The 57671-nt window shown below is 47.1% G+C and carries 54 protein-coding genes, 1 pseudogene and 1 riboswitch (1 of these 56 running past the window's edge); of the genes and pseudogenes, 40 read left to right on the top strand and 15 right to left on the bottom strand.

The features are described 5' to 3' along the window. Positions 1 to 1312: 1312 nt before the first annotated feature. From licT (E0698_RS03205) to yunB, 13 genes and pseudogenes are all read left to right on the top strand, one after another. On the top strand, positions 1313 to 2149 hold the full coding sequence (gene licT, locus E0698_RS03205) for a BglG family transcription antiterminator LicT (RefSeq protein ID WP_134912758.1): 837 nt from the start codon (positions 1313 to 1315) through the stop codon (positions 2147 to 2149). A gap of 148 nt (positions 2150 to 2297) precedes the next feature. Next, entirely contained in the window at positions 2298 to 4193 is a 1896-nt protein-coding gene (locus E0698_RS03210; protein WP_192510580.1) for a beta-glucoside-specific PTS transporter subunit IIABC, read from the top strand. Between the two features lie 62 nt (positions 4194 to 4255). After that, a pseudogene (locus tag E0698_RS03215) lies at positions 4256 to 5008 on the top strand (glycoside hydrolase family 1 protein); the annotation flags it as partial. Between the two features lie 485 nt (positions 5009 to 5493). Then, positions 5494 to 6933 (top strand): 6-phospho-beta-glucosidase, encoded by a 1440-nt coding sequence (locus tag E0698_RS03220; protein WP_192510581.1) that lies wholly within the window; start codon positions 5494 to 5496, stop codon positions 6931 to 6933. A 271-nt stretch (positions 6934 to 7204) separates the two neighbouring features. Next, positions 7205 to 8035, top strand: a complete 831-nt coding sequence (licT, locus tag E0698_RS03225; protein ID WP_134912764.1) for a BglG family transcription antiterminator LicT — start codon at positions 7205 to 7207, stop codon at positions 8033 to 8035. A 248-nt stretch (positions 8036 to 8283) separates the two neighbouring features. Then, a complete protein-coding gene (locus tag E0698_RS03230; protein ID WP_192510582.1) occupies positions 8284 to 10173 on the top strand; it encodes a beta-glucoside-specific PTS transporter subunit IIABC in 1890 nt (629 codons plus the stop codon). Positions 10174 to 10399: 226 nt separating this feature from the next. After that, positions 10400 to 11005: a bifunctional transcriptional activator/DNA repair enzyme AdaA gene (locus tag E0698_RS03235; protein ID WP_192510583.1), complete on the top strand. Its 606-nt coding sequence runs from the start codon at positions 10400 to 10402 to the stop codon at positions 11003 to 11005. Further along, positions 10986 to 11501, top strand: a complete 516-nt coding sequence (locus E0698_RS03240) for a methylated-DNA--[protein]-cysteine S-methyltransferase (RefSeq protein WP_192510584.1) — start codon at positions 10986 to 10988, stop codon at positions 11499 to 11501. The genes E0698_RS03235 and E0698_RS03240 overlap by 20 nt, the downstream gene beginning before the upstream one ends. A gap of 2 nt (positions 11502 to 11503) precedes the next feature. Further along, the gene (locus E0698_RS03245) at positions 11504 to 12322 is read left to right on the top strand and encodes an SPL family radical SAM protein (protein ID WP_192510585.1); all 819 of its coding nucleotides are present in this window, start codon (positions 11504 to 11506) and stop codon (positions 12320 to 12322) included. A gap of 71 nt (positions 12323 to 12393) precedes the next feature. After that, entirely contained in the window at positions 12394 to 13011 is a 618-nt protein-coding gene (locus E0698_RS03250; RefSeq protein WP_192510586.1) for a DNA-3-methyladenine glycosylase 2 family protein, read from the top strand. 19 nt (positions 13012 to 13030) lie between these two features. Then, positions 13031 to 13720 (top strand): DNA alkylation repair protein, encoded by a 690-nt coding sequence (locus tag E0698_RS03255; RefSeq protein ID WP_192510587.1) that lies wholly within the window; start codon positions 13031 to 13033, stop codon positions 13718 to 13720. Positions 13721 to 13829: 109 nt separating this feature from the next. Further along, on the top strand, positions 13830 to 14762 hold the full coding sequence (locus tag E0698_RS03260) for an aldo/keto reductase (protein ID WP_192510588.1): 933 nt from the start codon (positions 13830 to 13832) through the stop codon (positions 14760 to 14762). A 142-nt stretch (positions 14763 to 14904) separates the two neighbouring features. Then, a complete protein-coding gene (yunB, locus tag E0698_RS03265; protein ID WP_134912778.1) occupies positions 14905 to 15711 on the top strand; it encodes a sporulation protein YunB in 807 nt (268 codons plus the stop codon). 58 nt (positions 15712 to 15769) lie between these two features. Here yunB and E0698_RS03270 read toward each other — a convergent pair whose 3' ends face one another. Beyond that, a complete protein-coding gene (locus E0698_RS03270) occupies positions 15770 to 16873 on the bottom strand; it encodes a M23 family metallopeptidase (RefSeq protein ID WP_134912779.1) in 1104 nt (367 codons plus the stop codon). A 250-nt stretch (positions 16874 to 17123) separates the two neighbouring features. On the opposite strand from E0698_RS03270, the gene lipA reads away from it, so the two are divergent. Continuing rightward, positions 17124 to 18026 (top strand): lipoyl synthase, encoded by a 903-nt coding sequence (lipA, locus tag E0698_RS03275; protein ID WP_044645417.1) that lies wholly within the window; start codon positions 17124 to 17126, stop codon positions 18024 to 18026. 24 nt (positions 18027 to 18050) lie between these two features. After that, positions 18051 to 18977 carry a YutD-like domain-containing protein gene (locus tag E0698_RS03280; RefSeq protein WP_192510589.1) on the top strand — a complete coding sequence of 309 codons (927 nt, stop codon included), beginning with the start codon at positions 18051 to 18053 and terminating at the stop codon, positions 18975 to 18977. 144 nt (positions 18978 to 19121) lie between these two features. Here the strand turns inward: E0698_RS03280 and E0698_RS03285 are convergent, their stop codons facing one another. Together E0698_RS03285 and ylbJ are read right to left on the bottom strand one after the other, a co-directional pair. Beyond that, positions 19122 to 19925 (bottom strand): NAD kinase, encoded by an 804-nt coding sequence (locus E0698_RS03285; RefSeq protein WP_014277899.1) that lies wholly within the window; start codon positions 19923 to 19925, stop codon positions 19122 to 19124. A 66-nt stretch (positions 19926 to 19991) separates the two neighbouring features. Then, positions 19992 to 21329: a sporulation integral membrane protein YlbJ gene (gene ylbJ / locus E0698_RS03290; RefSeq protein ID WP_149094654.1), complete on the bottom strand. Its 1338-nt coding sequence runs from the start codon at positions 21327 to 21329 to the stop codon at positions 19992 to 19994. Between the two features lie 411 nt (positions 21330 to 21740). On the opposite strand from ylbJ, the gene E0698_RS03295 reads away from it, so the two are divergent. Both E0698_RS03295 and E0698_RS03300 read left to right on the top strand, forming a co-directional pair. Next, a complete protein-coding gene (locus tag E0698_RS03295; protein WP_134912784.1) occupies positions 21741 to 22118 on the top strand; it encodes a globin domain-containing protein in 378 nt (125 codons plus the stop codon). A gap of 42 nt (positions 22119 to 22160) precedes the next feature. After that, positions 22161 to 22871: a DUF2225 domain-containing protein gene (locus E0698_RS03300; protein WP_192510759.1), complete on the top strand. Its 711-nt coding sequence runs from the start codon at positions 22161 to 22163 to the stop codon at positions 22869 to 22871. Between the two features lie 90 nt (positions 22872 to 22961). On the opposite strand, the gene E0698_RS26600 is transcribed toward E0698_RS03300, so the two are convergent. Then, positions 22962 to 23198 carry a hypothetical protein gene (locus E0698_RS26600; RefSeq protein WP_134912788.1) on the bottom strand — a complete coding sequence of 79 codons (237 nt, stop codon included), beginning with the start codon at positions 23196 to 23198 and terminating at the stop codon, positions 22962 to 22964. Further along, positions 23195 to 23365 (bottom strand): YycC family protein, encoded by a 171-nt coding sequence (locus tag E0698_RS03305; RefSeq protein WP_014277894.1) that lies wholly within the window; start codon positions 23363 to 23365, stop codon positions 23195 to 23197. Before E0698_RS03305 ends, E0698_RS26600 begins: the two co-directional genes overlap by 4 nt. Before the next feature lie 97 nt (positions 23366 to 23462). Between E0698_RS03305 and E0698_RS03310 the strand changes: the two genes are divergently transcribed. Both E0698_RS03310 and E0698_RS03315 read left to right on the top strand, forming a co-directional pair. Further along, the gene (locus E0698_RS03310) at positions 23463 to 25250 is read left to right on the top strand and encodes a M3 family oligoendopeptidase (protein WP_192510590.1); all 1788 of its coding nucleotides are present in this window, start codon (positions 23463 to 23465) and stop codon (positions 25248 to 25250) included. A gap of 259 nt (positions 25251 to 25509) precedes the next feature. After that, entirely contained in the window at positions 25510 to 25911 is a 402-nt protein-coding gene (locus tag E0698_RS03315) for an O-methyltransferase (protein WP_134912791.1), read from the top strand. 126 nt (positions 25912 to 26037) lie between these two features. On the opposite strand, the gene E0698_RS03320 is transcribed toward E0698_RS03315, so the two are convergent. Together E0698_RS03320 and E0698_RS03325 are read right to left on the bottom strand one after the other, a co-directional pair. Beyond that, positions 26038 to 26277 carry an alpha/beta-type small acid-soluble spore protein gene (locus E0698_RS03320; protein WP_134912793.1) on the bottom strand — a complete coding sequence of 80 codons (240 nt, stop codon included), beginning with the start codon at positions 26275 to 26277 and terminating at the stop codon, positions 26038 to 26040. A 90-nt stretch (positions 26278 to 26367) separates the two neighbouring features. Continuing rightward, a complete protein-coding gene (locus E0698_RS03325; protein WP_192510591.1) occupies positions 26368 to 27333 on the bottom strand; it encodes an aldose 1-epimerase in 966 nt (321 codons plus the stop codon). 458 nt (positions 27334 to 27791) lie between these two features. Between E0698_RS03325 and trpS the strand changes: the two genes are divergently transcribed. Then, on the top strand, positions 27792 to 28781 hold the full coding sequence (trpS, locus tag E0698_RS03330) for a tryptophan--tRNA ligase (protein WP_134912797.1): 990 nt from the start codon (positions 27792 to 27794) through the stop codon (positions 28779 to 28781). Between the two features lie 44 nt (positions 28782 to 28825). On the opposite strand, the gene E0698_RS03335 is transcribed toward trpS, so the two are convergent. Further along, positions 28826 to 28993, bottom strand: coding sequence for a hypothetical protein (locus tag E0698_RS03335; RefSeq protein WP_192510592.1), 168 nt, complete (start codon positions 28991 to 28993; stop codon positions 28826 to 28828). Positions 28994 to 29113: 120 nt separating this feature from the next. Between E0698_RS03335 and E0698_RS03340 the strand changes: the two genes are divergently transcribed. Continuing rightward, positions 29114 to 29335, top strand: coding sequence for an alpha/beta-type small acid-soluble spore protein (locus E0698_RS03340; protein WP_134912799.1), 222 nt, complete (start codon positions 29114 to 29116; stop codon positions 29333 to 29335). Positions 29336 to 29597: 262 nt separating this feature from the next. Here E0698_RS03340 and E0698_RS03345 read toward each other — a convergent pair whose 3' ends face one another. Continuing rightward, positions 29598 to 30581, bottom strand: coding sequence for a metal-dependent hydrolase (locus tag E0698_RS03345; RefSeq protein WP_192510593.1), 984 nt, complete (start codon positions 30579 to 30581; stop codon positions 29598 to 29600). Between the two features lie 205 nt (positions 30582 to 30786). Between E0698_RS03345 and cyoE the strand changes: the two genes are divergently transcribed. Continuing rightward, the gene (gene cyoE / locus E0698_RS03350) at positions 30787 to 31731 is read left to right on the top strand and encodes a heme o synthase (RefSeq protein WP_192510594.1); all 945 of its coding nucleotides are present in this window, start codon (positions 30787 to 30789) and stop codon (positions 31729 to 31731) included. Between the two features lie 117 nt (positions 31732 to 31848). Here cyoE and E0698_RS03355 read toward each other — a convergent pair whose 3' ends face one another. After that, positions 31849 to 32190: a toprim domain-containing protein gene (locus E0698_RS03355; RefSeq protein ID WP_192510595.1), complete on the bottom strand. Its 342-nt coding sequence runs from the start codon at positions 32188 to 32190 to the stop codon at positions 31849 to 31851. Between the two features lie 410 nt (positions 32191 to 32600). Next, positions 32601 to 33770, bottom strand: a complete 1170-nt coding sequence (locus tag E0698_RS03360) for an MFS transporter (RefSeq protein WP_192510596.1) — start codon at positions 33768 to 33770, stop codon at positions 32601 to 32603. A gap of 213 nt (positions 33771 to 33983) precedes the next feature. Here E0698_RS03360 and E0698_RS03365 point away from each other — a divergent pair, with 213 nt between their 5' ends. From E0698_RS03365 to E0698_RS03395, 7 genes are all read left to right on the top strand, one after another. Then, positions 33984 to 34469 carry a hypothetical protein gene (locus E0698_RS03365; RefSeq protein ID WP_149094661.1) on the top strand — a complete coding sequence of 162 codons (486 nt, stop codon included), beginning with the start codon at positions 33984 to 33986 and terminating at the stop codon, positions 34467 to 34469. Between the two features lie 16 nt (positions 34470 to 34485). Continuing rightward, complete coding sequence (locus E0698_RS03370) at positions 34486 to 35637, top strand: transglutaminase domain-containing protein (protein WP_192510597.1); 1152 nt, start codon at positions 34486 to 34488, stop codon at positions 35635 to 35637. Between the two features lie 20 nt (positions 35638 to 35657). After that, positions 35658 to 37739, top strand: a complete 2082-nt coding sequence (locus E0698_RS03375) for a peptidoglycan D,D-transpeptidase FtsI family protein (protein WP_192510598.1) — start codon at positions 35658 to 35660, stop codon at positions 37737 to 37739. Between the two features lie 183 nt (positions 37740 to 37922). After that, positions 37923 to 40001 (top strand): peptidoglycan D,D-transpeptidase FtsI family protein, encoded by a 2079-nt coding sequence (locus E0698_RS03380; RefSeq protein WP_192510599.1) that lies wholly within the window; start codon positions 37923 to 37925, stop codon positions 39999 to 40001. Between the two features lie 82 nt (positions 40002 to 40083). Further along, the gene (locus tag E0698_RS03385; RefSeq protein ID WP_192510600.1) at positions 40084 to 40833 is read left to right on the top strand and encodes a Cof-type HAD-IIB family hydrolase; all 750 of its coding nucleotides are present in this window, start codon (positions 40084 to 40086) and stop codon (positions 40831 to 40833) included. Positions 40834 to 40884: 51 nt separating this feature from the next. Then, positions 40885 to 41364: a DUF456 family protein gene (locus E0698_RS03390; RefSeq protein WP_192510601.1), complete on the top strand. Its 480-nt coding sequence runs from the start codon at positions 40885 to 40887 to the stop codon at positions 41362 to 41364. Positions 41365 to 41494: 130 nt separating this feature from the next. Next, entirely contained in the window at positions 41495 to 43129 is a 1635-nt protein-coding gene (locus tag E0698_RS03395; protein WP_134912815.1) for a putative polysaccharide biosynthesis protein, read from the top strand. Between the two features lie 28 nt (positions 43130 to 43157). Here E0698_RS03395 and E0698_RS03400 read toward each other — a convergent pair whose 3' ends face one another. Further along, entirely contained in the window at positions 43158 to 44447 is a 1290-nt protein-coding gene (locus E0698_RS03400) for a DUF2515 family protein (protein WP_192510602.1), read from the bottom strand. A 224-nt stretch (positions 44448 to 44671) separates the two neighbouring features. On the opposite strand from E0698_RS03400, the gene E0698_RS03405 reads away from it, so the two are divergent. From E0698_RS03405 to E0698_RS03440, 8 genes are all read left to right on the top strand, one after another. After that, positions 44672 to 45016 carry a thioredoxin family protein gene (locus E0698_RS03405; RefSeq protein ID WP_044645440.1) on the top strand — a complete coding sequence of 115 codons (345 nt, stop codon included), beginning with the start codon at positions 44672 to 44674 and terminating at the stop codon, positions 45014 to 45016. Between the two features lie 219 nt (positions 45017 to 45235). Then, entirely contained in the window at positions 45236 to 46168 is a 933-nt protein-coding gene (locus tag E0698_RS03410) for a COX15/CtaA family protein (protein ID WP_025684722.1), read from the top strand. Between the two features lie 130 nt (positions 46169 to 46298). Then, on the top strand, positions 46299 to 48065 hold the full coding sequence (locus E0698_RS03415; RefSeq protein ID WP_192510603.1) for a UbiD family decarboxylase: 1767 nt from the start codon (positions 46299 to 46301) through the stop codon (positions 48063 to 48065). Positions 48066 to 48118: 53 nt separating this feature from the next. Continuing rightward, positions 48119 to 48838, top strand: coding sequence for a Cthe_2314 family HEPN domain-containing protein (locus tag E0698_RS03420; protein WP_192510604.1), 720 nt, complete (start codon positions 48119 to 48121; stop codon positions 48836 to 48838). Between the two features lie 130 nt (positions 48839 to 48968). Continuing rightward, positions 48969 to 49108: riboswitch (SAM riboswitch) on the top strand. Between the two features lie 137 nt (positions 49109 to 49245). After that, positions 49246 to 50268 carry a methionine ABC transporter ATP-binding protein gene (locus E0698_RS03425; protein WP_134912820.1) on the top strand — a complete coding sequence of 341 codons (1023 nt, stop codon included), beginning with the start codon at positions 49246 to 49248 and terminating at the stop codon, positions 50266 to 50268. Continuing rightward, positions 50265 to 50933 carry a methionine ABC transporter permease gene (locus E0698_RS03430; protein WP_134912822.1) on the top strand — a complete coding sequence of 223 codons (669 nt, stop codon included), beginning with the start codon at positions 50265 to 50267 and terminating at the stop codon, positions 50931 to 50933. Before E0698_RS03425 ends, E0698_RS03430 begins: the two co-directional genes overlap by 4 nt. 75 nt (positions 50934 to 51008) lie before the next feature. Then, positions 51009 to 51851, top strand: coding sequence for a MetQ/NlpA family ABC transporter substrate-binding protein (locus E0698_RS03435; protein WP_192510605.1), 843 nt, complete (start codon positions 51009 to 51011; stop codon positions 51849 to 51851). Between the two features lie 145 nt (positions 51852 to 51996). Further along, the gene (locus E0698_RS03440) at positions 51997 to 52761 is read left to right on the top strand and encodes an SDR family oxidoreductase (RefSeq protein WP_192510606.1); all 765 of its coding nucleotides are present in this window, start codon (positions 51997 to 51999) and stop codon (positions 52759 to 52761) included. 92 nt (positions 52762 to 52853) lie between these two features. Here the strand turns inward: E0698_RS03440 and E0698_RS03445 are convergent, their stop codons facing one another. Further along, positions 52854 to 53099 carry a NifU family protein gene (locus E0698_RS03445; RefSeq protein WP_013311836.1) on the bottom strand — a complete coding sequence of 82 codons (246 nt, stop codon included), beginning with the start codon at positions 53097 to 53099 and terminating at the stop codon, positions 52854 to 52856. An 86-nt stretch (positions 53100 to 53185) separates the two neighbouring features. Here E0698_RS03445 and E0698_RS03450 point away from each other — a divergent pair, with 86 nt between their 5' ends. Next, positions 53186 to 53443, top strand: coding sequence for a YuzB family protein (locus E0698_RS03450; protein WP_044645448.1), 258 nt, complete (start codon positions 53186 to 53188; stop codon positions 53441 to 53443). 120 nt (positions 53444 to 53563) lie between these two features. Here the strand turns inward: E0698_RS03450 and E0698_RS03455 are convergent, their stop codons facing one another. Continuing rightward, positions 53564 to 54631, bottom strand: coding sequence for an NAD(P)/FAD-dependent oxidoreductase (locus tag E0698_RS03455; RefSeq protein ID WP_192510607.1), 1068 nt, complete (start codon positions 54629 to 54631; stop codon positions 53564 to 53566). A gap of 268 nt (positions 54632 to 54899) precedes the next feature. After that, positions 54900 to 56006, bottom strand: a complete 1107-nt coding sequence (gene mqnE, locus E0698_RS03460; RefSeq protein ID WP_192510608.1) for an aminofutalosine synthase MqnE — start codon at positions 56004 to 56006, stop codon at positions 54900 to 54902. A gap of 372 nt (positions 56007 to 56378) precedes the next feature. On the opposite strand from mqnE, the gene E0698_RS03465 reads away from it, so the two are divergent. Then, positions 56379 to 56738 (top strand): HesB/IscA family protein, encoded by a 360-nt coding sequence (locus E0698_RS03465; protein ID WP_013311832.1) that lies wholly within the window; start codon positions 56379 to 56381, stop codon positions 56736 to 56738. Positions 56739 to 56963: 225 nt separating this feature from the next. After that, on the top strand, positions 56964 to 57671 hold the 5' portion of the coding sequence (locus tag E0698_RS03470; RefSeq protein WP_192510609.1) for a tyrosine-type recombinase/integrase. It continues 327 nt past the right edge of the window; 708 of the gene's 1035 nt are visible here — the first part of the coding sequence; it begins with the start codon at positions 56964 to 56966; its stop codon lies off the right edge, out of view.

The raw sequence follows: 57671 nt of genomic DNA on the forward strand, positions 1-57671 counted from the left end.
TTTAAGAATCTACTGAAACAAGCTTGACTATGAACCTATTTCTATACGGCGTTACCCATCCAATAGAGCGAAGAGCCCTTATTTTATGGTGAAAAAGGACAGTATATTTTTTATAACAAGAAGTAAGATAATCATTATCTAAAGGAAAATGTTACCCTCATTCAAATCTCTTTCTGCTATTTGGAGGCTGCATCCGTCGATACTCAGGCAAAGTTTGTCTTTAGCTTCCGGGGATATTTAGATAATTAACAAGCTGTTTTTAGATAGTATTTGTTAAGCTGGTGAAGAAGTGCCCATCAGTTATTTCATTTTGTTTATTAATTTTGAGAAATATTAGATATGTAAATTGTCTATTTCGTTTGATATACGGGTATCCTGATGATGAAAATGAAAAGGGAGGAGATTAAGACTAAGTTTCGTAACGTTTTATAAGTTCTGCTTCAGCTACTCTGTTCCCATTTTGAGCTAATTTAATTAAATCAATTACTTCATACATTGATTTGTCCCTCTTTTTTCTTTTGCGTAACTTTGAAATGGCTTGTCTTGAGATCTTGCGAAAGACTTGTATATTCAACAACTAGATTTTGACTTGAATAGACATCAAGGATGAAATTTAACTCATAGGTAGCTAGGTGCTCTTTATAGATAATGCCAAATTAGCAAAAGATATATTTTAATTATTTCGCGGAGATGAAAAAGCGTTAGGGCTTCATTTATGTAGAAAAAGACAGTGAAGGGAAAGACAACATGCGTCGTCTTAAGAAGAAGAACTCAACTGGTATAAGAATATTAGTACGACAAACGGAGAAGATTTAGTTTAATAAATCTATGCCAAAAACAACTACGTCTTTGGAAACTATCCGGATTGAAGATCATAGCCCATTATGATTAAAAGTATTTCCTGCAAATTATGATAAAGTATTACACGGTATCGTAATGACTGCTGATTATCAGCTACAACGAATTGAACTGAGAACTATTAGGGATCAATTGGAATGGATAGAAATAGAGGATATCTTAAACATTATTTGAATCGGAGAATTACAGTTTATTCACATCGTACAGCTAAACCTCGTTCAGGTGATATTTTAGCTATGCAATTCCAAAATTAAGCGACAGGTGTTCAAATCCAGATTTGAGATTATTTTTTTGTTGAAAACGTTCTCCCCATCTTATATAATGAATCTACAATTAATATTAGGGTTGTTACTGCATCGCAGGCAAAGCCTAAACCAATCCGTGCTAATTTATATTTAGTTTAGGATTAGTTTAGGCTTTTTTTGTTAGTAAAAAATATAAAGTGGGCGAACTCATGAGGATTAAAAAAGTATTTAACAATAATGTTGCACTGGTTGAAGGGCCGAATCGATCCGAGATCATTGTTATTGGAAAGGGACTAGCCTATCAGAAAAATCCAGGTGGAAATATAGATCCATCAAGAATTGAAAAGACCTTCGTGATGGAGACTAAGGAATTATCTGAGCGGCTATCTACATTACTGAGTGAGATTCCTCCAAAGCATCTAGAATTGACAGATCAAATTATCCGTTATGCAGTAAAGGATTTACACACTTCCTTTAGTAATAATATCTACCTGGCTCTTACAGATCATATTAGTTATGCAATTACGCGCTCCGCGCAGGGATTGAGTCTCAAGAATGCGCTGCTCTGGGAGATACAGAAGTTCTATCCGAAAGAATATCACACGGCAATGCATGCTTTACACTTAATTGAAAAGGAAACCGGAATTAAACTGCCTGTAGATGAAGCTGGCTTTATCGCAATGCATTTTGTAAATGGTCAGCAGGATGGTCAGGAAATGGAACAGACCTTGATGGTTACCCAGATGGTTCAAGGAATTCTTAATATAGTAACACTTCATTATGGGATTGAGCTAGATGAGAATTCGTTAAATTATAGCCGCTTTGTGACTCACTTAAAATATTTTTCTTATCGCACCATGCGTCATGAATCGATTCCTTCTGAGGACGATGAGCTCTACGAACAAGTCGTTGCCAAGTATCCTGAAGCTTTTGCCTGCAGTGAGAAGGTAAGAGCATATTTACGGGAAGAGTATCAAGTTGAGACAACCGAAGGTGAAATGGTCTATTTCATGCTCCATATTAGGCGTGTGACCAGCAGAGATTAGCCTATTACAATAAATAGCAGGGTTGTTACCATTAGTTGGGCAAAGCCTGGATAAGTGATAAGTGTACTGTTTTTCAGTGTACTTAATCACCTATTCAGGTTTTTTTATTTCATATAAACCAGAATGAGGTCTAAAGGAGCGAGCACAAATGAAGTACGAAAGATTAGCGAAAGATATCGTGCAGAACATCGGTGGAGAGGAGAATGTTACGAACCTTGTCCATTGTGCAACCCGGTTGAGATTTAATTTAAAAGACAATCATTTACCCGATAAAGAGAAGCTGACAAGCTTAGAAGGAGTGCTGACTGTCGTAGAAAGTGGCGGTCAATTTCAAGTGGTTATCGGAAATGACGTTGCACACGTATATCAAGAGATTATGAAAACCAGCAAACTTGGGACAGGGAATTCTGCATCAGAGGATGCAGATAAACCTAAGGAGAAGATTCTGTCCACAATTTTTGCAGTGATTTCCGGAAGTCTTTCTCCTCTGTTGCCTGCAATGGCCGGAGCGGGGATACTAAAAGCTTTTTTAACCCTGTTCACAACCTTTGGCTGGGTATCTGCGGAAAGTGGAACCTACCTCATTCTGGCTGCAGCAGCTAATGCCGTCTTCTATTTCCTACCTATATTCCTGGGCGTCTCTGCAGCGATCAAATTTGGCGCCAATCCTTATGTAGGTGGAGTTATCGGTGCAGCATTAATGGAACCGAACTTTACGGGGTTATTAGCTAACGGAGATACGACCTCCTTTCTAGGCATCCCTGTAGTCTTGATGGATTATTCATCAACCGTCTTTCCGGTATTCGTAGCAATTTGGATTTTCTCTTACGTGGAGAAATATCTAAAGAAAATCATCCATAAAGAGCTTCAAACGTTCTTGGTTCCATTGTTGTCTTTAGCCATTATTGTGCCACTTACTGCGATGATCTTCGGTCCGTTTGGTGTATATATCGGAAATGCGATAGCGAATTCGATCAATTACCTTATGGGAGTAAGTGGGCTGTTAACCGGTGCTGTTATTGGCGGGTTAATCTTCTTCCTTGTTGTATTTGGCCTTCATTGGGGCATTATTCCGATCGTGCTGGCAAATCTTACGAATGGAACCGATCCAATCCTTGCGATGTGGGCAGCTTCTAACTTTGCAATGACAGGGGTGGCACTGGCTGTTTTCCTTAAATCTAAAGAAAAGTCTTTGAAATCAATTGCCGGTTCCTCTACGTTAAGTCTGTTGTTAGCCGGTGTCTCTGAGCCGACCGTATACGGGATATTGCTGCGTTACAAGCGCACGATCCCATACGTTATTATTGCCGGAGCTGTCGGAGGGGCGATTAATGGCGGTTTCCATACGTATGCTACAGCATTTGTCTTCCAAAATATTTTTTCAATCGGTGCATTCGAACCTGTCGGGTATTATTTAATAGGGATTGCCGCCGCCATGGGGATTGGTTTGATTCTGACGATTCTTTTCGGTTACCAAGACAAACAAGCTGTTGCAGTGACTGAGCCAAGTGACGCAACTCCTACTGTAGAAGTAAAGGCTGTTCAACCGGAAGAAAGTGTCAACCTTACTGGTGTTTCGCAGATCTTGAAGAAAGAGGTACTCTTCAGCCCATTAACAGGAGATGTGAAATCCTTGACTGAAGTTCCCGATCCTGCTTTTGCAGAAGGTGCTATGGGGAAAGGGATTGCAATTATTCCGAGTGTTGGCCAAGCCGTATCTCCAGTGAACGGTACGATTGGCACAATCCTCAAGTCAGGTCATGCTGTAATTATTTTGTCTGAGAGTGGTGCGGAAATGTTGATTCACATTGGAATCAACACCGTTCAATTAAAAGGGCAATATTTCACCCCTCGGGTTAAGGCAGGAGATCAGGTCCGCAAAGGGGATCTATTGATTGATTTTGATCTTGAGAAGATTAAGGAAGCCGGATATAATCCGATCACTCCAGTTATAATCTCGAATTCCGGCGATTATTTGGATGTTATTGAAACAACAGACTCATCGGTTTTGGCACAAGATAAGTTGCTGACGCTTGTTGTCTAAGCAGAACTAGTCAGAAAGGAGACTCACCTTTGCAATCCAACACATACAGTTTTCTGTAAAACTTCTTATGGGGCGGCGCTGTAGCGGCCAACCAGGTAGAAGGTGCATTTTTAGAGGATGGAAAAGGAATGTCCACAGCAGATGTATTGCCTCATGGAATTACAGGGCCGATTATGGAAATTCCCGAAGGCAAATATCCCTCTCACGAAGCTATCGATTTTTACCATCGGTATAAAGAAGATATCGCACTTTTTGCAGAAATGGGGTTCCGCTGTTTCCGGACATCAGTTGCACGGACACGTATTTTTCCTGAGGGAGATGAAGAGCTACCTAACGAAGAGGGCCTCCGTTTCTATGAGCAGTTGATCGATGAGTTGCTCAAATACAATATTGAACCTGTCATTACGATATCTTATTATGAAATGCCTTTAGGACTGGCCAAGAAATATGGGGGCTGGAGAAGCCGCAAGACCATCGAATGTTATGAACGGTATGCCAAGGTTCTATTTGAGAGATTTAAAGGGAAAGTAAAGTATTGGATGACTTTTAATGAAATTAATATTCTTGCCCATTATCCGTTCACAGGCGGTGGAATTATCGTCCGAGAAGGAGAAAACAAGAAACAGATTCAATATCAGGCTGCACACCATCAGTTCGTAGCGAGTGCTCTCGCCGTTAAGGCTTGTCATGAAGCTATTTCTGATGCCCAAATCGGATGTATGTTGGATTATATTCCTGCATATCCATTGACGAGTGCACCGGAGGATGTTTTTGCGGCTCTGCAAGGAGAACGGGAAATCCTAATGTTCGGCGACACAATAAATTCTATCATCTGATAAATTTCACTGATAAATCTATTCGTTGTCCAAAACCAATATTACTTATTATTGGGGGCAATCCACTCGTGAATATACAGTTAACATCTATCTATTGGGGAACAATAAACAATCAGTGGAACATACTTATCTCAGTGTATCATATAGAAAAGGTGTGTTTATCCTACTAGTTTTTATAAGTATCTTTGACTAATGTTATAAAAATAGCCTATCTAAGCACGTTTTTGTCTCATTCGATGTTATAACTCACATGGGGGTTATAACATCAAATGAATTTGACAGGCTTCCAAATCTTTGTTAGAGTTTCATCAAATACGTATAACCTTTTCATGGAATGTTACCGTTAGGGCATAACCTGAACCGGCTTGTCTACACTACACGTGTATCTGGGCTAGTTTGGGTTTTTTTATTTCACTAAACCCTTTCGGCTTTCCCCCATCACACATTTTGGAAGGAGAACGTTTATGTCCAGCTTTATTTTTCCGAAAGACTTTTTATGGGGTGGTGCTCTTGCTGCCAATCAGGCCGAGGGTGCTTATCTGGAAGACGGCAAAGGATTGAGTCTGGTAGATCTGTTGCCGACTGGCGAGAAAAGAAGAAGCATCATGCAAGGGAATGTTCCCTCGCTCACTCCGCTCGAAGGCAAATTCTATCCTTCCCACGAAGCGATTGATTTTTACCATCGCTATCGCGAGGATATTGCGCTATTTGCAGAAATGGGTTTCAAGGCGCTGCGTGTTTCCATTGCCTGGGCCCGTATTTTCCCAACGGGAGAAGATGCTGCACCGAATGAAGCCGGGTTACAATTTTACGATGATCTGTTCGACGAATTGCTTAAACATGGCATCCAGCCAGTGGTTACGCTCGCTCACTTTGACGTACCGGTTAATCTGATTGCTAAGTACGGAAGCTGGCGAAGCCGGAAACTGGTAGCTTTATTTGAAACCTATGCCAAAACAGTATTCACCCGTTACAAGGATAAAGTAAAATACTGGATGACGTTCAATGAAATTAACATGCTGCTCCATTTGCCGTTTATTGGCGCCGGGCTTGTTTTCCAGGAAGGCGAAAACGTCAAACAAATTCAGTACCAGGCTGCACATCACCAGCTTGTTGCAAGTGCACTGGCTGTAAAAGCGTGCCACGAGATCATTCCAGATGCCAAAATTGGCTGTATGCTGGCTGCCGGCAGCTTCTATCCGTATACGTGCAATCCCGAAGATGTTTATCAGGGAATGGAAAAGGACCGCGAGTCCTACTTCTTCATCGACGTTCAATCACGCGGGGAATATCCAGGTTATGCGAAGCGGTTCTTCAAGGATCATGGACTCTCCATCGAGATGGAGTCGGACGACGCGGAAATTTTGAAACATCATACCGTCGACTATATTGGTTTCAGTTACTATTCCAGCCGAACCACCAGCACAGACCCGGAAGTTGTTAAAAACATGACGAGCGGCAATGTGTTCGGCTCTGTGTCCAACCCGTATCTGGACAAGTCAGAATGGGGCTGGACGATTGATCCGAAAGGGTTCCGTATCACGGCAAACCAATTGCACGACCGCTATCAGAAGCCTCTTTTTGTGGTGGAAAACGGCTTTGGTGCCAACGACGTGGTTTCTCCTGAAGGAGAAGTCAACGACGATTACCGGATCGACTATTTGAAGCGGCATATTGCGGAAATGGGCGAGGCTCTTCAGGATGGGGTTGAGATTATCGGTTATACGAGTTGGGGTCCTATTGACATCGTCAGCGCTTCCTCGGGAGAGATGAAAAAACGCTACGGCTATATTTATGTGGACCGGGACAACGAAGGCAACGGCTCGCTGAACCGGATTAAAAAGAAAAGCTTCCACTGGTACAAAAACGTAATTCATTCCGATGGCCAGAATCTGGGAGAGTAATCGTCCAACAAGAAAATAGATCGGATATCCCGAAAGTAAAGGGGATTTCCGGTCTCTCTTTCTTGGTTGAAAGCGTTGACAATCTCCCGTCTTCGGGCTATACTTGACGCAATTCCATCATTTTTAGGATTGTTACTGCAAAGGCAGGCAAAACCTAAGCCACCAATAAGCGGATTTTACAGTCTTGTTTATTTGTTGAGCTTCGGTTTTTTTGTTTGCCATAAACAGGATGGAACAGGAGTGGCTCTTGCTGGCATATGGGGGGATTTAGATGAAAATAGCAAAGGTCATCAACAACAATGTAATCAGCGTCTACCAGACGGACGGTACAGAACTCGTGGTGATGGGCCGCGGGGTTGCTTTTAAGAAAAAGCCCGGAGATAAAGTAGACGAAACCAGAATTCAGAAAGTATTTGCCCTGAAAAACAAGCAGACGTCCGACAACTTCAAAATGCTGCTGCGTGAGGTTCCACTGGAACTGATTGTGATTGTGGAAGAAATCATTAATGATGCCAAGCACAATTTGAACAAAAAGCTGAACGAAAATATTTATGTTTCCTTGACCGACCATATCAATTTTGCCGTTGAAAGATACCGGGAAGGATTGGAGATCAAAAACGCATTATTGTGGGAAGTCAAGCAGTTGTACAAAGAAGAATTTGCGATCGGTCTGAAAACGCTGGAACAAATTAAACAAAAGCTCGATATTGAACTGCCTGTGGACGAAGCGGCTTTTATCGCGATTCACATCGTGAATGCCGAAATGAACGAGGAAGTTATCACCACAATGAGTATTACAAAATTTATGCAGCAAATTATCAATATAGCGAAATATCATTTCAAGGTCGATTTTGACGAGGACTCTCTGAGTTATTTCCGCTTTATTACGCATCTGAAATTTTTCGCCCAGCGTGTGTTTAAGGGGAATCACTACGAAAACAACTACGATCATTTGTATGACATGATCAAGGAAAAGCACAGAGACGCGGCTGCTTGCACGGAGAAAATCGGAGCTTTTGTGGAAAAAGAATACAACCACGAATTGACGAACGAAGAAAAGCTGTATCTGACCGTTCATATTGAGCGGGTGGTTAACAGATAAGCTGGACTTCCTGCAAACAGGATAGAGAATATATGGGTAAATATTTTTATTGACAGATATGGTTGATTAATTATATTATGAGAACAACAGGAATTTAATAAGCTTTAACTGGGATTGTTACTGGTTATGCAGGCAAAACCTAAGTCATGAAAAATTGCGGGACAAAAAGCACCCACCATTTTTCAAGGCTTAGGTTTTTTGTGCGCCTAAATACGTAAAATGCCCATTAGAACATGGAGGTGTCTAGCATGAGTTATGAAAAATTGGCTAAGGAAATCGTTCATCTGGTAGGCGGTGAAAAAAATGTGGTATCACTCGTTCACTGCGCCACCCGCTTGCGTTTTGTACTAAAGGACGAGGCGAAAGCGGACAAAGAAAAACTGGAAAAAACCGATGGGATTATCACGGTTAAGCAAAGCGGTGGCCAGTTTCAGGTCGTAGTCGGTAACAAAGTACCAGAAGTATACAGTGCTATCAGCAAGGTATCCAACATTCTGGACGAATCCAAAAAAGATGAAAAACCTGCTAAAGCCAACAAAGGCTTCGGTGCCATTATAGACGTTGTTTCCAGCATTTTTGCACCGCTACTCGGAGTCATGGCGGGAGCCGGTATTCTGAAAGGCCTGCTGCTGATTGCCAGCAACGCTGGATGGCTGACACCGAAGGACACCACCTACATTATTTTGCTGGCCGCTGCTGACAGTCTGTTTTATTTTCTCCCGCTCTTGTTAGCGGTTACAACAGCCCGAAAATTTGAAGGTAACATCTTCGTCGCCCTGACCATTGCCGGAGGATTGCTTTACCCGTCCATCGTCACGTTGAAAACGGAAGGTACACCTACTGACTTTTTCGGTATTCCAATTGTCATGATGAGTTATTCGTCTACGGTTATTCCCATTATTATTGCTATCATTGTCATGAGCAAGCTAGAAAAATGGTTTAATCGGCTGATCCATGAAAGCGTCAAAAATTTTATTACGCCATTGATCCTGCTCGTGATTATGCTTCCTCTGACCTTGATCGTGTTTGGTCCATTCGGGGTCTACGTGGGCAACGGCATCGCAACTGGACTCATTGCCGCGTTCGGCTTCAGCCCGTTATTGGCTGGCGCAATCATGGGTGCTTGCTGGCAAATTCTCGTTATCTTCGGTGTCCATTGGGGCCTCGTACCTGTATTCATTAATAACATTGCTGTTAACGGCAGAGACGGAATCAAACCTTCCGCTGCGGCTTCCATCTTCGCCCAAACCGGTGCTGCGTTTGGTGTCATGCTTAAAACAAAAAATAAAAAGTTGAAGACCTTGGCGGGTTCCGCTACGCTTACCGCATTGTTCGGTATCACAGAACCAGCCGTCTATGGAGTCACGCTTCCGCTGAAACGTCCGTTTATTGCAGGTATTATCGGCGGTGCTATCGGTGGTGCAATTATCGGCCAAGCGGGAACGCAAGCATTCGCTTCCGGCGCGCCGGGACTGCTGACCTTGCCCATCTTCTACGGCCCTGGCGGACAAGGCTTCCCGGGACTGATTTTAGGAATTTCGGTATCGTTTCTGGTTTCGGCCATTCTGACTTATATTTTAGGGTTTGAAGATCCGGTTGAAGCGGAAGAATCACCCGAAAATTCGACTAAAGAACCAGCTCATACAACAGATGTTTCTAACGAAGAGGTATTTAGTCCGATTGAAGGAACCGTTGTCTCCCTCTCGGAAGTTCCCGATCCTGCATTTGCGTCGGAAGCTATGGGTAAAGGCGTCGCCATCGAACCGACATCAGGCAGAGTTGTAGCCCCGTTCGACGGGACGATTACCGTGGCGTTCAAGAAAAAACATGCACTTGCAGTTGTTTCGCCCAAAGGCGCAGAAATTCTGATTCATGTCGGAGTAGATACGGTTAAGCTGGACGGTAAACATTTTACCTCCCATATCAAAGAAGGCGATCAGGTAAAAGCGGGGGACCTTCTGCTCGAATTTGATGTTGAGCAGATCAGGGCAGCAGGCTACCCTACGATTACGCCGATTATCGTTACGAATTCTTCCGCTTATTCAGAAATCCTTCCAGCCACCAAAGGACAGGTAAGGGTGCAGGAACCGCTCTTAAAACTGTTCGGCGGTACCAATGAGAAAGAGGGCATTGCCTGAATGACATAAAAATAAGCTCTGAGGTCCACCTTATCGGTATTTCCGAGCTTTGGTTCAAGTGCATAAAAGAAGATGGGCATGTAAGATCAAAGGTGGCTCCGATGGAGTCATCTTTTTTTCGTTATCTTGCCTTTACATTCCAAGAGGGGTACATATGTTCACTGTTTGGTTTATAATTTAGACATAGATAAATGGGAGGCTACATCGCAAATGAGAGGTGAATGTAATGAAGAAATCCGAGTTGCCCATCACTGACGAGAAGTGGAGAGCTATTGTGGAGAACGACAAGTCTTATGATGGTGAATTTTTTTATGCTGTGAAGACAACAGGAATATGTTGTCGCCCCTCCTGCAAATCCCGTCCTCCCAAAAGAGAAAACATTCGCTTATTCAAAACAGTAGAACAGGCTTTAGCAGAGCATTTTCGACCATGCAAAAGGTGTAAACCGACGGGGCAACGCTTGCCTGATCATGAATGGATTGCGCTGGTTACAGAGTATGTGGATGCTAACTACAAGGAAAATTTAACGCTGCATCTGCTTGCAGAGATGAGTCATGGGAGCCCGTACCATTTACATCGTACCTTCAAGCGGGTCATGGATATAACCCCGATGGAATATATACAGCAAACCAGATTGGAGCATGCCAAGCAACAGCTAATGGACTCGGATAAGTCCGTTGCGGCAGTAGGGGAGAGCGTAGGTTTGTTCAATACCCCTTACTTTATTACGTTATTTAAAAAGAATACAGGCTACACCCCTTTGCAATATCGCCACCTTAAATCAGAACAATTACAAAATGGAGGTATACATCATGTTAACCCAAACCCCTAAAACAATCTATTGGTCATTATTAACCCACGAGGATTGGAATTTATATATTGCAGCTACATCGGATGGATTATGTTACGTAGGCTCACCCGATAAACCTATAGAGGAATTGGCTTCGTGGGCAGGGAGTCGATTTCCCGGCAGTCCATTAGTTGAAGATGATGAGGTCTTGCAGCCCTATGCCACAGAGCTTATTGAATACTTTCAAGGGAAACGCACAAGTTTTACCGTTCCTTTTGACTTTCGGGGGACTGCGTTTCAAATGGCGGTCTGGAACGCACTGTGTGACATTCCGTATGGAGAGACACAATCCTACTCAGACATTGCGAACGCGATTCAGAAACCCGCGTCTGTTCGTGCGGTGGGAGCTGCAATCGGTGCTAACCCGATTCTGGTCACCGTCCCATGCCATCGGGTTATCGGCAAAAATGGCGCTTTAACCGGATATCGTGGTGGTTTGGATATGAAGGTAAAGCTTTTGCAGCTCGAAAGAGGTTAACAATGGAAGCACATCATATATACAAATCCCCCAAGACCCTTCTGAATAAAGGAACAGGTTTCTTGTCGGGGTATACGCACTCGCTAAACCCGTATACAGGCTGTACCTTTGGTTGCTCGTATTGCTATGTGCGCCAAATGCCGGTTTCGACGTTTCGCGGCGAGGAATGGGGCACATGGGTTGATATTAAAAAGCAGGCGGCTGATATTCTTCGCAAGGAGCTTCGGCGGGCCAAATCCAGGGGCAAAGTCACCATTTTTATGTCGTCCAGCACAGATCCTTATCAACCTGTCGAGTACAAGGAAGAAGTGACCCGTTCACTGCTGGAGGTGATGGTGGAAGATCCGCCGGATTTCCTGTTTGTGCAGACTCGCAGTCCGCTTGTACGGCGGGATATCGACTTGTTACTCCGATTAGAGGATCGCGTACGGGTGAGCATGACGGTAGAAACGGACCGCGAAGATATACGCAAACATTTTACGCCGGATGCGCCCCCCATTCAGGCTCGTTTCAAGACGTTGCAACTGTTAAAAGAGGCAGGAGTACCAACGCAAGCCACCATCGCTCCGATGCTTCCAAGCAGCGAGCAATTTGCGGACAAGCTTTTGCCACTGGTCAACCGTGTCTGTATTGATGATTATTTTATGGGAGACGGCAGTGGAGGAAGGCGTACTCGAAGCTTAAATATCGGTGCGCTTTACGAGCCGTTAGGGCTGGAGGATTGGTATCATCCGGCTGCCTACAAGGCAGTCTACAAACAGTTTCGTAATGTTTTTCCTGAAGAACAGCTTTATGTAAGCCGTGAAGGATTTGAGCCCTGATTTTGGTGTAGACTGCATTCAAATGGTATGTGGGTGGAACTGCATAAAGGTTGCAGAGGAGGAAGCGGAGTGTGCAAACCGTGATCACGAAAAATTTTGACTATGGAGAGAAGGAAATCAACTATCTGAAAAGCGTGGATACCGTACTCGGTACAGCAATGACGCAAATGGGCAAGGTCGAACGAGTGATTATTCCCGATTTGTTCGCCGCGCTTGTTCATGCGATTGTGGGACAGCTTATTTCTGCGAAGGCGGTTCAAACCATATGGGTAAGAATGCAGGAGAGACTGGGTGTGATGACTCCGGAAAATATAGCGACCCAGTCGGTTGAAGTGATTCAAAGCTGTGGTATCACGATGAAAAAAGCAGCTTGTATCCTGAATATAGCCCAAACCATAGAACAGGGCTTGTTGGATTTGCAGGAACTATATGAGCTCTCCGATATACAAGTGATTCAAAAATTGTCCTCGCTGCATGGGATCGGCCCGTGGACGGCTGAAATGATGCTGATTAATTCCATGGAACGTCCGGATGTCGTCAGTTGGGGCGATATAGCTATTCGGCGGGGGATGATGAAGCTGTACAATCTGGATACACTGACCAAGAAGCAATTTGAGGAGTACTGCCGAGTCTATTCGCCTTATGGTTCGGTGGCCTCTATTTATTTATGGAGTATTTCATTTCGTTAAGGATCAGGGAGTGGGAACGGTGAAAATAACAATTAGAGAACAAATTCTGGCACATGTTGATGTGGATTTTCAAAAATTTACGGCGGCATTGATTCCGAATATTGATAATGTGCTGGGCGTACGCCTGCCGGTGCTGCGTAAGCTCGCCCAGGATATTGCCAAAGGTGATTGGCGTCTCTACCTTGAAACTGCTGAAAGTGAACATTTCGAGGAAGTAATGCTGCAAGGCATGGTGATTGGCTATGTGAAAGCAGATATAGAGGAAGTTTTGGGCTACGTCGCCAGGTTTGTTCCTAAAATTGATAACTGGTCAGTTTGTGACAGCTTCTGTGCCGGATTAAAATGTACGAAAAATCATAAGGAACGAGTATGGGACTTTATCCAGCCGTATCTGTCATCCAGGAAAGAATATGAAATTCGGTTTGGAGTGGTCATGCTTCTGAATTTTTATATTGAGGAAGAGTATATCATCCGGGTACTGCAATGGATGGATCAAACCCACCGTGAGGATTATTATGTACAAATGGCGGTCGCATGGGCGATATCCATCTGTTATATCAAGTTGCCTGAGATTACGATGAGTTACTTAAAAAACAATACACTGGATGATTTTACCTTCAACAAAGCTCTGCAAAAAATCACGGAATCATACCGGGTGGATCAGACAACGAAAACAATTATTCGCAGTATGAAGCGAAAAAGAAAATAGTGTTGTTTTATATCTTATTATTCCTATTTGATTTTGAGTATATTATATTTGCTTTTTTTGGAATTAAATATTAAAATGGAAGTAACTTTCGAAAAGGAGATGACGTGAATTGGCAGAGCAAGTGCGTATTGGAAAAACAGATCTACATGTAAAACCAATCGGTTTGGGTGCAAATAAGGTGGGAGGACATAATCTTTTTTCCGGCTTGAACGATGAAACGGGCAAAGAAGTCGTTCGCACCGCTTTGGACAACGGCATCAATTTTCTGGATACGGCTTTTATTTACGGACCTGAGCACTCAGAGCGGTTGATCGGTGAGGTGCTGAAGGAGCGCGGCAAACGTGAGGAAGCTGTCATTGCGACCAAGGGGGCACACAAATTTGTGAACGGAGAGGTTGTTTTTGACAACTCGCCTGCTTTTTTACGTGAATCTGTCGAATCCAGTCTGAAAAGATTGCAGACCGATTATATTGATCTGTTCTATATCCATTTCCCGGATGAAGCTACGCCGAAGGCAGAGGCTGTCGGAGAATTGAAGAAGCTCAAGGACGAAGGCAAAATCAAGGCCATTGGCGTATCTAACTTTTCCATTGAACAACTTAAGGATGCGAATAGTGACGGCTATGTAGATGTGCTTCAATCCGAATATAATTTGCTCCAACGGGAAGCGGAAAAGGAACTGCTGCCTTACACCAAAGCCAATGGCATTTCGTTTGTGCCTTATTTCCCGCTGGCTTCCGGATTGCTGGGCGGTAAGTATACGAAAGACACAACCTTCACAGACAACAGAGCGAAAAGTCCATTATTTCAGGGAGAAGCATTTGCTCGTAATTTGGACAAAGTGGAGCAGGTACGGCAAATTGCTAATGCGTTGAATGCAGAGGTCGCTCATGTTGTGCTCGCATGGTATTTGACCCGCGATTCGATTGATGCCCTCATTCCAGGGGCGAAGGGGCCGGAGCAGGTGCTGGCGAATCTGAAAACGCTGGATGTTAAGCTGAGTCAGGCAGATATTGAAAAGATTGACCATATTTTTAAATAATTTTTTCAAATAATGCTTAAGAGTCACGTCGTGCATTATATATTTTTAGCATACTAAAAGGAGCTGCCGGACGGGCGGCTTCTTTTTCGTGTACCCGCCGCATATCCTTGTAGGGTAAGCTCATCGCTGCGGAGGGATCGGGATGAAGAGAAGACCGCATTGGCACAGCAGGCCTAACAGAAGGCGACACGGAAGACACAGAGTATGGCTCATTGTGGGGCTGATACTGCTGGTAGGAATCGTACAGGTTGCCTCTTATGTAGAGCAGCATTTGAAGCCGCCTATGATGCATTTGGCAAAAGTGCGGGTCAAGCAAATGGCGACGGAGGCCATTAATTCAGCGATTACTGCGCAGGTAGAGCAGGGCGAGACCGCTGATAAACTGATTGAATGGAGAACGGATGCGCAAGGGAAAACCTCCGGCTTTGTTCTGAATTATGCGGAGCATATGAGAATTACCTCGGATACGCTCAAGGCAGTCAAGGCAACAATGGACAGCATGAGCCATTTTGATGAGAGCGTTCCGATCGGTCAGGCATTGGGTAGTCCGCTGCTGGCAACTTATGGCCCGAAGGTTCCACTCAAGGTGGAGCCGCATGGAGCTATCAAGGTAGATTTAAATACACGCCAGCAGGATGCGGGCATCAACATGATTCTGGTGGAAGTGTATATTCGGATTACGACGGAGGTGTCCGTCGTGATTCCTTTTGAAATGCAGCCTCAGGTTGTGGAGACGGAAATTCCGGTGTCTTATTTGCTCGTGGTAGGCAATGTCCCAATGTACTACTATGATAATCAGGGTAAGCCCGTCGGTAAAAATGGAGCTGTCGCCCCCAATTTGGCGCTGCCACCTCATTCGATAGAGACAGGCGGCGTTGCGGATTCCGGCATAGAGAGTGTTCCACAAATGCAGGAAGATGAACCCACCACTTCATCCCCAACGCCATAAGCGAAGGCAAGTGGAATGTGAGAGGGCTTGATTGTTGTATATGAAAAGCAAAGGGACCTTATGTGGAGGTCCCTTTTGCTTTGCTGGTTTTGAGCGCTTTGCGCTCCGTCTGCTCCCATTGTCTTAATAACGGATACGGGTCAAAGGACCAGTCCATCCAACCGCTGTCCCGGTATATGCCATAGTGCAGATGTGGCGGGAATTTGCCTTGGGTACCGGGCTTGCCGTAACCCGAGCTTCCGACCCAGCCGACAATCTGACCTGGCGTGACAATGTCCCCGTTGTGAACGGTCTTGTCAAAGCCGGAGAGGTGCGCATAGTAGTGATAGCGATTGTTGAGATCCCGAATCCCGATTCGCCATCCACCGAACGGATTCCAGCCTTTCATTTCGACTACGCCATAGCAGGTACTTCGAACGGGAACGCCATAGCCGGCGAACAGGTCTGTCCCTTCATGAATGCGGTAACCACCCCAGCTCCGACGACTGCCCCAAGTGCTGCGATAGCTATAAATGCTGCCCAAGGGAAGCGGGAAGGCTTGTTTGCCAAGCTCCAGCTTTCCATAGGTCCGGTACAGCTTGGCGAACTGCTGTACCCTTTGAACCGCACGGCTGTTGTGGTAATATTCCCATACCGCAATGGAAAATTCGTCCTCTGTGTTCCCATATTTACCGAGATAAGAGGCCATGCTGAACAACAAGTCCCTGTCATCATCGCGGTCGGCAATTCCGTCACCCGAGCCGTCCTGTCCCAGCCCGGAAAAAAAAGAAATGGAACGTGGATGCCGGTCCTCGGGATCAGGGTTCATCAAACCGGACCAGACGGGTCCGGTGACAAAGATACCTGTGACTCGCTCCGCATGCTTGCGATCTTTGGGATGCGCAATCGTAAGCGTGCATTCATATTGGTCGATAGCGGCCAGCCTGTACCACGGAATCCCTGTCAAGGCTTCGACGGAAAGATATAGAGCAAGCCTCGATCTATACAGTGATGACTGGGAATTTGGAGTAGCAACATGTGCTGTCTGGATGCTTTGGGATGAGGCTTCTAAAGGTGTAGCCAAGGCCTGAGCAGGAAGCGGACAGGCCATTGTTAGTGTAGTGGCGCACAACAGCAGCGGCAACAGGCGAATAGCGCGGGCTGTACGTTTAGGGTAAGGCACGTGAACCGACCTCCTTATAAGGGAGCTTGATAGCCCCCGTAGATTACAGGCCCGCATCCAACGGCAGCGGTACGGGCCCCTTTGGTTTAGATTGAGCCATATCCGTCGCTTTTATCCATATAAGGAGTTTACTTTTTCGGCATCAAAGTCATATCAAAAAGGGAACAATGAATGGAGGTTTTTCCATGGCTTTCATGTTATAATGTATGGCAATGACAGCCCAAGCTTATCAGAAAGAAGGTCTATGCCATTGTCTAGAAAAGTGAAGGAAGCCAAGCCCGACTGGATTCGTATTAAACTCACGACAGGCGATAACTATCAGGAAATCAAGAGCATGATGCGTTCCAAGACATTACATACCGTATGTGAGGAGGCGCGATGCCCTAATATATATGAATGCTGGGCCAACAGGACAGCTACATTTATGATTTTGGGTGATATTTGTACGCGTGCGTGCCGTTTTTGCGCAGTGAATACGGGAATGCCTACGGAACTGGACTTACAGGAGCCTGAACGCGTCGCGGAAGCGGCTGAAAACATGAACTTGAAACACTGTGTCGTAACCAGTGTGGCCCGCGATGATTTGAAGGATGGGGGAGCCACTATATTTGCAGAAACGGTGCGTGCGATTCGCCGCCGTTTGCCTTTTTGCAGCGTAGAAGTGTTGATTCCCGATTTTATGGGCGATATCGAATCGCTGCGAATTGTCATGGATGCCAAGCCAGATATTTTGAATCATAATATTGAAACGGTGGAGCGGATGTCTGATAAAGTTCGGGCCAAGGCCAAATACCGTCGCTCCCTGGAGCTTCTTCAACGTGCAAAGCAATTAAATCCGTCCATCCCTACCAAATCCAGTATCATGCTGGGTGTCGGAGAAGAGTTTGACGAGATCTTACAAACCATGGATGATCTGCGTAAAGTCGATTGCGATATTATGACAATTGGACAATATTTGCAGCCATCCGAGAAACATTTGTATGTGCAAAAATATTACCCACCGGAAGATTTTGCGAAGTTAAAGGAAGAGGGATTACAACGGGGGTTCAGCCACGTCGAATCTGGTCCGTTGGTCCGCAGCTCCTACCAAGCGCATGAGCAGGTGAAGTCTGCCGCTCAGCATAAGGAAGAAGGCGCCCTTTCGCAGGCTTGATCCGGGAAAGGCGGTCAGATTAGCTTGTTTCATATCGGTGGTAAAAACTATGAAGTGTTACAGGATCACAAGAACGGGTGGAATCCCGAAGCTTTTCGTGACCGGTATAGTGAAGTGCTGGAGCGCTATGATTATATTATTGGTGATTGGGGTTACAATCAGCTGCGTCTAAAGGGTTTTTATCGTGACGGGCATCCCAAGGCCAATAAGGATACATCCATAGCAGTACTGGACGATTACATTAATGAGTATTGTAATTTCGGTTGTGCTTATTTTGTGCTGCTTAAGAGCCGCGAAGTGATCAGTAAGATTGAAAACAATGATGAATCCGTTACGCCGGATCATCAACAGTTGGAAGAACCTCAAGCGGAACCAACGGAAACGGTTGAAGCCGGAGAGCCGCAAGAAGTGCTACAACGTGCAGACGGAGAAGAACGGGAATGGCCGGAGCCACAGCGCGAGTCAAGGGAAGCCGAGGAGCCGCGAGTGGAGCAGCCGCGTGAAGCTCAGGAAATTCGGGACTCATGGGAGTTGCAACGACGGGAACCAAGGGAAGTCCAGGAACCGCGTGAGCGACAGCCACGGGAATTCCGTGAAAACCGTCCGCCCAGAGAAGGGCGTGAAGGGAATCGGCAGCGTGAGCCACGAGAAGCACGTGATTCGCGCCCGCCGAGAGAACCACGTGAGGCGAAGGACGGGCGAATTTCCGGTGAAGGACAGCAAGCCCGGGAACCGCGGAAACAGCGTAATCAGCAAGGGAATTTCGAGAAAAAGGAATCCCGTGGCCCACGCTATGAGCGTCAACCGAAGGAAAACCGGGAGGGACGGCAAGTCCGCGTCTCACGTGATTCCGGAGGCCAGCGTCAGGCGCAGCCTGCTGCCAAAGCCGAAAGAGCTGAGGGAAGCAAAAAGAATAAAACATTCACAGCTCCACAACAAAACGGTTCCTGAATTTCAGGAGCCGTTTTTGTTTACTGGTAAAAAGATCAACTATGGATTGAGTTGGCCCTATCATACAAGCAAAAAGAGCCAAGGTTGGCTCTTTTTGCTTGTACTAGTACTTTTCAGTTCTATGTGTATTTCAAAGCAGCTTGCCTAATTAAGAAAGGCAATGCGTACCCGATCCCAAAATGGAAAGGGACGATAACGAGCGAAGCTGACTTTGTGACTGGAGACCTGACAACGAACAGAAATCAAATCATCCACAGGGAAGTTCAGATGATCTACCGTCAGCAGAAGACGCTGATCTTTTCTCGAAAAAATATCACAATGATGGTGCTTGGGCAGTAGCAATGGCGATCCAAGTGTCCGATACACCCGGTTGTTAATGGAGGCAATCTCGGTTAATTGCAACGCTTCAATGGTGGGGTGAACCATAGCTCCGCCGAGTGCTTTGTTATAGGCAGTCGTACCTGAAGGGGTAGAAACGCATATTCCGTCTCCACGGAACATCTCGAACGTGACATCGTTAATATCCACTTGTGCAACGACCGTGCCATCGACCCCTTTTAACGTAAATTCATTCAACGCAATAAAAGAAGCATTCCCCGACTTCTTGTGAATCTCCAGCTCGATCAATGGATACTTGACAATTCTCGGTTTAAGGGGTCCCTCAGATCCGCTTTGGCTCATCAGGTGGATTAGCTCCTCCAGCTCGTCCGCACGCCAATCGGCATAAAAGCCCAGATGACCGGTATGTACACCAACAAAGGCTATATCCGAAAGTCGGTCGATGAAGGTATGAAACGCATGAAGCATAGTACCGTCGCCTCCAATTGACACGACGATTTCCGGCGATTCGGCATCCAGCTTGAAATTCTTTTCTTGGGCAAGACGGTGAAACTGCTGACTCAAGTCCATGGAGTGCTGATCCCCGCGATCCAGAACATAATATCTCAAGATGAAAAGCTCCTTTGTCATGGGTATATACCGATCATAATCAATTATGAGCAAGAACACAATCGTTCATTGCCTGGACGCTCCCCTTAGACGTGCGAATAAGCGGCTTGTGCCTGCACTCAACCAAGAGAGACAGAGCATGGCTATCAGCAGGCAAGTGAGGAATAGCAGGCTTTGCCACAACACAGTGGATGAGAAGCCGGGAGACCAGGTGATATCGTGTATCGGAGAAAAGACTGGCGAGCTTCCCTGTCCCATGAGCGGACGCCATAGCACGAGAGCCAGCAGAGCAGAGATGATGCCGTGCGCAGCGCGGGCTAGCAAAAAAGGCAGGTACCGGAGATTCGTTGTATTCAAAATACTCGCGACCTGCGCATGAACCGATAGTCCGCCCCAGGAGAGAACAAAGGCTGCTGCGGCTACCTTGAACGGCAAAGCAGCTCCTGTGGCTTCACCAGCGGCTTGTGCCCCTAAAGTGACTTCGAAGATACCGCCTACAATGGAATCTGTTAACGTAGGGGGAAGGCCGCAGGCGGACAATAAGCTTGCTGTAAGCAGGCGAAGCCCGCTCATTAAACCGGAGTTCGTTAAAGCTTCCAGAATGACGCAGAAGAATACAACCAGTCCTCCTACGACAATAATAAGACGGAGGGAGGAAGCAATAGCTTGACGCAGCAACTCGCCAAATGGACGGCCATCTTCCAGGCGCGCTGTATGCATGGCATATATCGCTTGGCGCAGTCGTCCGCGTTGCTGAACAGAGGACGTGTCTGACTTGGCATTTGGAGCGACAGTGAGGGATGCTGGTGTAGGCTGCCCGGTGTGGCCGCCTGCTTCGGTTGCAGCAGACTGGGGACGCTTGCCGTGAGTATCAGCGTTCCCCGAACCGGAGCCGTGGAAGCGCATGAGCAGGCCGATGATCAGCACGCCACCATAATGGGCAGCACCCAGCACGACTGCAATTTCAGGCTGATGGAAGAACCCGACGGAAACGGCACCGATCAGGAATATCGGATCAGAAGAGGTTGTAAAGGCGACCAGCCGTTCTCCTTCGATGCGGGTGATCCATTTTTGCTCCCACAGCTTGGCCGTTAATTTGGCTCCAATCGGGTAGCCAGATGCACAACTGACAGCGGCGACAAAGCCTCCACAACCGGGCACACGGAACAAAGGTTGCATGAGCGGGTCCAGCAGCGCACCTATAAAATGGACGATGCCAAAACCGAGCAGCAGCTCGGAAATAACGAAAAACGGGAATAAGGACGGGAACAGCACGTCCCACCAAATGGCCAGACCACGAAGTCCGGCATTTAGAGAAGATTGCGGGTGCGCCGCCATAAGTATAAATAGGAATAGCAGCATAAGAATAAGCAAAGGGAGCGAGTAACGGCGGTACAGCGGCATAGAGGTCCCTCCTTTGGAGTTCTACTACTATTCCTATGACGAGGATGGACAAAGAGTACCAAAAAAACGAGAAAGCGTTTGCATGAAATACTGTATTTTTGTAAAGATTATGTTAAAATTAAAAAAACAACGATCCATAACCTTAAGGATGGAGTGATCAGGATGAGCATCGTTGCCGGTCTACTCGTGTGTGCTTTTGTGTATGTCATTCGTGCCTCTCTCGTCCATCCCGGTGAAGAGGATTGGCGGAGTTATTAGCTGTATTCGTAGAATGGCAGGCTGTTTGCAAGTCGTGCAAGCCTGTCTGTATATGTGAAATGATAAATGACGCTTATTCTTAGCGTCATTTTTTGTTTTTTGTTATAATACGGGTGTATATTTATTTCCATAGCACAGAAAGTTGGGGGAAAAGTGAATCCTAGCCTGAGCATTTATGACAATCTTGGGGGTGCGGAGGGTGTTCGTGCTATTATTGAGGCCTTCTACCCGAGAGTTTATAAAGATCCGTTGTTAAGTCCGCTGTTTCCTGAAGGCATAGAGTCGGTGAAGGAAAGACAGTATATGTTCCTGAGCCAGTTTTTTGGCGGACCGTCCCTGTTTTCAGATGCTTATGGTCACCCGATGTTACGTGCCCGGCATATGAAGTTTCCCGTAACTGAAGAACGAGCAGAGGCGTGGCTGTCCTGTATGGCGGGTGCGTTAACGGATGCGGGCATTGAGGAGCCGCTTCGTTCATTTATACTTAATCGTTTGTCCGGTCCTGCGCATCATTTTGTAAATACCCCGTAAGCTTGCGGGGATTGCCGAATTTTGGAGAGGGTTGTAAAAACATTGGAAATTGAACCGTTATATCAGATTAAAATCTCTTGTCCGTTTTGTGAAGAAGAATTTCAGACATCTCGTGTCAGACCGAGCCTAAAGAAGGCAATTCGTACGGATTCAGACTTCTGCGCGTATTACAAGAATGAAAATCCCGATTTTTATGTCGTACGAGTTTGTCCTCATTGCGGATTTACCTCGACAGAGCATTCTACCGTTCAGTTAAGCGATCAGCAGAACAAGCTGTTTAAGGACAAAATTGGTAATCGGTGGCAATCCCGGGAATATGACGGACATCGCAACTGGGAAGAGGCGTTGGAAACGTATAAGCTGGGTTTACTGTGTGCGCAGGTCATCGGGGAAAAGGAACGGGTGATAGCCAGCCTGTTACAGCATATCGCGTGGATGTACCGATACCAGGGGGACGAGGAGCAGGAGCTACGGTTTCTAAAGTTTAGTCTGGACTCCTATATTCGGGTCTATGAGCTGGAGGGTGTCGGGGCGAATAATGCCAAGCTTCTCTATCTGATTGGAGAATTGCATCGACGTACAGGCAACTTTAACGAAGCGGTACGCTGGTTTTCACGTGTCATTAATGACAAGAATATTATGGATGCGGCTATGATCCGGGCTTCCCGTGAACAATGGGCTGTATTGAGAGAGCAAATGCTCGCTAAGGATATTCAGTTGCCGGAGGAAATGCAGAACGCAAGCACCTCCTGATAAAAAAGGTGTGCACTATGGCCGGTTCAGGCTCATGGTTCACACCTTGTTTATCAACAATGGCTACCTTTCTCTAAATTGCCTCATGAATTAATGATGGCGCAGGGTGGTATCTGACAGCAAATAATCGTTGTCACAATCTACCAAAGTAATCCTGCTGTGGCAGCATGGAAACACAAGCAGCTTTTTCATCCCTTCATGTATGAGCTTAAGCTCTTTGGGCTTTAGGGGTAGCAGGACGTTCTCATGGTCGCAAAACGGACAGGATTGTACATAAACGTCTCCCATGACAATGTCATAAGGCCAGGTTTTGTGAAAAGGAATCATGATTTGTCCGATTCACCGCCGTTCGGGTCAGCGGTTTCTTCTTTGGCCAGTTCGGCCAGTTTTTGCATCAAAATATGCTGGGGTGTATGCATGAGATGTTCCAGCGGAATGCCGAGCTTTTCGGATAATTTCACAGCCGTTTCCGGCGAAATTTGTAAAGGTCTCATCCTGTATTCCTCCTAATTGTAGTGATTTTACCATCACGATGTAGCTTTATTGTATATGAAACCACATGAATTCGCCAAAAAGAAAGGTGGAACTGCTATGAAAACACCGTTGAAGCAAACATGGGATTTGGAATCCATATTTAGTGGGGGGTCTTCCTCTCCCTCATTTAAAGCATTTTTGGAGGAGCTGGAGAGCAAGGTTCAACAATTGCAGTCTCAGCTTAAATCAGCCAAAGTACCGCAAACGGTATTGGATACCGAGCGTCTGGATAGTGTGCTGAATGCTATACAGGAGCTGTTTAACGGAGCATCGCAAGCCGGTTCTTTTGTTTCCTGTCTAACTGCTCAAAACCAACATGACAAGCAGGCTGTTGAACTGGGCGCACGCATAAATACGCTGTATGCACAGGGGAAAAGTACTTTGGTATCCTTCCAAAACCTGCTGGCACAGACGAGTGAAGACATTTGGCAGAAGTGGATGGACCGGGAAGCGATTAAGCCGATCTCTTTTGTCCTGAATGAATACCGGAACGAAGCTCGTGAGAAAATGGCACCTGAGCTGGAAAGTCTCGCATTGGATTTGGCTGTGGACGGCTACCACGGTTGGGGGGATTTTTATGACACGATTGTCAAAAATATGACTATCCCTGTTCCTGAGAATGGAGAAATCGTAAATCTGTCCGTAGGGCAGGCTGCCAACAAGCTGGATGAACCAGATCGTAGTGTGCGTCAAGAAGTGTTCACACGTTGGGAAGAAGCATGGACCAAGGTGGAGGACTATTGTGCAGATACGCTGAACCATCTGGCAGGCTTTCGCCTCAAGCTGTATGAAAACCGGGGCTGGACGGATGTTCTCAAGGAGCCGCTGGAAATCAGCCGCATGTCGGCACAGACACTGGATACGATGTGGCAGGTCATTAACGAAACGAAGCCTGTACTGGTTAAATATCTCGAGCGGAAGGCGAAGCTGCTGGGCTTGGAGAAACTGTCTTGGCATGACGTTGAAGCCCCGCTGGGAACGTCTACTACTAAAATCCCATACGACGATGCAGCCGTCACCATTGTTGAGCAATTCGGTAAATTCAGTCCAAGAATGGCTGATTTTGCTCAAATGGCTTTTGAGAAAAGCTGGATCGAAGCAGAGGATCGTCCGGGGAAACGTCCTGGTGGATTCTGTACTTCCCTACGTCTTAGCAAAGAGACCCGTATTTTCATGACCTATGCCGGATCGCCTTCCAACGTTTCGACACTGGCCCATGAGCTTGGACACGGTTATCATCAGCATGTGATGAATGAAATGCATCCATTGAATCAAAATTATGCGATGAACGTAGCCGAGACGGCTTCCACGCTGGCAGAACTAATTGTATCGGATGCTTTGCTGGAGGCTGCCGAGGGTCAGGAGAAGGTAGCATTGCTGGAGGATAAAATTCAGCGCGGCGTAGCCTTTTTCATGAATATCCATGCCCGCTTCCTGTTTGAAACCCGTTTTTACGAGCTGCGGAAAAAAGGGGTCGTAGGAGCACATCAACTGGGCGAATTGATGGAACAAGCACAGCGTGAAGCGTTCAGCGGTGTTTTGGATGAGGCTCACCCTCATTTTTGGGCCTCCAAGCTGCATTTCTATATTACGAACACTCCATTCTACAACTTCCCATATACATTTGGGTACATGTTCAGTGCCGGGATTTACGCTTTTGCGAAGAAAAATGCCGACGGCTTTGCCGATCAATATGATGCTTTGCTGCGTGATACAGGTCGCATGACGGTGGAAGAGTTGGCCTCCAAGCATCTGGGAACCGATTTAACACAGGCAGACTTCTGGCGTAATGCCGCGCAAGTCACCATTCAGGATGTTGAGCAATTTTTGCAAATGACGGAATAACGGATATACTCCAAATCAGGTCTCCCACGAAGGAGGCCTTTTTTGCGATTCTTGCAGAAGATGAGGAATAAAGTCGTAATGTGTCGAATAAGCGTTGGTATTACCTGTTGGCGAAATTTAAATTGATGGATATACTTAGAAATTAGTTATAAATGCCCATTTATGTTGTTTATGATTGTAACGTTAAAAAGTTTCGCATATAATTGAGTCATAAGACCTATTAATGGTTTTGAAACAGGTATATAGGGGGATTTTTATAATGGATGAAGTAGGTCAATTGTCGTTAGTAAGGCAGATGGATATCGTTTTTAAAGAACTGGATGATGAACTGGCGGGTTTGTCGTCAGGAACTGTATTTGTACAAATACGTAACAACGTGGTTGGGAAATTTGGTATCCGTCATAATCCGATTGCAGGCAAAGGAGGTACATTTGGAGCGGTGGAGCCGGGACTGTCTGTAGATCATCGGGCGGACTTCCGTCGTATGGCGCTGGATACACTAAATCACAAGCGGAGTTGGACTCATGGCGAAATTGCTTTCGATTTTGCCGTCAGACAGGGAACCATTCTGGTGGATGCTACGCTGGAATCGAACTATAACATGGCGAATCTCATGATCCGTTATAACAAGCCTACATACCGAGCGGCTAAATCGGAATAATCATCCATAGAAAAGGGTAAAGAAAAAGGGCGGCCTTCCTGGGGAAGACCGCCTTTGTTATATGCCCGCCCTACCGCATTTTGGTTAAATGCGATGAACGGAATGCAACATGTGGAATAATGACGCTTATTGACCTGAACGTCCAGATAATTGCTGTTCGGCCAGCTGTACCAAGCGTTTAGTGATATAACCTCCCAGAGAACCAGCCTCACGGGATGGCATGTCACCATAATAACCGTCTGCCGGAATGGTGATGCCCAGTTCTTGTGCTGCTTCATATTTCAATTGTTGCAGTGCGTTGGTGGCTTGAGGTACGACCAGGTTGTTACTGCGGCGTCCTCTGCCTTGATTAGATCCATTAGCCATGTGTAGTCACCTCCTTCGGCTGTGATGAGGTTATTATGCGACAGAGTTATGAAAATATGCGCCGAAGGAAGGAAAATGAATAGAGGGAAATTACGGATATATCATATGAATCTGAGTTTTCAGGTTAATGGATTGCTGAGGCTCCAGACGAATCAGTCCGCCTGTCCCCACAGGATCGTGTAAATTGGGTGCATCAGACAGCCAGGTATAAGGCTCGATGCAAAGATACTGATCGCATTCACCCTTGGTATACAACACCCAATACTTAAAGTATTGTTCATCCGCCGTGTAGCGTATCTGATAACCGTCATCACGGGTCAACAGGGCCTCAGCAGGTCCTTCCGATGCTCGCAGCAGCGTATCCAGATTCGTTCCTTTCAGGGAAAGTCCCGTAGAGAGCGGCTCCAAGTCATTCAAAGGGGTAATTGTACCTGTTGGGAGCTGTTCAGCGTCTTGCTCATATACCCCGTTCACAGGCAGCTTCAGACGCCAGCGTTCAGGCTCTCCGTCTACCATAAACCAGGTGTGATATCCCAAGCCGAATGGGGCTGCTTTGTCACCCAGATTCGTTACACGCAGCGTTTGACTCAATACAGGTCCCTGCAAGCGGTAAGTCATCTCCAGCCGTAGGGGAATAGGAAACTGCCCCATCCAGTGCGGATCACTTTCCGTCAACAGCTCGGTGGTCACGCTGCAACCTTCCTCATCTTCTTCAATATCACTGCAACGCCAGGATTGATTTCGATGCAGCCCATGTATATGATTGTCGTTGGCCGTATTCCGATCAAACTGATAGGGAACACCGTCAAACTCGAATTGTCCTTTGCGGATTCGGCCGGGAGGGATCAGAATCGGCAAGCCAAAATGATACGGCTTTTGCAAATAAAAGGCCAGTTCTTCCTCGCCAGGACGCCGTACGATATCCCGATCCAGCTTCAGATCACGCACCGAGATAATATTATTCCCGAGACGGGGGATCATCGTAACTTCCAGCTCAGGGCTATGTAAAACATACGTGTCGTAACCATTCCAATGTTCTTTGGTCACTTGTTTCATATCCATGCTCCTTTGTCCACTATAATCGGTTGAAGCTTCGTGTCATTATGATAACAGATTTTTGCTCGCAGGGTACAATCGTCATTTGACAATTACAGGATGCGGAATTATCATAAATGTAGTTTACGATGTAATGACATGGATAACGCGATGATGAGGACAAGTAAGCCTTCGCATACGCTCTTCAGAAAGCCGGTGGTAGATGCGAACCGGTGAGCCTGCACTGCTGAATGGACCTTGGAGTGCCGCACAGAACAGGAAGCATTCTTCCTCAGTATGACGGCCGATTGCTCCCCGTTAACGGAGCTATAAGATTGCAGGCAGCCACGGAGCATGACTCCGACAAGTAACAGGCTGAAGGCAATGAATAAGGGTGGTACCACGGTCTCGCGTCCCTTGAGGATGCGGGGCCTTTTTGCGTTCAATTATTTAAATAAATTTCAGGAGGAATGATGAATATGAAAACGGTGCTTTCAGGCATTCAGCCCAGCGGACAGCTTACTTTAGGCAATTATATTGGTGCAATGAAAAACTTTGTCAAGTTGCAAGAGGATCATCGCTGTTACTTTATGGTCGTAGACCTTCATGCCATTACGGTGCCCCAGGAACCGGCTCAATTACGTGAACAGTCGGAGGCCGTGGCGGCATTATTTATTGCAGCAGGTATTAACCCCGAGCAATCCAACGTCTTTTTACAGTCCCATGTACCTCAGCATGCGGAACTGGGATGGTTGATGACAACCCTGACCAATATGGGCGAGTTGGAACGCATGACCCAGTTCAAGGACAAATCGGAGGGTAAGGACTCGGTAGGTGCGGGATTGTTCGTATATCCAGCGCTGATGGCAGCTGACATTTTGCTTTACAATGCGGATTTGGTTCCTGTAGGTGACGATCAGAAGCAGCATCTGGAGCTGACGCGCGATTTGGCAGGTCGTTTCAATCATCGTTATGGAGATTATTTCACTGTTCCCGAGCCGTATATCCCTGAGGTGGGCGCACGAATTATGTCATTGGATGATGCCTCCAAAAAAATGAGCAAAAGCAATCCGAATGCGGGCAGCTATATTGCTCTGCTGGATGAACCGAAAGTCATTCGCAAGAAAATCAGTCGCGCTACCACTGATTCTGGCAGTGAGGTTAAATATGATCCGGCAGGCAAACCGGAGATCAGCAATCTGATGGGAATTTACAGCCAGTGTACGGGTCTGTCGCTTCAGGAAGTGCAGAATCGTTATGAAGGTCAAATGTACGGTACGTTCAAAAAAGAGCTGGCAGAGGCGGTTGTAGCCACCCTGGAGCCTATTCAACAGCGTTATCGTGACATTCGGGAGTCCGGTGAAATTGGACGCATTTTGGCCCAATCCGCAGAGCGGGCGCAAGAAGCGGCTGAAATCACGCTGGCTGCGGTCAAAGAACGTATGGGGTTTCTGCCCCGCAAGCGCTAAGACAAACCGCAGGCCAACGCAATCAGCCGTTTAACAGAAATGTCTCAGGAGCGACGTTGTCTGGCCTTAACAACAAAGCCCCAGCCGATGTTGCCGACAGAGAGAACGCCCAGTAAAATGGCAAGCCAAGCGGAATAACTGATGGATATGGCGGCTGCCGTCAGCAGGACAATGGATGAAACGGCGAACCACAATGATAGACCTTTGCTCATGGGAAAAACCTCCAGCGTTCGAATGTTGAATTTTAGGAATAAGCAGGTGTAAGCGAGCCATAATAATCTTGCAAGCTTGCAATGAACCTCACTCACAAAGAACTGAAAGGAGATTCAAATATGAGCAGACGTCGTTCAAACAACCTGCAAGTACCGCAGGCCAACGCCGCTTTACAACAATTAAAATATGAGGCCGCTCAAGAACTCGGCATCACAATCCCTCAAGACGGTTACTTCGGTAACGTCGTTTCCCGCGAAACAGGCTCTCTCGGGGGATACATCACGAAAAAGCTCGTCCAACAAGCAGAGCAATCCTTGTCGGGCAGTGGCCGTTTGCAGTAATACACATAAACCCTCCATCTTGGAAGCTGTATTATGAGCAACTGTGATGAAGAAAATCCGGAGCAATCATGCTCCGGATTTTTTGCGTGCATGGCTTATGACCATTGTGAATCACACCGGTCCGCTTCGTCAAGAGGGCGCTTTCATGTAGATATTTCATGGAGGGATGGATTTTTATATGAACGACAAAAAAACAGCAAGCTCCGGGGGTCAGGGGAGACTTGTGTTTTTTGTCGTTTGCGTTGCTTGCAAATATGCTTTTTTAATTCGTATGCAGGGAGAGGCGTTTCTGCATCTTTTCATGGCTAAGCCAGCCGATATAGCTGTTGATCAGTCCAAACTGCTTATCCATGGCGACCACGGCCACGAACGGATATTGTCTCCGGTGCCGATACCGAACATCCGCCCAACGAACAATGTAGCCCCATTCCAGCACTTCCACTTCCGCAACAGCAAAGGAAGAAAAATAGCGGAATGCCTGCACATCACCGTAGGATTTGGATGCTTCTACGGCCGGATGTGTGGACGGAACCGCATGTTTTGTCCAAAAAAGATGCTTCCCGTTCAGTCCGCCAATGTCATAACTTCCATTCTGATGAGCTTTTACCACATGCCACCGGTTCCATGAAACCGTGGGAATGATATAATAGATATCGTCCGGCTGGCGCTCGGGGTCCATATCTCGTACCGCGTTTCTGGTACGGAAATGACTCCAGGTACGCCAAATATAGTACAGGCCTGTAATGATGTACAACGTAATAAATAAGGGAGCTGGTAAAACCAGTCCAGTGACCCACAGTAGAATAGCAGCAACATGGGTGCCGAATATAAAGGGATCAAAGATGTGGATAATATTCCATGATATCCACTTGGGCGTAAACGGTCGAAATGCCTGTGTCCCGTACGTATTGAACAAATCTGTAAACACGTGCAGACAGACAGCAATCGTGACCCACAGGGCGACATGACCGACAGGTACATCCCTGAAAATAAGAGCAATTAATCCCGTGATGGACAAGATCCATATCAACCAGAAGGGAATGGAGTGCGACAGTCCACGATGATTACGGATGTAGGCTGCATTGTTTCTTAATCGCAGCAAGGTGTCAAAATCCGGTGCCTGCGACCCTACGACCGTGGCCAGCAGTATGACTGCCGCCAACTTTGGATCTGCGGCGACGGCAGGATCGGTGTAGGCCAGCCCGGCCAATCCGATCCCCATGACAAAGTGTGTGGCTGTATCCATATTTGTCGCTCCTTTTTTGTATTAAATCCTGTACTTATTACTACCCAAATTTACTGTAAACGATCAGCAGGGTCGATTCGTCATCGAAATTGTGAACGTTTTGTGCGTTTTCTGTCAAACTTTTTACGGGTACTATATGATAAAATTTATATCGGAGTTCAACTTACTCCCGAATTCATACATCTCTAAGGGGGAGTTACTCACAGTGGATAATATTAGTTATAAGGCTACTTCAGATACGGCTACCTATTCGGTTAAATCCAAACCACCCGGTAAGGCTGGGACATGGAAAGATTTTATAACGGTCACCAAGCCAGGTATTCTGCGCACCAATCTGGTTGCGGCATTTGGCGGTTTTTGGTTGGCTTCACAATGGGACGTTGACTATATAAAGCTGATTCTGACGTTGCTAGGTACAATGCTGGTTATGGCGTCTTCTTGTGTTTTTAACAATTATTTTGATCGTGAACTGGATTTGAAAATGGAGCGTACACGCAATCGCTCACTGCCAACAGGGCGTTTGACTCCCACAACGGTGTTGTCATACGCTATTATTTTGGGTGTTGTCGGGCTGGCTGTTTTGTTCTCTTTTTCTGGTGTCAAGGCAGGATTGCTCGGTATACTCGGCATGTTCGTATACGTCGGTATTTACACGCTTTGGCTGAAACGCTCATCCACATGGAGTACATCCATTGGCGGTATTTCGGGCGCAATGCCTCCTGTGATCGGCTATGTGGCCGCTTCGGGTCGTATTGACTTGGGCGCATGGCTCTTATTCGCTCTTTTGTTCCTATGGCAGCCGCCTCATTTTTGGGCACTTGCAATCCGCAGGGTCGAAGAATACCGCGCAGCAGGATTTCCGTTGTTGCCTGTCGTGAAAGGCATTCAGCGTACTAAAATTCAAATGATTCCTTATATCGTGTTGCTGATTCCGGTACCGATCCTGATGTATGCTTATGGATATGCTGGCATGATTTTCATGATCGTTTCCGTATTGCTGTCCGTGCTCTGGGCATTTTATGCTTTTAAAGGTTTTACCATTAAAGAAGAAGAGACGGATTCCTGGGCTAAAAAAGTATTTTTCTTTTCCATTAACCATCTGACACTCAGCTTTCTGCTGATGATCGTGGATACGGTTCACAAGTTCTAAGACAAGATATTTTTAAAAATTTTATTGCTGTGTAACATTTAGCTGTCCATCAGGCATAAAAGCTGCCTGGCGGACAGCTTTTTTTGTGGATGGTTTTCATGACTAGGGTTCTCAGAACTATAGAACAGGCGGGTTTAAAATATACTCTTCCAATCCTGCTTTTTCCAATTGGGCGATCACATATTCATCTGGTGTGCCTTCGACTCCTGCGTATCCTTTGCGGGTATATATATGAAGCGCATCTGGAAAAGAGTCGGCAAGCACACCACGTATTTTTTTGCCGGAGCTGTCATTGTCCATAAACAAGTATATTTCGTCATGCTTGGCCTGCTTGCGGAGGGACTCCAGTTTTACTGAGTTTAGCGTGCCGAAGGTGCATAAGATATGAACCTCGGGATCAAGTAAACGACGAAGTTTACTGCGGTCATTTTTCCCTTCAACGATAACGGTAATCGTCATCTTGGTCACCCCCTGCCTAAAGCCTGTGCTCGAAATTCCCCGGGAAATGAAAGAATATGTGTATAGTGTAGCTCCAAACAGGGTTCTCATGCAAAAAAGCAACAAAACAGCCTGCCAGAAGTGGCAGGCATGGGTACAAGGGCGGCATGTTAGGGCAATTCAGACATTAAATCCAGCAAGTACAGAGAATAATGACGAGTAGAATATAAAGAACCAGAATGGTGCCGGTCGAAGTCCCAAATCCACCACAAGAAACAGGGCTCACAGGATGACAGTGGCTCACGGAATGCACCTCCCTTCATACATAAATGTTCAGTCAAACCAGTCTATGTTGATAAGGGCTTTAGGTACTGTGCATTCGCCTTCTTGTAAGGTACTTTGGGCGTTAAAGGGGGAGCATCTCAAGCGATCTAGGAATGATACGGCCCTGGGGCAGACAGCGGCGGTGTCGGGAATAACCGCTGAATAGGAATGAACAGCAAGCCGGTCATTAAAATCAGAAAAGCGATAAAAAAAGGTGAAAAATGAACAGGGAGCTGCCCGGCAAGCACTGGTCCGGCAAAGGAGCCGATAGACGTGGCAATGGATTGCAGTGCAAAGGTTTTGCCCAACCTTTCTCCTCCAAGCCGTATAAAGAGTGAGGCCAAGGCTGGAAACGTAATGCCTTTGGCTGTTCCGAGTATAAAGAGTACGACTCCAATCACGGATTCGGGTAAGGTGGCAAGGGCATAGAAGCTCAGAGACATCAGTAGGATGCCGCAAATCAGCCGGATCATCGGTGAATACTTGTTCAGAAAAAGTAGACTGAGTGTGCAAAGCGCTCCCAGACTGATAATGGAAAAGAGCAGTCCCGTGGACATCATGGACGCAGTGCCATTGTTGCGTAACGGGATTTCATAAAATAAAATGCCTTGTGCGCACGCCAAAACAAAAGGTACAAGCAGGTAGCGCCAATTGAATGGTAAAAGCGGCTGCGCTCCGGTCAATGGAGCGGGTGCTACTTGCCCATCAGACAGTTGAGCCTGGAGAGCAGGTGCCTTTTTAGGCAAGGTAAAATAAGCCATCAGTCCTGTGACCACGAGAATGATGCCCAGAGAACGGAAGGTTTCGCTAAACCCAAAGCTGGCTACAATGAACGCGCCTGCCGCTGGAGACAGGACAGAGGCCAGCGTGTGAACGACGCCATGTCCTGACATATATTTACCCTGCGTAACCGGGTGATCGGATAGCTGGGCGAGCATAGTCATGCAAGCCGGGGACAAAAAAGCCAGCACAAAGCCGCTGATTGCACGAAGAAAAAGCAGCTCCCATGGCGTATGAATGTATGCCTGAATGATCAGGATGATCCCTGCGGCTGTCAGGCTGAACATAATATATCGGCGGCTGCCGTGTTTATCTACTCTTGGCCCCGCCATTAAGTTACCGGGCAGATGAGTCAGGGAGTATATGCCCAGCATCCAGCCGATAAAGGTGGGCGCTGCGCCCAGAGAGATGGCGAATGGTGTCAGAATAGGATATTGTGCATGCAGATCAAAAAAAGCGATGAACAAAAACAGATACAGCCAGAGGGCTGTTTTCAAGTGGATGACCCCCTTTCCTTAAATGGACTTTCTATGCTGCTATGTGGCATTAGCTCTTTCTAAGTTGTACGCTGGAGTGGACGAACATAGACCCTTTTTGTGCGGACAAGGGGCGGAAAAGAGCTAAGCTGACAGGGAGTTATGTAATCATGTATAATTACAGAGACGATTTTACAATTCAAAAGATGCAGTTGAAAACGGGAGTGTAGTGAAATGGATAAGAGCGTCTGGACAGAGTTTTTAAAACAAAATTGGCAGATCGTTCAGGATAACTGGCTGTATATATTAATCGGGCTTGTCCTATTGCTTGTCATATTGAAGGTTGTGAGAACCCTTGTTAAATGGCTGATTGTCATTGTGGTGGTTGTGGGCTTGCTGATCTACAGCGGTATTTCCTTTGATCAGGTCGGTAAGGTGGTTACCCAAGCGAAGGATGATGCGATTAACAAGTTTCAGAGCGAGGCCCTGAACATGATGATCAAGGAAGGACGGGATGCGAAATACACCTCTAACGGAGACGGTACATTTTCGGTAACCAGCTCCAATCTGGAGGTAAAAGGTCCGTTCGATGGCGATAAGGTCAAGGTATGGTTTCAGGGCATGCCGCTGGGCGAGTGGAGTATGAGCGACACCGTCAAGAAATATATCGAAAGTGCGAAAGGCTCGGCTGTAACACAACAGTCGCCGCAGTCGCCGTAAAGACAGGGGGAGCATGATGAAACCATCCTGGCTGGAGCCTGTCCTTCATTGGAATGGCGTGACGGTGTTTTTGATCGCTATCGTTCTTTTTTCGTTAATACAGGGCTGGCGGCGAGGAGCTTCCAGATCTGTAGGTGCGCTATTCGGTCTCATTGTGGATGGCATACTGACCGTTGCCGGGATTTTGTGCTCATTAGGGTTGGCTATGTGGCTTTCACCGAAGGTGCAGCAATGGCTGGCCGCTTATATGGAGCATTTGCCGCAACGGGGACTGAGCGGAATTGAGCAATTTTATTATACGCTTGTAGCAGGGCTTGAAGGCTTTCCGCTGCTGCGTTTTGCCGTCTTGTTCATGCTCAGCTATGCTGTTGCGCAATTTGTGCTGCGTGCGATTTATGTGATGGTGGTGGGTGGCAGATCGGATTCCTCTCTGCGTGAGCAGGAAAAGAGATCGGGCTTTTTCAGCAGGCTGGCGGGGGCCGGGATTGGTACCCTTATCGGTGGAGCACGCGCTGTGATGGTCATAGCGTTACTGTTTATAGGTGTAAGTTTATACCCGGACAGCGGGTTTAGCAGCTATGTTCAGGCTTCACCGATTTATAAACAAGGGGCGCAATCGGTCATTGAACCTTTGTCCGGTACGCTGATTAAGGATAAGCTGCCCGTATTTACGCAGGCCGTCACCAAGGAATTGAACGGCATTTTGCAGCGTAAATATGAAATGATTGACCGGGATATTCCGAACGATATTGAGCAGGCCGCGACCAAGATTACACAGGGTGCAAGCGGCGATGAACAAAAAGCCAGAGCGCTGTATCAGTGGGTAGGCACACGTATTAGCTATGATTACGGCAAAGTAGAAGCCTATGAGCAGCGTGGTGACTGGCATGAGCAGACGCCCAGAGATACGTTTGATACACGCAAGGGTGTCTGCATTGACTATGCCCGTCTGTATGCGGTGATGGCCCGTTCTCAGGGACTTCAGGTCAAGGTGGTGACCGGGCTTGGCTACAACGGACAGGGAGGCTACGGTTCACATGCCTGGAATGAAGTGTACTTGAGTGGGCAGAATCAGTGGATACCGTTAGACCCGACCTGGGCGCAGAGTGGAGACTGGTTTAATCCGCCTGGTTTTGCCCAGACACATATCAAGGATAAAGTGATTTAAAAAGGAGTGGAAAAGGGCACATGAGAAAGATGGACAACGAGCAGGGAAAAGACAACGAGACGTCCGACCGAAAAAGATTCAGCTTCCGGATCAATCTGTTCTTTTTCAGCTCGTTCATTATATTTACAGTCATTATTGTAAGATTGGCGATACTTCAATTCGTAGATGGACCTCAGCTCAAGCAGCAGGAGGCCAGTAATGTTACCAAAAATGTGCCGCTTACGCCGATTCGCGGAACGATTTACGATGCAACCGGGCAGAACAGGCTGGCGTATTCTACACCTGTACAATCGCTGTATATCACGCTCTCCAAAAACTACAGCGACCTTTTGGAGAAATCGCGTGATCCTGATAAAAAGCTGTTGCCTGAGCTGGAGAATATGACACAAAAGCTGGCAAATCGGTTTGCTGAATATGGCAATAAAGATGAGCCCAAAATGACGGCAGCGCAAATTATGGACGCTATGGACCGGAACTATCAACGGTTTAGCGGTTTTACGCCCCGCCTGATTAAAACCAATCTTAATAAAGATGAAGTTGCCTATTTCATGCAGCATAAGAGTGAGTTTCCAGGGTTAGATGTTGTTGAGGAAACTGTACGTCATTATGATCCTGATACGGTGGCTGTCCAAACAGTGGGTTACATTAAAAGCTATAAAAGTGCGCGTGAAAACCTGGATAAATATAAAAATATTCAAAAATCCATGTCAGCGGAAAATGATCCGGGACTCATCTATATGGATAACGAATCTGTTGGTTTTGATGGGCTGGAATATCAATATCAGGAACAATTACGGGGGAAAAATGGCTATAAAACGGTTCCAATTGATCCGCGCAATATGCCGGAGGGTGTAGATTCTGTTACTCCTCCGCAAAAAGGAAATAATATTTATTCAACGATTAACAAAGAAATTCAGGTTAAGACTGAAAATGCCATTATGGATCAATTGAGATGGCTCCATACACACGCTGTATCTGGCAGGACTCATCCTTATGCGAAAACAGGCTTTGCTGTCGCAATGGAAGTGGATACTGGTAATGTGGTAGCCATGGCGAGCATGCCGGATTATGATGCGAATTACTGGCAAACGGGTACAATTTCCACAGATAAATATAAAGAGATTGAACATGTGTATCAAAACGCCACAATTAAGAACGTTGGCTCTGGCCAATCTGGACAGCACCCTGATTCTACTGTACTTCTCGGATCAACTATTAAACCGCTGTCCGTTCTTATTGGATTGGAAGAAGGACTGTTTACAACAAATACGTACTATCAAGATACAGGAGCGGCTTATTTCGGACGTAATAACTCCTCACGGGTGCGCAACTCATCTGGTCATGTGTACGGTTCAATGGACCCGGCAACCGCTATTCGCCATTCCTCCAATGCCTTTATGGTCGATATGGTTGGCAAACGCTTATATAACAAATACATCAACAATGCCGCAGAAGACCAGGGTGTTAACGTATGGGATCGTTATATGAAGGAGTTTGGATTAGGTGTTTCTACTGGAGTAGACTTGCCCGGTGAGTTCCGGGGGTGGCGGGAGTACACGAGTAAATCAGAGTCAGCACTTTCTAAATTGGCATATGCATCCTTTGGTCAACAAGGTAAATATACACCTATGCAACTTGCCCAATACACAACGATGATTGCTACCAAGGGCAAACGGATGGAGCCACATTTGGTCAGTCAAATTAAAGATACCAACGGTAATGTAGTTCAAACAATTAAGCCGAAGGTACTGAATGAAGTGAAATTTCCGGATGCTTATTGGAATGAAGTTATACGCGGGATGTCAACAGATGTCAGCGCATTTAAAGGTTTCCCTTACGACTATGCTCGTAAAACGGGGACATCACAGCAAAGCGTAGGCGGAACACTGAAGGATAACGGGGTATTTATTGCCTTTGCGCCCCGCCAGAATCCCAAACTGGCTGTAGCGGTTGTCATTCCGGAAGGTGGCTTTGGGGCCTGGAGCGCGGGACCTGTGGCACGTAAAATCTTTGATGCCTATGATGAAGTTTATGGGTTGGACGGAGTACCTAAGAAAAAGGATGCTACAGCATCCGATTCAAGTGCAGTCAAACAGCCATAATAATGTACTACGTAGCATTTCAAAAAAAGCTTCTCTCAGCCTTTGTGCCGAGGGAAGCTTTTTTTTATGATCTTTATACGTTTTCTTACAAAATTGTCACCATCAAATTCATTGTTATGTACGCCTATTATGGTAGGATCAGGAATATGAGAACCCCGGCGAAAGGAGTAACGACCAGCTAATATGAACAGAGGAAGTTTGGATAAGAAGTTTTCATTCAAAAAGAAAAGCCATGAAGAAAATGAAGAGACACAAAAAAAGCGGACGGTTTATCGGACCAATCTTCTTTTTTTCAGTGTTTTTGTGTTATTTGCCATTATCTTTACCAGACTGGCGGTCTTACAGTTTGTGCAATCGGCAGAGCTGAAGGAGCAGCAGCAGTCCGTAAATACGAAAAATGTTCCGTTAGCCCCGAGTCGGGGTACGATTTATGACTCTACGGGTCTCGTCAAGCTGGCTTATTCAACTCCGGTACAGTCGCTGTATGTGACCTTATCAAAGGATTATAGCAAACGTGCAGAAAAAGACCGTAAGCCGGGAAAAAAGCTGCTTCCTGAGTTTAATGCTTTTGCTGAAAAGCTTGCTGCCAAGCTGAGTGAGCTAGGAAGTACGGAGGGTGAGCAACTTGATGTAGAGAAAATTAAGGAACGGCTGGACAAGGACTACACTCAATATAGGGGCTTTACTCCGCGTCTGGTCAAATCTGACTTGAATCGGGAGGAAATCGCCTATTTTCTGGAGCATCGGCAGGAGTTCCCTGGAATTGAGATTGTAGAAGAAAGTGTGCGCCATTATGACCCGGATCGGGTGGCGGTGCAAACGATTGGATATATGTACAAGTTCAAAGGAGCGCGTACCAATCGGCCAAAATACAAGGAGATATATCAAGCCAATTCGGAGGTCCTAAGACCCGAACAGGTTTACTCGGAAAGTGAGACCGTCGGATATGATGGCTTGGAGCTTCAGTATCAGGATGAGCTGAGAGGAAAAAACGGCTATAAAACGATAGAGGTAAATCCGCGTAGCATGCCGGAAGGCATTGAATCCATTACTCCGCCGGAAAAGGGATACCATCTGTATTCCACCATCAACAAGGAAATTCAGCAAAAAACCGAACAAGCGATTGTGGATCAGCTTCGTTGGCTTCATACCCATCCGGTATCGGGTAAGCTCCACGGCGATGCCACCACTGGCTTCGCTGTAGCGATGGAGGTCGAGACAGGAAATGTCGTAGCGATGGCCAGTATGCCGGACTATGACTCCAATGTATGGAAAACGGGAAGTACATCGCCTTCGGTATATGACGAAATTCAGCATAAAATGGGGAACGGAACGATTAAATCCGTCCCTAGTGGAAAAGCGGGTCCGCACCCGGAATCCTCGGTGCTGCTGGGTTCAACCATTAAACCCCTAACCGTGCTGATCGGCTTGAAGGAAAACTTATTTTCTCCCGGACAAACTTATCTGGATACGGGGAGCGCATACTATGGTAAAAATCGTTCCAGCCGGGTTGGTAATTCGAGTGGCCACGTGTATGGTCCTCTTACCCCCAGCAGGGCAATTGAAGTCTCATCGAATAATTTCATGGTGGATATGATCGGCAAGCCGCTGTATGCCAAATATGGAAGTAATGCAGGGGTGCATCAGGGAATTGATGTATGGGACAAGTATATGAAGGAATTTGGATTAGGCGTACCGACTGAAGTCGATCTGCCAGGCGAGTGGGCAGGCAGACTTGAGTATACGAGCAAGCATGAAAGTGCGCTGACACGTTTGGTACAGGCATCCTTTGGTCAACAGGGGAAATATACGACGATGCAGCTTGCCCAGTATACGACCGTGCTGGCAACGAAAGGCAAGCGTATGCAGCCGCATTTGGTCAGTAAAATTGTGGATGATCAAGGCAACCTCGTGCGTGAGTTCAAGCCCAAGGTGCTGAATGAGGTTGCTTTTTCAGATACGTACTGGAATACGGTGATTCGCGGTATGGCTACGGATGTTAAAGCATTTAACGGGTTTCCGTATGATTATGCCCGTAAAACGGGGACTTCCCAGCAGGTAGTGGGACGTGCGGTTAAAGATAACGGGGTGTTCATTGCTTTTGCTCCGCGTCAAAATCCGAAGCTGGCCGTCGCGGTCATTATTCCTGAAGGGGGCTTTGGCGCGACGAGCGCTGGACCTGTGGCGCGTAAAATATTTGACGCATATGACGAGGTTTACGGGCTGGATGGTATCCCTAAAAAGCGGCAGACCGCAAAGTGAGGACTTGAATTCTTTTGTGGGCTACTCTTTTTCATGGTAAAATGTCGTTGGACATAAGGGACATACAGGAGGAAGAGAACCCATGGGAGAAAACCAATATAAATACAAACTGCTTGCGCTCGACATGGATGGAACTTTATTGAACGACAATCATGAAATTACGCTGGAAACGATCAACTGGATTAATAAGGCGATTCAAGAGGGGATTCACGTGTGCTTGTCTACCGGACGAGCGGCGATGCATGCCTTGCCCTACGGACAGCAGCTCGGCCTGGATACACCTATGGTGACGGTAAACGGCAGTGAGGTATGGAAATCCCCTCATGAGCTGTGGCGCCGTTATTTGCTTGATAAGGAGTTGGTTCGGAAAATGCACCAGATTGCTGTAGAAACAGATTCCTGGTTCTGGGCTTACTCGACGGAGGAATTATATAATAGAGATCGTTGGCCGGATACGTTGGATACACAGGAATGGCTCAAATTCGGTTATAATACGGAAAATGACGAAATTCGGAATCAAATTTTGCTCAAGCTTCAGGACATGGGCGGACTTGAAATTTCCAACTCTTCCATGACGAATCTGGAAATCAACCCAGCGGGCATATCAAAAGCCAGTGGGATTGCAGAAGTATGCGATTTGCTCGGGATTACAATGGAGCAGGTAGTTGCAGTAGGTGACAGTCTGAATGATTTGGCTGTAATTCAAGCGGTTGGACTGGGTGTTGCGATGGGCAATGCACAGGATACGCTAAAAGAAGCGGCCGATCTGGTCGTAGCTTCGAATAATGAAGATGGCATCGTAGAAGTTATCCGTGATTATGTACTTGTCTAGGAAAACGAATGATAAAGCATCTGGGATAATTGGACGAGAAGGAGGGAGCCAGTGGACATTGTAAGCTGGATTATTATCGTTGCGCTGTTCATTGTTGGCATGGCCGGGGCAGTATATCCCGTATTGCCAGGGGCGCTCGCCATCTATTTTGCATTTTTTGTGTACGGCTGGTTTTTCTCGTTTGCTCCATATAATGTATGGTTTTGGATCATACAGACACTAATAGTAGTTGCACTATTTGTTGCAGATTATGCCGTCACTGCGTGGGGGGTCAAACGATTTGGCGGCTCACGTCTGTCCACGATCCTTAGTACCATCGGGATTATTATCGGCCCTTTTGTTATTCCGGCGTTTGGTCTGATTTTAGGGCCGTTTATTGGCGCTGTGCTGGGTGAGCTAATTAGCAAGGCCCCGCTGGATCGAGCGATTAAAGTGGGCTTTGGTTCTGTATTAGGGCTGTTTACCAGCACCGTGATGAAAGTAATTTTACAGCTTGTCATGATTCTTGTATTCTTGATTTGGGTGTTCTAGTTTAACACCTATGCTTGTGATTTGCAGAGACAGAATCGACATGCGGCTCCGCACCGGTGATGGCTCAGGCCATGACTGCTTTGCGGAGCTTTTGCATGCGTGTCAACAGCAAGAAAGAAGGGAACGCATTTTGTCCAATAAAGAAACATTTCTTAGAGGCACGCTTATTTTAGCCGCAGCCGCCTTGGTGGCGAGAGTGCTGGGTCTGGTGCAGCGAGTTCCGCTAGAGCATTTGCTTGGTTCCGTAGGGAACGCCTCGTTTACGATTGCGAACAATGCTTATTTGATGTTGCTCACGGTGGCTACAGCAGGTATTCCAAGTACGTTGAGCAAAATGGTCTCCGAGCGTTATGCGCTGAATCGGCCTACAGAAGCACGACGTGTGTACCATGCGGCGTTGCTGTTTGCGGCGGCGGCTGGCATTATCATTACGGTGGTGCTGTATTTTGGCGCGCCTTATTTTGCCGAGCATGTGGCGGGAGTTCCTCAGTCGGCCTTGGCTATTCAGGCATTGGCACCTGCCTTGCTGCTGTTTCCCGCCATTGCCATGATGCGCGGGTACTTCCAAGGGCGCGGTAATATGACCGCAGGCGGTATTTCACAAATTGTGGAGCAGGTCGCACGGGTAGCTACTGCTATTTTGCTCGCATTTATTATTTTGAAGCTCGGTTATGGAGATCGTGAGGTTGCGGCCGGGGCATCGTTCGGAGGTGTCATGGGAAGCATTGGCGCACTGGCGGTCATGCTGTATTACACGGTGAAAATGCGTCGCCAGGATCGTCAGGATCGACAAGAGCAATTCCAGGAGGAAAGCTCCGCATTGCCGTTGATGCGCATTTACAAAGACATTTTTACGCTGTCTATTCCAATTGTATTGTCTTCTTTGACAGTTCCGGCCGTTAACTTTATTGATACGTCGATTGTGGTTAGACTACTGTCCGTCCAAATCGGCTTGGATCAGGCAACGACCCAGTTGGGTTATTTGGGAGCACGTGCGCAGAGTGTGGCGGGGATTCCGCCGATTTTGGCTATCGCGCTCAGTCAATCGCTCATTCCGATCATTTCGGCGGCTTTTGCCCGCAAGGATGAACAGCATTTGCAAAATCAGATGACGCTGGCCTTGCGGATCTCTATTTTGACTGGAATGCCGATTGTGTTGGCCTTGTGTGTAACCGCCTATTCCATCAATGGCTTACTGTTCAGTTCGCTTGGAGGCAGCGGGATTATCGCTGTTCTGACACTCGGAACGATATTCCAGATCACGATGATGACCTCTAACTCGATTTTGATCGGTATGGGCAAACCGCGTATTTCAATGGTTAATGTCTTGGTCGGTATCGTTGTTAAGCTGGCTGCGAGCTGGTTGCTGGCTGGTTGGCTCGGGATTTACGGCATCATTGCCGCAACCGGATTATGTTTCCTCGTGATTACGCTGCTGAATTTGCATGTGCTCAAAGGCATCGTATCCTTCTCCATCATGGGCCGTCGCTGGGCAGGCTTTCTGACCGCAGTCGTGCTTTCGGGAGCCATTGGATACGGTGTGAATGAGGCTTGTATTCTGCTGATTCATATCATGCCTGCACGTGTGGCCTTCTTCATCGCGTGCTGTATTGCCGGGGCGGCTGTACTGGTATGCTATTTGGTGCTGCTGGTTGTGCTGCGCGTACTGCGCAGGGACGAGTTGGGTAACTACCCGCGTGTGTTGCAAAAGGTACTGCGTCCACTGATGCGTCTCCAGCGTGAGTCCACAGGGCAACGAGGCTAAAAGAAGTATAGGCAGCCCTCCAGCTTTTTTAGTGGAAAGGCCGCAGGCTGGCATGCGCGTCATGGGCCATCGCTGTTTTTTGGATGCCATGGCGGTGCTCATGCCGCATGGCAAATAACAGCGGTCGCTTTGGTTCGCTGAGATGCCCAAGCGTGGAGCCGTCCTGAAACCAGTCGTAACGGGGGATCGGATCATAAGGCGTATCCGACCAGACGGCGTTCAGCTCTGGGCTGTATAGGCGTTGTCCCGGCGGCAGCCATTCATGTGCCAGTAGCGCTGCACTCTCTTCAGGAGAGCGCAGCGCTTTTTCTTTGTCCGGAGTGAACAGTCCTGGCCAATAGTCGCTGCGTGAGCCCGTATGCGGCACGCTGGTAGCGAATGCTGTTACTTGATCCAGCACCTGCTGGTGACTGAACAGCATGGCATACAGACTTTTACCGAAGCCGATCCGCTCATCCAGATGGCCGAATCGCTCCATCACAAGTCCGGCGAGGCCGCCGTTTAGCCCAAGCGGAAATATGACCTGATTCAACTGGAGCCAATCGTGCAAATAAAAGCCCGGCTTGTGCGTCACAAATTTTTGGAAATAAGGATCTTTCACCACCCGGCCCTCAATATAGTTTTGTTCATTAATGATCAGGGCTACGCTTAAGAGAGAACTGTCCCGCCAAGCCCAGAAACGTTCCCAGAAGGGTCTCATGAATGGTGATACATGAAAATGGGGGAGCAAATGAAAGCAGCTTCGGCCCAGATGACGGCTGTGCATGTATAATTGCAGCTGCGGGTAGGCGTCCTGAAAAATAAGGGCATTGCAGCGCTCCAGCAACCGATATAACCATTCCTTTTCCAGTTCGCTGAACAGACTGTCGATCAGACCGCCCTTCAAATCGGTCATGTTATAGCCACCATTGCGAGAAACCAGATGAGCCAGCAGCGCCCAATGTAACTCGGGGTAGCCGTGATAGCACTCAAGATAAGCGGCTGTCCGGGTGATGTTGCTGCGATTTTCCTGTGCTGTATCGTTCTTGATCCGTTCGACCAGCTCACAGTCCGTTTCGCATAAGGGCATATTCAGAGTAGAGGGACGGGAAGCGGGTCCATTCACCATCATGAGTGCTTCGGCTTCATCCATGGCGGCCTGTGCGGCTTGGTCATCCCACGGCAGCTCACGCAGTGGATAGCGCAGCTTGCGGGACTCGGTCCAGGCCGCCCGCTTGCCTTCCCACGCTTCCTCCGCAGCACGTGGTACGGAACCGAGCAGCTTTAGCCCCCTCTGAAGCTGGCGTGATGCCACATGGAACCATTCGGTGAAAGACATACTGGATAACCTCCTTTCAAAGTCTGAGAACACTCCGTATTCCGCTAAGTATGCAGGGATGTTCTAAGTGTGTTCTGAAGTATATTGTTAGTATGTCTCGATGGCAGGGCCTCCAATCGGTGATTCGGGAATAATAGGGGAGTGTGCAAAAGCGCCACTTGGCGTTACAATAGATAGAAAGCACAAGCTCTTTTTTACAAACAGAATTCAAGGAGGAATCATCCATGCAAAAGATCGTCTCTCATGAAGACTTTAATAAGGCAATATCCACTTCTGGCGTAACAGTAGCTGTGTTTAAGGCGGACTGGTGCGGAGATTGTCATTTCATTGATCCGTTCATGCCTGATGTGGAACAGCAATATGCAGACAAGCTTACATTGATTGAAATTGATGTAGAGCAGGCCGAAAGTGTCAGCCAGGAGCAGAATGTGTTGGGTATTCCCAGCTTTATCGCTTACAGTGAAGGGCGCGAGCTAGTGCGTCTGGTAAACAAACTGCGCAAATCCCGTGAGGAAATCGAGCAATTTTTGGACCGGGCAGTAGAAGTACACGCCAGCTTGGCTAAATAATTGATGTTGTGCATGGCATAAGGGTTCCGAGGGGAATTCTATTCATTAGGGCATTCAGAAAGCCGCTTCCTTCCAAAGGGGGCGGCTTTCTCACGGGACACGTTCACATTTTGTCAACAAAGCACGTATGTCAAGGAACGATATATCAGTTATAATTATTTTAAGTGATCATTTCACAACATTATGAAGTGAATAAATATTATATTTGGAAGGATACGGGTGAATTCTTTGAATAACAAAATCAGAATATTAAAGTGGCTTGCACTCGTAACATGTATTGTCATGTTTCTGGCTACCTTCGGTGGAGGCGTCGTGACGCGGACGGATTCGGGTCTCGGCTGTGGACGGGAATTCCCGCTTTGTAATGGCAAGCTGGTTCCGGCGCATACGATCGCATCTGTTATTGAGTTTACGCATCGCTCTGTTAGTGCCATGGCTGGCATACTCTCCATTGCCTCTTTTGTTGGCTTTTTGCTGTTTATGAAGCATCGTAAGGATTTACAGTTATTCTCGTTGCTGACGTTAATGTTTGTCATCATACAAGGAGCGATGGGGGCACTGGCTGTCATCTTCTCCCAATCGGCTGCAGTCATGGGGCTGCATTTTGGCTTTGCGCTTATCGCTTTTGCCAGTGCGACCATGATGACGCTGGGGGCCTGGCAGGAGCATGCGGATTCACGCTACACCCCGCGTCTGATTCCTGGGCCTGTCAGTCGGGGCTTTCGTAACTTTATATGGCTATCGACGATTTATACCTATATTGCTGTCTATTCAGGGGCGTTGCTTAGTCACTCGGTCATCCAGAAGGTTGTAAATATTGGGGGCTTCATATCTCCGCTGCTGCTTCATCAGATTTCAGCTGGCCTGCTGTTCGTCATTATCTTGGCTGTGGGTCACTACTCATACCGGTATCACCCGAATCACCGGGATATCCGTATATTGGGTGTCGTATCGGTCTTGTTAATCTTGCTTCAAGTGGTGATTGGAATTATCTTGTTGTACGTCAACAGACCTGAAATCTACATGTTTATCGTGCTGGGACATATGCTGGTGATTGCATCGTTGTTCTCCATCTTGGCTTATCTGAGCTATCGTGTATGGCAATTGTCACCGGACCGCAAGCTTGTTCCGACCCAAGCACAACGTACCTAAGCATTTCATAGATCATAGTGAAACGGATATTTTGCCCAAGTGGCGTTGAAGCACGTATAATAGCATATAAGAAACAAACCAGGTCCGCGAGTTTCTCGAGGGCTTGATTTGCTTAGGAGGAATCGTCCAGTTGATCTACCAGAATTTGCGCCAATTTATTGAAGCGCTACGTAAAGAAAATAATCTTCAAATTATAGAAGCACCTGTCGATCCTTATTTGGAACTGGCCGAAATTCATCGGAGAGTTATTGAGGAAGAAGGCCCGGCATTGCTGTTCACCAATGTAAAAGGTACTCCGTTCCCTGTAGCCAGCAATCTGTTTGGCACAAACCGTCGTGTGGATATGGCCTTTGGGCCTCGCCCGGAACAACTGATGGATGCGATTGTAGGGGCGACCAAAACATTGCTTCCACCTACCCCCAAGGCATTGTGGAATGAACGTGGACTGATTAAGGACATGCTAAAAGTAGGGCTGAAAACGGTATCCCATAGCGAGGCTCCTGTACTGGGAGTTCGCCGTACGGATGCTCCGCTGGCTCCACTTCCAAGAGTGACGAGTTGGCAGGATGACGGGGGGCCGTTTATCACGCTTCCGCTCGTATATACCGAGAAGCCGGGTCAGTCCAAGGATCATAATTTGGGCATGTATCGCATCCAGATTTATGATGATCAGACCACCGGGATTCACTGGCAAATCCATAAAGGCGGCGGCTTTCATTATCATGAAGCTGAGCTGCGTAATGAGCCGTTGCCTACGACCGTTATTATCGGCGGGCCACCTGCTCTGATTGCATCCGCAATTGCTCCAGCACCGGAAAATCTGCCTGAGCTGCTACTTGCCTCGCTCATTATGGGCGGCAAGCTGCCAATGACAGAAGACCCACTCGGCGGTCACCGGATTCCGGCAGAGGCCGAATTTGCGATCAGCGGCTATGTGCCGCCTCACGAACGTCGCCCGGAAGGACCGTTTGGCGATCATTTTGGCTACTACTCCTTACAGCATGATTTCCCTGTATTTCATGTCAAGCATATGTACCACCGTAAGGATGCCATTTATCCAGCAACCATTGTAGGTAAACCACGGCAGGAGGATTATTATCTCGGCGAATTTTTACAACGTCTGCTGTCACCTGCCTATCCGCTTGTGATGCCTTCCGTTAAGTCTCTGTGGGCTTACGCAGAAACGGGTGTACATGCATTGGCAGCGGCAGTTGTGCGTGAAAGCTATTCCCGCGAAGCGCTAGTATCAGGCTTTACCATTTTGGGACAGGGCCAATTGTCATTGACCAAATTCCTGATGCTGACGGATCGAGTCATTGATTTATCTGATTTTAACCTGCTGCTGGAAACCATTCTGGAGAGATTTAATCCAGCGACGGATTTATTTATTTTCAATCATACGTCTCACGATACACTTGATTATACGGGCCGAAAGCTGAATCACGGCAGTAAAGCGATCCTGATGGGCGTAGGTGAGCCTATACGTGAACTGCCTCGTGCCTATGAAGGAGGCGACCTGCCGGGAATTCGCGAAATTGAGCCGTATTGCGGAGGATGTCTCGTCGTATCCGGTGCGACCTTTGATCAGGAGCCTGAGCTGGCAGCGCGGGTACTGGAGCGTTTGTCTGCGGGCGAGCAGGAATGGCCGCTTGTCTTTATTGTAGATGATGCCAAGGAAGTCGTTCGCTCACAAGCATCATTCCTGTGGACGGTGTTTACGCGGTTTAACCCGGCTACGGATATGTATGCAGACAGCGAGGTCCGTTTGCATCATTTGAACTACAAGCTGCCAATTGTAGTGGATGCACGTATGAAGCCGGGCTACCCAGATGAAGTGCTGCCGCGCGAGGATATTGTTAAGCTTGTAGACCAACGGTGGACGAGTTATTTCGCTTGACGCCCTAGCCAACCCAACAACCGGATTTTACATTCATAAAAGGAGGCGTGAGCATGATACGCAAGCTGCTAGGCGAGCCGCCACGTGTGAACAAGGGCATCCTGCTGGATGCTATGAACAGCATGTCAGACATGCTGAAACTGCTGGAGCGGCAAATTCAGGCCAGTGGAGATCCGACTCATGCTTTTCGCAAGGCGGATATTTTGACACGCGGCCTGATGTCATCTCTGGATGAGCTGGAGCAGAGCCATCATGCTGCCGCCTTTTTCCGAACGAAAGTCAAAGCAGGATATGCCGAGGATATGAGCGTGGATGAGAAATCGGATTACGCGCTGTATGTCTTCTTTTATAAAGACGGGTTTGTGCGGGTATTTTCCATTCTGGATAAGCTTGGGAACTGGCTCAACGATCTGTATGATCTGAAAACGGGTCAGTACAAGGCACATTATTCGTATTTTACAGTGCTGCGGCAATTCAGATATTTGAAAATGCATCCTGAAATGACCGACAGCTTAATTGATATCAAGGACTCATATACCGATGCTATTAACCGACTGCGCAAGCGGCGCAATACGGAGATACACTATATGAATACAGAAATGCAGGATGATCTCTGGCAGAGGCATCGTGCTTTGTATGGCAAGATACAACTGGAGGATCTGGATCATCACCTGGAGGATTTGAAGCAAGGTCTGGAGATGGTGAACCGTTCCCTGGCGACTGCCTTTCGTTATACGGCGAAACAGTGGGAGAACCGGGAAGCTCATCCATAATTATGTCAGAAAATATCCTTTGACAAAGCTATGTAAACTATCTATACTGAAATCTAGTTTCAGAAAATGCTTGAATTATGATTTTATATATTAAATTTAACGGACAGCTAAAGCTGGAGTTTAACATATTTTCTTATCCAGAGAGGTGGAGGGACTGGCCCGATGAAGCCCGGCAACCCGTTCCCTTCCGGTGTGAAACACCGGAAGGGAACATTATGGTGCTAATTCCTACAAAACCGCTAGACTTATAACGGTTTTGACAGATGAGAAAAGGTTCGCATGGTGGGGCCCTTTTCATTTCTGTGAAGGGGGCTCTTTTTGTATAATCATAGAGAAGGAATTTTATAATTCCTGAGAGATGAATGTCGCTTAAAAGGGTAAGGAAGAGTGAAGGGGGTCGCAGCACGTTGATAGAGCTTAAACAATTAACCAAGCATTATGGCAAAGGCAGCCGACGCGTTAGTGCGCTGTCCGGTTTGAATCTTTCCATAGAGCGTGGTGAAATATTTGGAGTCATCGGTCATTCCGGAGCGGGGAAAAGTACGCTGATCCGCTGTATTAATTTATTGGAACGTCCGACCTCGGGCGAGGTATGGGTAGATGGCGTGAATCTCGCCACGGTAAGTCAATCCCAGTTACAGAAACAGCGTCGTAAAATCGGAATGATCTTTCAGCATTTTAATTTGTTATCCTCGGCGACGGTATATGATAATATTGCCTTTCCGTTGCGCTTGGTAAATACGCCGAAGGAGAAGTTGGACCAGAAGGTTCGTGAATTGCTGGAACTGGTGGGTCTGGAAGAGCACAGCGCTAAATATCCGTCACAGCTCTCGGGTGGACAAAAGCAGCGGGTAGGTATTGCACGAGCGCTTGCCAGTGATCCTCATGTACTGCTGTGCGACGAGGCAACTTCGGCGCTTGATCCGCAGACGACAGGGTCCATCCTGAAATTGCTTTTAGACATTAACCAGCGCTTTAATTTGACCATCGTGCTGATTACGCATGAAATGCATGTCATTCAAAGCATCTGTGATCGTGTTGGTGTCATTCATCAGGGCGACATCGTGGAGCAAGGTCCGGTGGCAGAAGTATTCCTCAAGCCGCAGCATCAGGTGACCAAGGACTTTATCCAGCGGGAGTCTGAGCATCCCGAGGAGCTGCAAGCAGCGATTGCAGCAGCAGGAGGCGGCGAATCGGCGCATGTTGTACGGATTTCATTTTTGGGCAGCAAGACATACGATGCGATTCTGTCACGAACGGCTCGTAGTACCGGCGTTGATTTTGCGATCTTGCAGGGAACCATCTCCACAATTAAAAACGTACCGTATGGACAGCTTATCGTCCGTTTTGAAGGAAATCAGGAGGATATTGAGCATACGCTGCGGGAAGTGTCCGGTCAGGGGCTTGATGTGGAGGTGATCGGACAATGAGTGAACTTGATTTTTCACAAGTGAGTTGGGAAGAACTGGGTAACTCTACATTAGAGACACTTCAGATGCTCGGTGCATCTGCGTTGTTCACCCTTATTATTGGTCTGCCTCTCGGAATTTTATTGTTTTTGGCAAGCCGCTCTTCATGGAATCTGATGAAGGTGATATACGTTGTACTTTCCTTTATCGTAAACATTTTGCGTTCCGTACCGTTTATTATTTTGATTGTTGCACTGATTCCTTTTACACGGTCGCTGGTGGGGACTTCCACGGGAGTGCTGGGTACGATTCCACCGCTGGTCATTGGTGCTGCGCCATTCTTCGCCCGTCTCGTGGAGACGTCATTGCGCGAAGTGGACAAGGGTGTTATCGAGGCCGCACAAGCCATGGGTGCCTCTACAGGGCAGATTATCCGTCGGGTGCTGTTGCGTGAGGCACTGCCGGGTCTGCTCGCCGCATTAACGATTACCGTTGTTACGCTCGTATCCTATACAGCGATGTCCGGTATGATCGGGGGCGGTGGTCTGGGTACACTGGCTATCAACTACGGATACTACCGTTATGAAACGGCTGTAATGATCGTTGCGGTCGTACTGATGGTCGTACTGGTGCAACTGCTGCAAATGGCGGGAGACCGTCTGGTGCGGCATTATACTCGAAAATAGGGAAACCATATAGATATCCTTATTGATCAGGGCGTCTGAATCCTGAACATCACAATTCATTGGAGGGGTAATAACATGAAAAAATGGGTATTGGCCGTATTAAGCTTGACATTAATTGCGGTATTGGCTGCTTGCGGCACGAAAAGCACGACATCCGATACAAACAATGCGACCCAAAATACTGGTGGGTCACCACGTGAAGTCGAGCTGAAAGTTGGTGCTTCTCCTGTGCCACATGCGGAAATTTTGGAAGCGATCAAGCCTCAGTTGGAAAAAGAGGGCGTTCGTCTTCAAGTCGTTCAGTTTAACGACTACGTACAACCGAACGTACAATTGTTCGACAAGCAACTGGATGCTAACTTCTATCAACATGTACCATATATGGATGTTATGAACAAAGAGCGCAAAATGGACCTGGTATCTGTAGGCGCGGTTCATCTGGAGCCATTCGGTATCTACTCCCAAAAATATAAAAAGCTTGATGAAATTCCGGATGGTGCAACAGTTGCCATTCCTAACGATGCAACCAATGGAGGACGTGCATTGCTGTTGCTGGAGAAACAAGGTCTGATCAAGTTGAAAGACGCAAGCAACGTCGAAGCTACCGTAAAAGATATTACAGAAAACCCGAAAAACCTGAAATTCAAGGAGCTGGAAGCGGCTATGCTGCCACGTCAGTTGCCTGAAGTGGACATTGCACTGATCAACACAAACTACGCTTTGGAAGCGAAGCTGAACCCTACAAAGGATGCACTGGCATTGGAAGATAAAGATTCTCCATATGCTAACGTTCTGGTAGCGCGTCCGGATAATAAAGATTCCGAAGCGATTCAGAAGCTGATCAAAGCGTTGCAATCCCCGGAAACTAAAAAGTTCATCGAAGACAAATACCAAGGCGCGATTATCCCGGCATTTTAAGCTGGACACGAGAACGCGTTGAACCCCAACCCCGAATTCTCTTGAACAAGAGGATTTGGGGTTTCTTTTTTGCTTGGAGTTGTAGGCGAAGCGTAAATATTTTATACTTGAGGGTGACCGTTCTCTGTGAAGAGGAGGAAAACTGTTGAGACACAAAGTCGCACTCATAACAGGCAGTGCCAAAGGATTAGGTAAAATGACCGCTCTGCGTCTGGCTGATGAAGGCTGTGATATTGCTCTGAATTATGTGCATAGCCAAACGGAAGCTGAAGAGCTTAGGCAGGTGATTGAAGCCAAGGGAGTACGCTGTCTGTCTTTGCAAGGAGATATTTCGATTCAGGAAGATATTACAAGGCTGATCAGTGAAGTACAGGATCGGCTGGGCGGCGTAGATATTATGGTGAATAACGCGGGACCGTTCATCCGGGAACGTCGCTTGTTTGCGGATTACAGTGTAGCCGAGATTCATGCCATGATTCAGGGGAATCTGGTCGGTACGATGCTGCTGGATCATCTGGTACTACTTCATATGCGGAACCAGCAATGGGGACGTATTATTCATTTTGGCTTTGGTCATGCTGGAGAAGCACGAGCTTGGCCGCATCGCGCGGTATACGCAGCCGCCAAGGTGGGGCTGGTGTCATTTACGAAGTCACTGGCTGTGGAGGAAGCTCCTTTTGGTATCACGGTCAATATGATTTGTCCCGGGGATATCCGGGGGGCGAACAAGGAAAAGTCAATTGCCGACGTCATCGGCTTGCAGGATAAAGAGACACCGCGTGGACGGCCGGGGAGTGGAGAGGACATTGCGCGAGTGATTGCTTATTTGTGTGATGAGAATTCGGATTTTATCACAGGCAATATTATGGATGTGTCGGGAGGGCTGGACCCGATTCGGCCGATCATATAAGGGATGAAGATCCAGTAGACCCCGTCACACAAAAAAGAGTCTTGAGCTTCGTTACCGAAGTCAAGACTCTCATGATCATTATGCATCAAGCATTAGAATACTTGTACCACTTCTTGGACGCCGTCGACTTCTTCGAGAAGAGCGCGTTCAATCCCTGCTTTCAGCGTGATTGTGGAACTTGGGCAACTGCCGCAAGCGCCTACCAGCTTCAGCTTAACGATGCCGTCTTCTACATCAACCAGCTCAACGTCGCCACCATCGCGTTGCAGGAACGGACGAAGCTTATCCAGTACATCTGCTACTTCATCATACATTTGAACGCTTTGTGTTTCGCTCATTAGAATTCAACTCCTTTCCTATACCTTATTTATTATATTACAAAGCGGGCCAAATTAAAATGCCCGTCGTCAAAGCAGGTGAAAAAATGTTAAGACCCATCATTGAATTTTGCACCAGCAATATGCATTTTGGCACCGATGAATTGATGTCCAGACTGGAGCAAAATCCGGATTACGACGTCATTGAATACGGCTGTCTCAGCAATTGTGGTCAGTGTAACGCAGAACCGTATGCGATGGTCAACGGCGAGATTGTATCTGCCGATTCAGCCGAGCTGCTGTACGAAGTGATTATGAACAAAATCAAGGAAGCCGAGGCGTGGGATAACCTTGATCTGGACTAAGCTGTTAATCATTCGTCAGCCTGCTTCGTTCTATCTATGATATACGCACCGTCCATACATGTTTAAAACAAAGAAGACCAGCTCCCAGAGCAGGTCTTCTTTGTGTGTTGTACCAACAGATTAGCCAAAATGGCGTTTGGATTTCCAGAGCACGCCGCTTTTGAGCAGGCGGGGTACACGACCACGCAGCGAGGTGCTGCCCATAAAACCATAGCCGAATCCGGCTTTCTTGCCAAGCGCACCCAATGTGCCACGCAGCTTCAAAGGATGCGGGTGAGGCATGTGGCCTTTCCACAGGTCGTGTACAATGTGTGCAATCTGCTCACCCTGCACCTCGGCCGCCTGAGCACTTGGGGAGTAGGGGAGACTGGCGCAGTCTCCAACTACATACACCTCGGGATGATCCGGAATTTGGTAATATTCATTTAGCACAATGCGGCCCTGAGGATCTTTGGGCACAGCTAAATCCTGCACGATTTTCACGGGTTGAATCCCGGCAGTCCATATAACCGCATCCGTCACAATTTCTTCATCATGGTTGTAAATAGCGCCCGGCTCAATGCGGCAAACCCCCACATGATTTAACGCATCGACTTGATGCTCCTTAAACCAGGCATGCACATAGGCAGACAAACGCTGCGGGAATGCCGACAGCACCCGCTCGCCCCGATCCATAATGGTAATATTCAAATCCGTGCGGCTTTCGCGCAATTCCGCCGCAATCTCAACACCGCTCAGACCGCCACCTACAATATGCACATGTCCGTAAGGCTTGATTTCATTCAGGCGCAGATACGTTTGACGTGTATTGTTAAAGGACTGGATGGTACAGCTATGTTCTTCAGCCCCCGGTGTATTGTGAAAACGGTCAGTACAGCCCAGTGCAATCACAAGCTGTTCATAGGGCAAAGGCTCGCTGTCCTGAAAATGTACAATTTTATTTTCCAAATCCATCGAGGTGACTTCTCCGTATTTGCGAATAAGCCGTTGTTCATCGGGAAAATGCACCCGTAAATCAAAATCAGATACCGTCCCCGCCGCGAGGGCGTAGTATTCTGTTTTCAATCCCTGAAAGGGCATTCGATCCACTAAAATGACTTGAACATCGTCGGGAATATGTTTATTCAGTAATTCCTTGGCAATGGTAAGGCCACCGTAGCCGCCTCCCAGAATAACGAAATTTTTCATCAAAATCCGCCGTCCTTTCGCTGCCGTGTCCCCGGCAAATGGTCTGGTGCCTCATCAGGAAACCTTGTTCGCCTTCAAATTACGTCTTATCCCGGCGACATGCAAATTCAATGTTTCCGATCAGACACAAGTTTTTGGTTGTTATAAAACCCGGCTTCCCGGCCCGCCTATAGGCAGGCAGACCAGAAAATTCCGGGGCAGCTTGACGCTGCATGGTGTGAGTAATGGGGATGAAATGCGCGCGGGAAATCTGAATCCGATATGGCTTTTATTCGAAAACTTCGATTTCGTTATAGAAGGTGTCCCGTTCAACCGGGATGCGTCCTGCACCTTTGACCAGCCAGATCAGCTCTTTACGGGTCAATCCGGCCGGGGTCAGTGCGCCTGCGGCATGGCTGATTTGCTCGCGCACAATCGTGCCGTGGACGTCCGATGCGCCGAAGGTCAGAGCGACCTGCGTCAATTGCGGACCAATATTAATGAAGTAAGCTTTGACATGATCGATATTGTCCAGCATCAGGCGGCTGATCGCAATCGTTTTGAGATCCTCGTAAGCGGAGTTGCGGCGCATGATGTTGGCATTTTTGCTTTTCGGCTGCATGGACAGTGGAATAAATACCATAAATCCGTTCGTTTCGTCCTGCAATGCGCGGATTTGCAGCATATGTTCAATACGATCCTCGTAGGATTCAACCGAACCGTACAGCATTGTCGTATGGGTTCTCATGCCGAGATTGTGAGCCGTGCGATGAACCTCAAGATAGCGATCTACATTCGCTTTGGTGACACGCATCTTTTGGCGATACTCATCCGATAAAATCTCTGCGCCACCACCGGTCAGCGTTTGCAGACCTGCCTTTTGCAGCTCCTGAAGTACTTCCTTAATGCTCAAGCCGCTAATACGTGTGAAAAAGTCAATTTCCGCTGCGGTGTAAGCTTTGAGTGTAACGTTGGGGTACTTTTCATTCAGCGCCTTCAATGAGTCTACATAGTATTGGAAAGGCACATGATTATTATGACCGCCGACGATATGGAATTCTCTGACCCCCGGATGGATATGCTGCTCAACATAATCAATCATTTCCTGTCCAGACAACGTATAAGAGCCTTCTTCCCCCTGATCCTTGCGGAAATTGCAGAACGCGCAGCGCGCTTCGCATACATTGGTGAAGTACAGGCTCATGTTTTCGATAAAATAAACCTTTTTTCCGTTCTTGCGTAAATTAGCTTCGTTAGCCAACTGACCCAGTGTGAGGATATCGTCAGTTTCATACAAATATATACCGTCTTCAAGGTTCAAACGAATACCGTTCTGTACCTTTTCTACAATTTCCGCCATTCTGCGGTCTGTAAAAGGTGTAACTAATGTGGACATGCCTATTCCTCCTTCAAGTTGCTCTGTGCGAGGCTGTCCGCCAAATCAGCGGCACAAGCGCTAGGTGCGCACAGGATGTCCCGTTCCGTCGGTAAGAATCCGGCAGCGCGGATATATGATATGTGAAAAATGTTACAATGCCAGGCTACAATGATGAATGTCTCAAAATATCGCCTTTGAAATGACAAATTTCCGACAGTTTCTTTTACACACTCTTCACCTATTATAAACCTCACACCACCTGTGTTCAATACAAACGAATAGAAAAACAGGTCTTTAAGCCTGTAAGAGAAGGACATTCCATGACTTGAGCACCTGCAAATAGTGGAGTATACTGAAGGAGAACATGAAGTAAAAGAGGAGGATGGAGCTATGATTAACATCACCGATTCCGCTGCCGAGCGCTTGAAAGATATGCTGGAGCAGCAGGAAACGCCGAATATGTTTTTGCGTCTGGGTGTTACGCCGGGCGGTTGCACCGGATTCTCGTATGCCATGGGCTTTGACGACAACGAGACGGATCAGGATATATATATGAACGTACAGGATATGAAGATTGTAGTGGAAAAGGAAAGCATCCGCTACCTGGACGGTCTGGAAATCGACTTTGAAGAGTCCGGTATGTCAGGCGGCTTCACGATTCATAATCCGAATGCAGTAGCGACATGCGGCTGTGGTTCGAGCTTCCGTACAGCTACGGATGCAGGGAAGCCGAACGAAGAGCCTTGTTAACACACGTTACGTCAATGTTTTGTCTTCCGATGATCTGTTCGGAGGTAGATGCATTAGCCTAGCGGAATAGATGTTCGGGATTGCGGATTGTATGCAGGAATTTGAGCGTTAACAATCCCGTATGATGAACGTTAACAATCCCAAAACCCGCGATTTAGGGTTGTGGATTACGGCCTCTACAGCGATATAGTCACGTACTATACTTATGTGGAGGTCTTCTTTATTATGGCGTTAAAGAAACGTGAAAGACGGGTTCCGGCTGGCGGAAGGTTAGCGCGGGAATATCCGCAATTATCTCTCGAACAAGCGATTAATCTCGTTATAGGCACGAAAAAGTCGGAGGGCTTACGTGATCGCTCGCTCAAGGACTACGCGAAGCACTACGGGTATTTCGTTGACTGGTTGCGCGAGAAACATCCGGATATTCAATATGTCGAGGAAATTACGACGGAAATAATTCGGGATCACGTTGCGTATATGAAATTCGATAAGGTACGTTACTCCGGCCACAAGAATATACCTACGGAGAATCAACCTGTCGGACTCTCGGACACGACGGTAAACATCCGTCTTCGTACGCTGAAGGCGATATTTAATCAGATGGAACGTGACGAACTCATTGAGATTAATCCGGTCGCTAAAGTGCGCTTGTTGCGCCAGGACGTTGACCTCACGAATTGTCTGACGGACGACGAGGTAAAGGCGGTACTTGCGCAACCTAATCAGCGCGATTTCGTTGGATATCGGGATTACGTAGCGATCGCATTTCTACTTGATTCGGGATGTCGTGTATCGGAAATGCTTAGTTTACGGATATCGGACATCGACTTCCAGACACGATTCATTACGCTAAGCGGTGAAGTGAACAAAAATCGTAAGCCTCGGATGGTTCCGATTTCTGCACACGTGGCGAAACTGTTGCTACAATTAATA

This window comes from Paenibacillus sp. 23TSA30-6 (assembly GCF_014858585.1).
In the GTDB taxonomy this organism is placed as follows: domain Bacteria; phylum Bacillota; class Bacilli; order Paenibacillales; family Paenibacillaceae; genus Paenibacillus.

What these genes read in the sequence shown, in the direction of transcription:
- E0698_RS03400 (WP_192510602.1), bottom strand. Translation starts at nt 44,447, where the DNA reads ATGTCTTTCACCGAATGGTTCCATGTGGCATCACGCCAGCTTCAGAGG.
- trpS (WP_134912797.1), top strand. Translation starts at nt 27,792, where the DNA reads ATGAAAACGGTGCTTTCAGGCATTCAGCCCAGCGGACAGCTTACTTTA.
- mqnE (WP_192510608.1), bottom strand. Translation starts at nt 56,006, where the DNA reads ATGTCCACATTAGTTACACCTTTTACAGACCGCAGAATGGCGGAAATT.
- E0698_RS03365 (WP_149094661.1), top strand. Translation starts at nt 33,984, where the DNA reads ATGGATAAGAGCGTCTGGACAGAGTTTTTAAAACAAAATTGGCAGATC.
- E0698_RS03405 (WP_044645440.1), top strand. Translation starts at nt 44,672, where the DNA reads ATGCAAAAGATCGTCTCTCATGAAGACTTTAATAAGGCAATATCCACT.
- E0698_RS03340 (WP_134912799.1), top strand. Translation starts at nt 29,114, where the DNA reads ATGAGCAGACGTCGTTCAAACAACCTGCAAGTACCGCAGGCCAACGCC.
- E0698_RS03370 (WP_192510597.1), top strand. Translation starts at nt 34,486, where the DNA reads ATGAAACCATCCTGGCTGGAGCCTGTCCTTCATTGGAATGGCGTGACG.
- E0698_RS03455 (WP_192510607.1), bottom strand. Translation starts at nt 54,631, where the DNA reads ATGAAAAATTTCGTTATTCTGGGAGGCGGCTACGGTGGCCTTACCATT.
- licT (WP_134912758.1), top strand. Translation starts at nt 1,313, where the DNA reads ATGAGGATTAAAAAAGTATTTAACAATAATGTTGCACTGGTTGAAGGG.
- E0698_RS03355 (WP_192510595.1), bottom strand. Translation starts at nt 32,190, where the DNA reads ATGACGATTACCGTTATCGTTGAAGGGAAAAATGACCGCAGTAAACTT.
- licT (WP_134912764.1), top strand. Translation starts at nt 7,205, where the DNA reads ATGAAAATAGCAAAGGTCATCAACAACAATGTAATCAGCGTCTACCAG.
- E0698_RS03345 (WP_192510593.1), bottom strand. Translation starts at nt 30,581, where the DNA reads ATGGATACAGCCACACACTTTGTCATGGGGATCGGATTGGCCGGGCTG.
- E0698_RS03430 (WP_134912822.1), top strand. Translation starts at nt 50,265, where the DNA reads ATGAGTGAACTTGATTTTTCACAAGTGAGTTGGGAAGAACTGGGTAAC.
- E0698_RS03230 (WP_192510582.1), top strand. Translation starts at nt 8,284, where the DNA reads ATGAGTTATGAAAAATTGGCTAAGGAAATCGTTCATCTGGTAGGCGGT.
- E0698_RS03235 (WP_192510583.1), top strand. Translation starts at nt 10,400, where the DNA reads ATGAAGAAATCCGAGTTGCCCATCACTGACGAGAAGTGGAGAGCTATT.
- E0698_RS03385 (WP_192510600.1), top strand. Translation starts at nt 40,084, where the DNA reads ATGGGAGAAAACCAATATAAATACAAACTGCTTGCGCTCGACATGGAT.
- E0698_RS03445 (WP_013311836.1), bottom strand. Translation starts at nt 53,099, where the DNA reads ATGAGCGAAACACAAAGCGTTCAAATGTATGATGAAGTAGCAGATGTA.
- E0698_RS03240 (WP_192510584.1), top strand. Translation starts at nt 10,986, where the DNA reads ATGTTAACCCAAACCCCTAAAACAATCTATTGGTCATTATTAACCCAC.
- E0698_RS03335 (WP_192510592.1), bottom strand. Translation starts at nt 28,993, where the DNA reads ATGAGCAAAGGTCTATCATTGTGGTTCGCCGTTTCATCCATTGTCCTG.
- yunB (WP_134912778.1), top strand. Translation starts at nt 14,905, where the DNA reads ATGAAGAGAAGACCGCATTGGCACAGCAGGCCTAACAGAAGGCGACAC.
- E0698_RS03435 (WP_192510605.1), top strand. Translation starts at nt 51,009, where the DNA reads ATGAAAAAATGGGTATTGGCCGTATTAAGCTTGACATTAATTGCGGTA.
- E0698_RS03325 (WP_192510591.1), bottom strand. Translation starts at nt 27,333, where the DNA reads ATGAAACAAGTGACCAAAGAACATTGGAATGGTTACGACACGTATGTT.
- E0698_RS03320 (WP_134912793.1), bottom strand. Translation starts at nt 26,277, where the DNA reads ATGGCTAATGGATCTAATCAAGGCAGAGGACGCCGCAGTAACAACCTG.
- E0698_RS03210 (WP_192510580.1), top strand. Translation starts at nt 2,298, where the DNA reads ATGAAGTACGAAAGATTAGCGAAAGATATCGTGCAGAACATCGGTGGA.
- E0698_RS03380 (WP_192510599.1), top strand. Translation starts at nt 37,923, where the DNA reads ATGAACAGAGGAAGTTTGGATAAGAAGTTTTCATTCAAAAAGAAAAGC.
- E0698_RS03310 (WP_192510590.1), top strand. Translation starts at nt 23,463, where the DNA reads ATGAAAACACCGTTGAAGCAAACATGGGATTTGGAATCCATATTTAGT.
- ylbJ (WP_149094654.1), bottom strand. Translation starts at nt 21,329, where the DNA reads ATGCCGCTGTACCGCCGTTACTCGCTCCCTTTGCTTATTCTTATGCTG.
- E0698_RS03315 (WP_134912791.1), top strand. Translation starts at nt 25,510, where the DNA reads ATGGATGAAGTAGGTCAATTGTCGTTAGTAAGGCAGATGGATATCGTT.
- E0698_RS03375 (WP_192510598.1), top strand. Translation starts at nt 35,658, where the DNA reads ATGAGAAAGATGGACAACGAGCAGGGAAAAGACAACGAGACGTCCGAC.
- E0698_RS03465 (WP_013311832.1), top strand. Translation starts at nt 56,379, where the DNA reads ATGATTAACATCACCGATTCCGCTGCCGAGCGCTTGAAAGATATGCTG.
- E0698_RS03450 (WP_044645448.1), top strand. Translation starts at nt 53,186, where the DNA reads ATGTTAAGACCCATCATTGAATTTTGCACCAGCAATATGCATTTTGGC.
- E0698_RS03305 (WP_014277894.1), bottom strand. Translation starts at nt 23,365, where the DNA reads ATGAGACCTTTACAAATTTCGCCGGAAACGGCTGTGAAATTATCCGAA.
- E0698_RS03245 (WP_192510585.1), top strand. Translation starts at nt 11,504, where the DNA reads ATGGAAGCACATCATATATACAAATCCCCCAAGACCCTTCTGAATAAA.
- E0698_RS03220 (WP_192510581.1), top strand. Translation starts at nt 5,494, where the DNA reads ATGTCCAGCTTTATTTTTCCGAAAGACTTTTTATGGGGTGGTGCTCTT.
- E0698_RS03420 (WP_192510604.1), top strand. Translation starts at nt 48,119, where the DNA reads ATGATACGCAAGCTGCTAGGCGAGCCGCCACGTGTGAACAAGGGCATC.
- E0698_RS26600 (WP_134912788.1), bottom strand. Translation starts at nt 23,198, where the DNA reads ATGATTCCTTTTCACAAAACCTGGCCTTATGACATTGTCATGGGAGAC.